Origin of the sequence: Micromonospora sp. WMMD1128 (genome assembly GCF_027497235.1) — a bacterium.
Lineage (GTDB): Bacteria > Actinomycetota > Actinomycetes > Mycobacteriales > Micromonosporaceae > Micromonospora.
On sequence record NZ_CP114902.1, the window covers coordinates 1,637,408 to 1,694,082 of the forward strand.

Genomic DNA, 56,675 nt, shown 5'->3' on the forward strand with positions numbered 1-56,675 from the left:
CGGACGACGACTACCGCCTCTACCTGGCCGTCGACGACGTCGACGCGCACCACGAGCGGGCCCGGGCAGCCGGCGCGGAAATCGTCCGGGCGCCGTACGACACCGATTACGGCTCCCGCGACTACGCGGCCCGCGACCCGGCCGGCATGGTCTGGTCGTTCGGCACGTACCGTCCCTGAGAAATTCCTGCGTGTCGATACTTCCATGTTGCTCTGTGCGAGCAGGCTATTGCCGTGTGTGATGGTCATGCGTACGCTCCCACCCTGGGAGGCGCGCATGCCGTTGTCAGCAAGTCCGGTGGTCCGGCGAGTGCGGCTCGGTGTCGAGCTGCGTCGACTGCGTCGTCGGGAGTCGCTCACGCTCGAACAGGTCTGCACCCGGCTCGGTTGGGCCTCGACGTCGAAGCTGTCCCGCATCGAGCTGGGGCAGAGCCGGCCCGACCTGGCCGACGTGCTCGACCTGCTCGACGTCTACGAGGTGCCACGGCACCAGCGGGAGGATCTGATCGTCATCGCCCGCGACGCCGCCACCGGGCGCGGCTGGTCCAAGACGCTCGGCGAGATGGGTGAGCGGCAGCGGGCGTACGCGGAGTTGGAGGCCGGCGCCGAGCGCATCGTGGAATACCAGCCGGCGCTCGTACCCGGCCTGTTGCAGATCCCCGCGTACGCCCGGCTGCGGGTGTCGGCCGGTGCGTCGCTCGCCGGCGAGGTGGACGTGGAGGCCGATGTCCGGGCCCGGGCGGTGCGCCAGGAGCTGCTGGTCCGGGCGGACCCGCCGCACTACACCGCCCTGCTCGACGAGCGGGCCTGCGAGCCGGACGGGCTGCCGGCCGAGGTGTGGCGGGAGCAGGTGCGGCACCTGCTGGCGCTAGCCGAACGGTCGCACATCACCCTCCGGGTGGTGCCCCGCGGCGCCTCGCCCGGCGACGACCTGCATCCGCTCGCGCCGTTCTCCTACTATGCCTATCCCGACCCGGACGATCCGCGCACGGTCCTGGTCGAGACGCTCACCACCGACCTGCGCCTGGTCGCCGACGCCGACGTGGCCCGCTATGAGCAGGTGATCGAGCGGCTGCTCGCGGCAGCGCTGCCCGAGGAGGCGACGGTCGAGCTGCTCACCCGCCGGCTCGGCGTCGCGCCGGTGCCCCGGCCGCGGGACCCGCACGAGCTGGAGTGAGGTCGCCGCGCGACCACCGGGCCCGGCGCCCCCGATGCCCGTCGGGACCGGTGACCGCGCGTCGCGCGAAGGTTACGCGAGGGGTACGACACTTCAGGCCGGCACGTCGACGAAGTGCTCGACGAGCGGCGGGCCGGCGAAGAACGGCCCGATCAGGCCCCGCCACCGCCCGAAGCGCTCGGTCTGCCGGAAGTTCACGTCGTGCGCCTCGACCGAGTCCCACTCGACGAGCAGCACGAACCGGGTGGGCGACTCGACCCCGCGGGTCATCCGCACCGAGCGGCACCCCGGCGCCTCGGCGAGGACCGGCCGCGCCTGCGCGTACGCGGCGGCGAAGTCGTCCTCGTGTCCGGGCGTCACGTCGATGAGCGCAACCTCAAGAACCATGCCCGCAGCCTTTCACGCCGGGCTCTGACCGGTACGCTCCGGGGGCGCTCCGGCGGGCCGCGCCCCTCCTACCGTGTCACCCGACGGGCGGGGGAGGACCACGATGCTCGACTGGCTCACCGGCACCGCGTTCACCGTGTTCGGCGCCGGCACCACCTGGGCCGAGCTGCTCGGCTTCGGCACCGGCGTGGTCAACGTCTGGTTGGTCGCCCGCCAGCACATCGCCAACTGGCCCATCGGCATCGCCAACGTCCTGCTGCTGATGGTGCTGTTCCAGACCGCCGGCCTGTACGCCGACGCCGGCCTGCAACTGGTCTACGTGGCGCTCGGGGTGTACGGCTGGTGGCACTGGCTCTTCGGCGGCGACCGGCGCGGCCGGCTCACCGTGGCCCGCACCGGGCGGCGGGAGTGGTGGGGGCTCGGCGCGGCCGGGCTGCTGCTCACCGCCGGCCTGTGGGCGCTGCTGGACCGGGCCACCGACTCCACCGTCCCGTTTGCCGACGCGGTCACCACCGCGTTGTCGCTGCTGGCCACCTACGGGCAGACCCGCAAGCTGGTGGAGAGCTGGTGGCTGTGGATCGCCGCCGACCTGATCTACATCCCGCTCTACGCGTACAAGGGACTCTGGCTCACCGGCGGCCTGTATCTGATCTTTCTGGCCCTCTGCGTGGTCGGGTTGCGCGCCTGGCGGGCGGACCTGCGCCGGCGGGCGGCGGCCACGCCGGTGCCGCCCGGGCCGGCCCCGGTCGCCGCGTGACCGGGCGGTTCCGGCACGGGCTGGTGGTCGGCAAGTTCTATCCGCCGCACGCCGGGCACCACGCGCTCGTCGAGGCCGCCGCGGCCCGCTGCGCCGCGGTGACCGTGGTGGTGGCGCCGTCCCGGCGCGAGTCGGTCCCGCTGGACCTGCGGCTGGACTGGTTGCGCGAGGTTCACGCCGGCACCCCGTGGGTGCGGTTCGTCGGCCGCTACGACGACCACCCGGTCGACTACGCCGACCCGGCGGTCTGGGACCTGCACTGCGCGGTGTTCGCCGACGCGTTGGGCGGCGAGCCGGTGGACGCCGTCTTCTCCTCCGAGGCGTACGGCGAGGAGTTGGCCCGCCGGTTCGGCGCGGTCGCGGTCGACGTGGATCCGGAGCGGCGGGCCGCGCCGGTCTCCGGCACCGCCGTGCGCGCGGACCCGGCGGCCCACTGGCGGTGGCTGAGTCCGCCGGTGCGGGCGTGGCTGGTCCGCCGGGTGGTGGTGGTCGGCGCCGAGTCCACCGGCACCACGACCATGGCGCGGGCGCTCGCCCGGCGTTTCGGCGCCGCCTGGGTGCCCGAGTACGGCCGCGAGCTGACCGGGCGCAAGCTCGCCGTGCTGCGCCGGTCCCGGCCGGAGGCCACCGTCTTCGACGTCACCTGGGACCGGGACGACTTCGTCGAGGTGGTACGCGAGCAGCAGGCCGCCGAGGACGCGACGGCGCGGGTCGGCGGCCCGCTGCTGATCTGCGACACCGATGCCCGGGCCACCGCGGTCTGGGAGGAGCGTTACCTGGGCTCGTCCTCGGCGGAGGTGCGGGCGGCGGCCCGCCGGCCGGCGCTCTACCTGCTCACCGACCACGAGGGGGTGCCCTTCGCCGACGACGGCCTGCGTGACGGGGAGCACCTGCGGGCGTGGATGACCGGGCGGTTCCGCGCGGAGCTGGCCGGGTGCGGGGTGCCGGTGGTCGAGCTGCGCGGGGCGCACGAGGAGCGCCTGGCCACCGCCGTCGCCGCGGTCGAGACCGTGCTCGCGGCCGGCTGGTCGTTCGCCGATCCGGTGCTGCCCGCCGACCCGACGGCATATTCAAAGCTAGCCTCCTAGGATGCGCTGCGGGTGGTGATGCGGGGCACCTGACAGCGATTGATGGGCGTCCGGAGATGCGCCAGGCGGGCGGGATGGTGAAGAATGGCGGCCGAGGAGGGGAGTATTCCCCCGCGACGGAGTCGTCAGCACGGAAGAGCGCCAGCTCGACCCGGCTCCGTCGGTCGGCTCCCGCAAGGGCGTCGGCGGAAGAGACCTCCGACAGTCACCACAGTCAGCGTTGACGCACCCCGGCCCGCACCCGGCGTACGGTGTGCCCGACGCTGCGTGTCTGCCGGAGGATGGATTTGAACGTGTCCGCATTGGTGTGGGCGGTAACCCTGACCGCGATGATCGCGGTCCTGATGGCTGACCTGTTCATCATCGGCCGCCGCCCGCACGAGCCGAGCGTCCGCGAGTCGAGCCTGTGGGTCGGCTTCTACGTCGCTCTGGCGCTGCTCTTCGGCGTGCTGCTCTGGGTGACCGCCGGGCCGAGCGTGGCCGGGCAGTTCTACACCGGCTGGCTCACCGAATACAGCCTCTCGGTGGACAACCTCTTCGTCTTCGTGATCATCATGGGCCGGTTCGGGGTGCCCCGGCAGTACCAGCAGAAGGTGCTGCTCATCGGCATCCTGCTGGCGTTGGTCATGCGCGGCGGCTTCATCGCGGCCGGCGCCGCGCTGATCTCCCAGTTCTCCTGGGTGTTCTACATCTTCGGCGCGTTCCTCATCTACACCGCGGTGAACCTGGCCCGGCAGGGTGAGCCGGACGAGGACGAGTTCAGCGAGAACGTGCTGATCCGGTGGAGCCGCAAGGCGCTCCCGCTGTCCCGGGACTTCGACGGGGCGCGGATGACCACCCGGGAGAACGGACGGTGGCTGTTCACCCCGATGCTGATCGTGATGATCGCGATCGGCACCACCGACCTCATCTTCGCGCTCGACTCGATCCCGGCGATCTTCGGCATCACGCAGGAGCCGTACCTGGTCTTCACCGCGAACGTCTTCGCGTTGATGGGGCTGCGGCAGCTCTACTTCCTGCTCGGCGGCCTGCTGGACCGGCTGATCTACCTCAGCTACGGGCTGGCCGTGGTGCTCGGCTTCATCGGGGTGAAGCTGGTCCTGGAGGCGCTCGCCGACAACAACCTGCCGTTCCTCAACGGCGGCGAGCCGGTGGCCTGGGCGCCGCACATCCCGATCTGGCTCTCGCTGACGGTCATCCTCGGCACGCTTGCCGTGGCCACGGTGGCGAGCCTGGCCAAGTCGTCGCGGGACCGACGCCGGGAGTTGGCCGAGGCCCGCCGCTGACCGTTTCGTCGGGTGCCGTTCCCGCCGGCCGGGGGCGACACCCGACGGTCAGACGCGGTGCGCGCCGACCAGGGTGTCCACCCGGGCCGGGGGCAGTTCCTCCTCGACCACCCGGCGGGTGAGGTAGCAGGCGTGCAACATCCGGCGTCGGTCGCCGTGCGGCTCGGCCGAGACGACGCCGACATGGTGGATGCGCCGGCCGGGGTGGGCGAAGAAATAGAGGTCGCCGGGGCGTTCCTCACCCAGCGCCAGCGGGGTGGTCGCCTCGGCCTGGTCGTCGGCGTCGCGGGGGAGCGTGACGCCGTACCGCCGCCAGGCCAGGTGGACCAGCCCGGAGCAGTCGATGCCGTCGGTGGACAGGCCGCCCCAGACGTAGGCCAGGTCGCGCAGCCGCTCGGCGACCGCGAGCATCTCCTTGGCCTCGGGTCGTTCGGCGGGCAGCGGCACCAGGTCGCCCTCGGGGGCCCAGAGCGGTTCGGCCCGGCCGGGCGCCCGGACCGGCCGCCAGCCGTCCGCCGGGCGCCCGGCGGAGGCGAGGCGGGTGCCGAGGACCACGCCGGTGAGCACCGGTGGCCCGCCGGCGGCGTCGTGCAGCGTGGCGTGGTCGACGTCGACCACGAGCGCGGTGGCGGACGGCTCGGCGTCGGCGGGCGCGGTCAGGTGGGCGGCCCGCATCCAGCCCGGGTAGCCGCGGACGTCCAGCTTGGCGGCGGGCTGTCCGAGGGCGAGCACCCGCACCCAGCCGTCCGGCCGGGTCTCGGTGACCCGCACCGGCTCGCCGAGCAGCAGTTGGGTCAGGACGCAGTCGCCGACCCGCTGGTCGCGGTCCATCCCGGCGACCCAGGTGGCGATGTCGGGCAGGTCGGACCGGGCGGGTCCGTCGATCGGGCGGACCGCCTCCGGGGTGGTCCACAGGGTCGCCACCGAGACCCGTACGACGGCCTGGTGGCCCGGTTGAGGCGCCATCCGCACCCCTCCTCCCACGCTCCTGTGGGCGACCCTATGAAAAAATCCAACGACACTCAACCACGCTGCTGAACCTTAGCTTCACTCACGTCGGCGACGCCGAGACCCGGCGCGTCCGGCAGCAGCACGCTCGCGCCCTCGTACCGGATGCCGCCGGTGACCGGCGACCAGGCGAGCCACCAGGCGGCGTCGAGGTCCGACACGGCCGTGGTGCCGCCGGCGGCGACCAGACTGGCCGCCGCGCCCACGCCGATCGGACCCTCCATCATGGATCCGACGATCGTCCCCATACCGTGCGCGGCGGCCAGGTCGAGCAGCGTCCGGGCCGGTTGCAGGCCGCCGCACTTGGCGAGCTTGACGTTGACCATGTCGGCGGCCCGGCGGCGGATCACCTCGACCAGGTCACGCACGTCGAAGACCGACTCGTCGGCGAGGATCGGCACACCCACCCGGTCGCTGACCCAGGCCAGCCCGTCCAGGTCGCGGCGGTGCACCGGCTGCTCGACCAGCTCCACGTCGAGCCCGGCGTCCTCGATGCCCCGGATCACCCGGACCGCCTCACGCGGCGTCCAGCCCTGGTTGGCGTCCAGCCGGATCCGCACGTCCGGGCCGACGGCGGCGCGCACCGCGCGGACCCGGTCCAGGTCGCCGCCCGCGTCGGTGCCGACCTTGAGCTTCAGCACGGTGAAACCCTCGGCGCGCCGCCGGCCGGCCGCCGTGGCCAGGTCGACCGCGTCGCCGGCGGCAAGCGTGACGTCCGTCGGGACGCGCAGCGCCGTGCCGCCGAGCAACCGCACCAGGGGTACGCCGAGCCGCCGCGCGGCCAGGTCGTGCAGCGCCACGTCGACGGCCGCCTTCGCCGACTCGTTGCCCACCACCGCGCCCCGCACCTGCGCGCACCGGGCCCGGAGGTCGTCCGGATCGCGTCCGGTCAGCAGCGGCGCGAGCAGTTCGCGTACGCACGCCTCGGCGCCGCCGATCGACGCGCCGGTGACCTGCCAGACCTGCGGGGCCTCGCCGAACCCGGTCCGCCCGTCGCTGTCGACCACCTCGACGATGAGCGTCTCCACCGTGGTGGTGCTCCGCAGTGCGGTGACGAACGGGGTGTGCAAGGGTGCCGAGAGCCGGTGGGTGCGCACCGCCGTGATCGTCATGTGGGGCACCCTATCGGCAACTGGCGGCGAGCAGGGGAGGGCCGATGACCGGGCGGAACTGGGAGCTGGTGGGCGCGCCGAACGCCCGTGACCTGGGTGGGCTGCCGACGACCGACGGGCGGCGGGTCCGTGCCGGGCGGCTCGTCCGCGCCGCGGCGCTGGGTCGGCTGACCGATGACGACCTGCCGGTGCTGGGCAAGCTCGCCCCGGCGTGCGTGGTGGATCTGCGTGCCGCCGAGGAGCAGGCGGTGGCGCCGCCGGACCGGCTGGTGGGTGAGCCCCGCGTGGTGCACCTGCCGGTCTACGACGCCGCCCACCCGGTGTTCACGTACGTGTCGGCGGTGTTGCAGGGACACGACCTGGACGCGTACGCGGATCTGGCCCGCGACGGCATGCCGGGGGCGATGACCGCGATCTACCGCTGGTTCGTCAGCGGGGAGCCGGCGCGGGCCGGGTTCGGGGCGGCGGTGCGGCTGGCCGCCGACGACGCGAACCTGCCGCTGCTGTTCCACTGCTCCGCCGGCAAGGACCGCACCGGCTGGCTGTCGGTGGTGCTGCTGACCGCGCTGGGCGTGTCGGAGCCGGCGATCCGGGCCGACTACCTGCGGCACAACGAGCTGACCGAGAGCCTGCGCGAAGTGCTGCTGGCGGCGATGACGAAGCGCCGGCCGGACCTCGACCCGGCGGCGGCCCGGCCGCTGCTGGAGGTGCGCCCGGAATACCTGGACGCCGCGTACGACGAGGTGCGCCAGGGGTACGGGTCGTTCGAGGCGTACCTGGGCGACGGCCTGGGGGTGACCGACGAGGTGCGGGCCGCGTTGCGGGAACGGGTGCTGGAGTAGGCATCAGCCCGCCAGGTCGCGCCGGGCGTCCCACACCCGCGCGGAGACGTGCGCGATCAACTGGCAGGCGTCGTCCTCGACCTGCCCGCGGTCCGCGCCGCCGCCGGCCGGGTCGGTGGTGGTGCACACGACGATCGCGTACGGCGGCGCGTCGTCGGGGAACACCACGCCGGCGCCGTGGCGGACGCCGCGTACCCAGCCGTTCTTGTGCGCGATGCGGGTGCCGTCGGGCAGCCCGGCGGCGAGGTCCTCGCGGTGTTCCTGGGCGACGAGCACGTCGAGCATGGCGGTGCAGCCGGCCGGTGACGCGAGCGGGCGGGGCCGGTCGGTGCCGAGCGCCAGCTCGCCGAGGAGGGCGGCCAGGTCGGCGGCGGTGACCAGGTTGTCGATGCCGGCGTCGCGGGCGGCGAAGTCCTCGATGCCACGGCCGGTGACGCTGTGCCGGGCGCCGGCGAGCGTCCACGCCTGGGCGACGGCGGGCAGCCCGACCTGGCCGATGCAGAGGTTGGTGGCCAGGTTGCTGGAGCGCACGATCATCCGTTCGGCGAGCCAGCGCAGCGGCGCGGTGCCGCCGATCCGCTCCCAGACCGCCTCGTCGTTGTCGTAGTCGCGGTTGTTGGCGAAGCGGGGCGCGCCGGGCAGGGCGGAGTCGAACGTGTTGCGTACCGGCACCGGCGCGTCCAGGTCGAGCCGGCCGGACTCGGCGGCCCGGTGCAGCGCGACGAGCACGGCGACCTTCATGGTGCTGGCCGCGTAGTGGGTGACGTCGGCGCGCCGGGTCCAGGCGGGCCGGGCACCGGGACGCCCGACGTACGCGGAGACGGTGCCGGACACCTGGTCGAGATGCGCGTCGAGCTCGTCCCAGATCATGGGCCGACGGTAGCGGATCGTCCGGGCGGGCGTGGGGCTGCGGCATCACGGTGCCCGGGGCTAGCGTGCGGGAATGACGACGGCTCTGTACGACGGCATCGCGGACTGGTACGAGGAGTACGCCACCGACCTGTCCGGGCCGTACATGGACCGGGTCCGGTCGGTGCTCGCGAAGCTGCTGGGCAGCGGCGCCGGGCAGTGCCTGGACCTGTGCTGCGGCACCGGGGCGCACGCGGCCGAGCTGCGCCGGCTGGGCTGGACGCCGGTGGGCGTGGACCTGTCCGGCGGGCAGCTACGCCACGCCCGGGCCCGGCTGCCGGTGGCCCGGGCCGACGCGACGGCGCTGCCGCTCGCCGACGGCGCGGTGCCGGCCGCCGTGTGCGTGCTGGCGCACACCGACATGCCTGACTATCCGGTGGCGCTCGCCGAGGCGGCGCGGGTGCTGGCGCCGGGCGGCCGACTGGTGCACGTCGGGTTGCATCCGTGCTTCTGCGGCGCGTTCGCCGACCGGTCCGACCCGGAGCGCATCGTGATCGACGGCGGGTACGCCGAGCGGGAGCGCACGTTCCGGTCGTGGAACGCCACAGGTGTGCGGGCCCGGGTCGGCGCGTGGCACCTGCCCCTGGCCGACCTGCTCACCGCCGTCACCGCCGCCGGCCTGGTCCTCGACCGCGTGGTGGAGTCCGGCTCCGGTCCCGTCCCCGACATCTTGGCCCTCCAGGCCACCAGACCCCACTGACCCCCACCCACCCGAGCCGTCCCCGGCCCCGCGGCCCTGCGGCGGCGATCATGAAGTTGACGTCGGGTTTGATCTCTTTAGTTGCCGCTAAGTTCATGATCGACGGGGGTGGGGACGGGGGAGCCCGGCCTGCTGAGGGCGGGCCGGGCTCCGGGTGGGGTGGGTGGGGCGGGATGGTCAGCCGGCGTGCTTGCGGCGGGCGGCCATCCGGCCGCGCTGGGTCTGGTCCAGCACCACCTTGCGGATGCGTACCGCGACCGGGGTGACCTCGACGCACTCGTCCTCGCGGCAGAACTCCAACGCCTGCTCCAGCGACAGCTTGCGCGGCGGGATCAGCTTCTCGGTCTCGTCGGAGGTCGAGGCCCGCATGTTGGTGAGCTTCTTCTCCTTGGTGATGTTGACGTCCATGTCGTCGGAGCGGGAGTTCTCCCCGACGATCATGCCCTCGTACACCTCGGTGGTCGGCTCGACGAAGAGCTGGCCGCGCTCCTGGAGGTTGATCATGGCGAACGAGGTGACCGCGCCGGACCGGTCGGCCACCAGCGAGCCGTTGTTGCGGGTGCGCAGCTCGCCGAACCACGGCTCGTAGGACTCGAAGACGTGGTGCAGGATGCCGGTGCCGCGGGTGTCGGTGAGGAACTCGGTGCGGAAGCCGATCAGGCCGCGCGCCGGCACCAGCCACTCCATCCGGATCCAGCCGGTGCCGTGGTTGACCAGTTGCTCCATCCGGCCCTTGCGGGTGGCCAGGAGCTGGGTGATCGCGCCCAGGTATTCCTCCGGGGCGTCGATGGTCAGCCGCTCGACCGGCTCGCAGGTCTTGCCGTCGATCTCCTTGGTGACCACCTGCGGCTTGCCGACGGTCAGCTCGTAGGACTCGCGGCGCATCTGCTCGACCAGGATGGCCAGGGCCAGCTCGCCGCGGCCCTGCACCTCCCAGGCGTCCGGGCGCTCGGTGGGCAGCACCCGCAGCGAGACGTTGCCGATCAGCTCCTTGTCGAGCCGGTCCTTGACCATCCGCGCGGTGACCTTGGCGCCCTTGACCCGGCCGACGAGCGGCGAGGTGTTGGTGCCGATGGTCATCGAGATGGCCGGCTCGTCCACGGTGATCAGCGGCAGCGGGATCGGGTTCTCCGCGTCGGCGAGCGTCTCGCCGATCATGATCTCGGGGATGCCGGCGACGGCGATGATGTCGCCCGGTCCGGCCGAGTCGGCCGGCTTGCGCTCCAGGCCCTCGGTCATCAGCAGCTCGGAGATGCGGACCCGCTGGGTGCTGCCGTCGGTGCGGCACCAGGCCACGGTCTGACCCTTGCTGATCGTGCCCTGCCGGACCCGGCACAGCGCGAGGCGGCCCAGGAACGGCGAGGCGTCGAGGTTGGTGACGTGCGCCTGGAGTGGCGCGCCCTCGTCGTACGCGGGTGCCGGGATGGTGTCCAGCAGGGTGCGGAACAGCGGCTCCAGGTTGCTGCTGTCGTCCGGCACCGCTCCGTCGGCCGGCTGGGTGAGCGAGGCGATGCCGTCGCGGGCGCAGGCGTAGACGATCGGGAAGTCGATCTGCTCCTCGTCGGCGTCCAGGTCGAGGAAGAGCTCGTAGGTGTCGTCCACGACCTCCTTGATCCGGGCGTCCGGACGGTCCACCTTGTTGATCACCAGGATGATCGGCAGCCGGGCGCGCAGCGCCTTGCGGAGCACGAACCGGGTCTGCGGCAGCGGGCCCTCGCTGGCGTCGACGAGCAACACCACGCCGTCGACCATGGTCAGGCCGCGCTCGACCTCACCACCGAAGTCGGCGTGGCCGGGGGTGTCGATGATGTTGATGGTGACCGGGTCGCCGTCCGCCGGCAGGTACCGCACGCCGGTGTTCTTGGCGAGGATGGTGATGCCCTTTTCCCGCTCGAGGTCCATCGAGTCCATGACCCGCTCGGTGTTCTCGCCGCGGGCGCCGTAGGCGCCGGCCTGCCGCAACATGGCGTCGACCAGGGTCGTCTTGCCGTGGTCGACGTGGGCGATGATGGCGACGTTGCGGAGGTCGGTGCGAAGCTGCATACCCTCCATACTCCTGTCTGCGGTTGCCGGGGCACGCCTCGGGGTCACCCCGAGATCGCCCGGATCTGTGTCGAAAGTGCTGTGCCGACCGTTCCAGCGACTGGCATGCTGACTCCCGTGCGGGGTGCCGAATGCCTGACCTGCTGAACTGGCTGCAGGAGCTGCCGCCCCTGCTGATCTACCTGGTCGCCGCGACGATCGTCGCGGGTGAAACCGCGGTGATCTTCGGGCTGCTGGTGCCGGGCGAGGCGACCCTGCTGCTGGTCGGCTTCCTAGCGTACGCGGGGACGCTACGGCTCGCCCCCACGCTTGCGGTCATGGTGGCCGCCGCCGTGATCGGAGACACACTCGCCTACCGGGCCGGCCGGCGGTACGGCCCCCGGTTGCGCGCCTCCGGGCTCGGCGCGCGGATCGGGCCGCACCGGTGGCGGCGTGCCGAGGAGCTGCTGGACCGGCTGGGTGGCCGTGGCGTGCTGGCCGCCCGTTGGGTCGCCTTCGCCCGCACGCTGGCGCCCCGGTTGGCCGGCGCGGCGGGGTTGCCGTACCGGCGGTTCGCGCCGTGGAACCTGGCCGGGGTGGTGGGTTGGGTCGGGGCTTCGGTGCTCGCCGGCTATCTGGCCGGCGAGTCCTACGCGCGGGTGTCCGAGCTGCTGGGCCGCGCCACCGGGGCGGTGCTGGTGCTGCTGGCGTGCCTGCTCGGCGTGGTGCTCGCCGGTCGGTGGCTCGGGCGCAACCCGGATCCCGCCCGGGCGCTTGCCGCGCGTGCCGCCGGGGTGCCGCCGTTGCGCTGGCTGCGAGCCCGGTACGGGGTGCTGTTCTTCCTGGCCGGCATGCGGGTCGGCCCGCTGTGGACGCTGCTGATCAACCTGGCGCTGGGGCTGGCGCTGCTGTTCGGCGCGGGGCTGGCGGTGGCCGCGTTGCTGGAGGCGGTGGTCCGGCACAGCGGGCTCGGGGTGCTCGACGGGCTGATCGCCGACTGGTTCGCCGCCCGGCGTACCCCCGGGGTGGTCGACGCGGCGTTGGCCGCGTTGTCGGTGCTGCGCGGCTGGGTGCTCATCGCCGTGGTCGCCGTGGTGGCGGCGGTGGTGGCCCGGCGGCACCGGCCGTGGCGGGCGGACCTGTTGTCGGTGGTGGGCACGGTCGGTGCCGCAGTGCCGCTGGTGTTGCTGGTCGTGGTCGCCGACCTGACCGGCCCGCACCGGGTCCGTGACCTGTTCCCCACCCAGAACGTGGTGGTGACGGCGAGCTTCGGCACGCTTGCCTGGCTGCTGTCGCGCGGGGCCCGCTGGCCGATCGGCGTGGCCGTCTGGACGGCTGCCTCGGCGGGCGTGGTCGCGGTCACCGGCGCCCGGCTCTATCTGGGCTGGAGCACGGCCAGTGGCACGGTGTCCTCGGTGCTGCTGGGCGTCGCCTGGACCACCGTGTTCGTGGTCGCCTGGGCGACCCGGGAGCGGGTGGTGGCCGGCGAGGACACCGGTCCGCCCGGCCCGGCGGGCGTCGACCCCGGGCCGCCTGCGGTGGGCGACGACGCGGGTCCGCCCGCGGTGGTCGCCGGGGAGCGTCCGCCCCGGCCGCGGGAGGAGCGCCGACCGGCGTCGCCGGGACCCCGTAGCCCCGTCGATCCCTGTTAGGGTGCGCCGACGGAACCACGGGGAGGTCCGATGCGACGAGGAGTCGGCCGGTTGGCCGCGGCTACGGTGGTGGCGTTGCTGGCGACAACAGCGGTGACCGGGTGCGGTGGCGACGAGCCACCGGCGCGCGGGGTGGCGGCGGATCTGCCCACTGCCGCGCCGATCGAGGAGCCCGGGGAGGAACCGGCCGACGCGCCCGCCGACGCGCCGAGCGAGGCGCCGCCGGCGGTCGAGGCGATGGGCGGCCGGCCCAGCCCCAGCGCTCCGGCGTCCGCGAAGCCGACCGCCGGCCGACCCGGTGCGCCCCGGCGCCCGGTCAAGGCGTTGACCGAGACCAAGGCACCGCCCGCGCCGAAGCCGCCGGTCGTCGGTTGCAAACCCCACTACAAGGGGACGGCGGCCACCAGGGCTCAGGTCAAGAAGGCGTTGACCGACGCGGCCGGGAAGACCTACTGGCCGTCGTCCGCGCCGGAGATCAGGGTGCCGCTCAGCCTGGTGAAGGCCACCGCCTGGCAGGAGAGCGGCTGGCAGTCCAACATCTACGCCTGCGACAGCGGGGTCGGGCTGATGCAGGTCCAGCCGCCGACGGCGACGTTCGTCAACGACCGGTTCGAGAAGACCTACGACGTGGACGACTACCGGGACAACGCGGTGCTCGGCGCCAATTACCTGGCCTGGCTGACCAAGAAGATCGGCGACTCGCACTTCGGCTCGGACTATCGGCTCGACGTCTCGCTGTGCACGCCCACGTTGACCTCCTGCCTGCTGAACGCGGTGATCGCCGCGTACAACGTGGGCCCGGGCAAGGTGGCGCCGGACTGCGACGACGGCGGGCACCCGCCCTGTGAGCCGCTGCCGTTGACGATCCCGAACGATGACTACGTCTACAACGTGCGTGAGCTGATGACCACCTGCGAGTGCCTCGCGTTCTGACCGGCCCGGTCCGGCCGGGGGCGGCGGGTCCGCCGCCCCCGGCTGTCGGGTCAGTCCCGGGCGGTGACCGGCTCGGCCGGCGCGCCGGCCGCCCCGGCGGGCGCGTCGGGCGTCCCGGGCTCGCGGGTGATCCGTCCCGGCCACCAGAACCGGTCGCCGAGCAGGAACGCCAGCGCCGGCACCAGCACGGTGCGGACCAGCAGCGTGTCCAGCAGCACGCCGACGCAGACGATGATGCCGATCTGGGTGAGCGTGATCAGCGGCAGCACGCCCAGCACCGCGAAGACGGCGGCCAGCAGCACCCCGGCGCTGGTGATGACGCCGCCGGTGACCCGCAGCGCGGAGAGCATGCCGTCGCGGGTGCCGGCCCGGCGGGCGTCCTCCCGGGCCCGGGTGACCAGGAAGATGTTGTAGTCGACGCCGAGCGCGACCAGGAACACGAACGCGAGCAGCAGCACGCCGCTGTCCAGCGCCGGGAAGTCCAGCACGTGGTCGAAGAGCAGCCAGGCCGCGCCGAGGCTGGCGAAGAACGACGCGATCACGGTCAGCACCAGCAGCAGCGGCGCGAGCAGGCCGCGCAGCAGCAGCACCAGCACGGCGCCGACAAGCAGCAGGATGATCGGCAGGATCAGCCGCAGGTCGTTGGTGTTGGCCTGGTTCGAGTCGTAGGTGGCGGCGACCGCGCCGCCGACCAGGGCGCCGTCGGGGGCGTCCGCGCCGTCGACCGTGGGTGGCGCGGAGTCCGGTACGGCGGCCACCGCGTCGCGCAGCGCCACCACCGCGCGGTCGGAGGCGGCGATGCCGGGTTCGGCGGCGAGCACCACGTCGACCTGGGCGACCCGGTCGCCGGCGGCGCCCGGCCGGGCCGAGGCGACCCCGTCGACCCCGTCGGCGGCGGCGAGCACCGCCGGGGCCGCACCCGGGTTGGTCAGCACGGCGACCGGTTGGGTGCTGCCGGCCGGGAACGCCCGGGCCAGGGTCTCCGCGCCGGCGACCGCCTCGGGCCGCGCCCGGAACTGCTCGGTCTCGGACAGGCCGGTGCGGATGCCCAGGCCGCCCAGGGCGAGGCCGGCGAGGAGCAGGGTGGCCAGCACGGCGACCGGCAGCGGCCGGCGGGCGACCAGCTCGCCGAGGCGGCCCCAGAGCCGGCCCTCCCGGACGGGTCCGCCGACGCGCGGGACGAACGGCCAGAACAGGCCGCGGCCGAAGAGCACCAGCGCGGCGGGGAGCACGAACAGCGCGGAGAGCATCGCGAACACCACGCCGGTGGCGCACGCCACCGCGAGCGCCCGGTTGGTCTCCTGTTCCGACAGCAACAGCGTGAGTACGCCGAGGACGACCGTGCCGCCGCTGGCCAGGATCGGCTCGGCGGTGCGGCGCCGGGCGGCGCGCATGGCGGCGAACCGGTTCTCCTCGCGGCGCAGCTCCTCCCGGTAGCGGGCGATGAGCAGCAGGGCGTAGTCGGTGGCGGCGCCGAAGACCAGCACGCTGGCGATGCCGGTGACCTGGCCGGCCTGGAGGTGGATGCCGAGCGCGGGCACGATGGTGTCCACGGCCCGCAGCGTGATCTGTTCGGTCGCGGCCACCACCAGCAGCGGCACCAGCCACAGGAACGGGCTGCGGTAGGTGACGAGCAGCAGCAGCGCCACCACGGCGGCGGTGACCAGCAGCAGGGTGGTGTCGGCGCCCTCGAACACCTGGCTCAGGTCGGCGGTGAAGGCCGGCCCGCCGGTGACCTCGACGGTCAGGTCGTCGGGCAGTCCGGCGACGGCGTCGCGCACCTTGCCCACCTCGTCGACCACGGCCTCCTGCCCACCGGCGGTGGACAGTGGCACGGCGACGAGCGCCACGGTGCCGTCGGGGGAGAGCTGGGCGGGTGCGACCCGGCCGCCGACCGCGAGGCCGCCGAGCGTACCGGCGGTGTCGTCGAGCGCGGTCCGGTCGGCGCCGGTCAGCGGCGCCCGGTCGGCGCGGCTGACCACCACCAGGGCGGGCTGGACGTCGTGGGAGGGCAGTTGTTCCTGGAGGCGTTCGACCTGGGTCGACTGCCATTCGACGGACAGACCGGTGGACGAGACCGGTTCGGGGTTGTCCGGCTTGGGCAGGCCGAAGACGACCGCGCCGACGACGAGGGCGGCGACCACGGTGAGCCAGGCGGCCAACCGGCCCCGGGCGACGCGGGTGAACAGGGACATCTGCGGGCCTCACATGTCTTCTCGCTGGGCGAGTATCTTGATGAGCGAGATTATCCGGGAAGGGCTTATGCTGCAACCGGACCGGGGAAGAGGTGGCGGCGAGCGGTGGCGGGGCACGGCATGTACCGGCGACGGGACGATCCGCGGGGGCGGATGGTCGCGGAGATCACCAACGACCTGCGTCGCTACTCGGTGGACGCCCAGCACGTCGGGCACGCGTTCGCCGGCCTGCACGGGCTCAACCCCACCGACCTGCAGGCCCTGATCGCGGTGATGGAGGCCGAGCTGGTGGGCGACCCGATCACCCCCGGCCGGCTCGGTGACGTGCTCAACCTCTCGTCCGGCTCGGTGACCGCGCTCGTCGACCGGCTGGAGCGCGCCGGCCACATCCGACGCGACCGGGACACCGCCGACCGCCGCAAGATCCTGCTGCACTACGCCGACCGGGGCGCCGCCCTGGCCCGGAGCTTCTTCGGCCCGCTGGGCCGGCGCACCGACGAGGTGATGGCCGGCTTCACCGACGACGAGCTTGCCGTGGTGCACCGCTTCCTGGGCGAGATGGTGCACAGCATGCGGACGCACCGGGACGAGGTGCGCGCCGCCCGCGCCACGGCCGAACCACCAGGCGACCGCTGACCGTGCGGCTGATCACCCGGCTCGCCGCGACGGCGCTGCGGCTGCCCGCCGCCCGCGCCGGGCGGATCGCCGTCCGGCGGGACATCCCGGTGCGGGTCCGCGACGGCACCATGTTGCGCACCGACCACTACGCGCCGGACCTGCCGGGCGCGGCCTGCGTGCTGATCCGCACCCCGTACGGGCGGGGCGGGCCGATCCGGCTGCTCGGCCGCCTGGTCGCCGAGCGGGGCTTCCACGTGGTGATCCAGTCCTGCCGCGGCACCTTCGGCTCCGGCGGCGAGTTCGCCCCGCTCGTGCACGAGCGCGACGACGGCCTGGACACCCTCGACTGGCTGCGCCGCCAACCGTGGTGGACCGGGGCGTTCGGCATGTTCGGCGCCAGCTACCAGGGCTTCGTGCAGTGGGCGGTGGCCGCCGAGGCGGGCGACGAGCTGCGCGCGATGGTCGCGGTGGTGACCGCCTCGGCCACCCGCGACTCGACGTACGCGGGGGAGTCGTTCGCGCTGGACACGGTGCTCACCTGGGCCGAGCTGCTCCAGGCGCAGACCGTGCCCTGGCTGGCCCGGCAGTGGGAGCTCAAGCGCGGCCAGCCCCGGCTCGTCCGCGCGCTCACCCACCTGCCGCTGGCCGAGGCGGACCGGGTCGCCACCGGGGTCACCGTGCCGTTCTTCCAGGAGTGGTTGCGTCACCACACGCCGGACGCCGACTACTGGCGGGCCCGGGTGTTCGGCGACCGGATCACCGAGGTCCGCGCGCCGGTCGCCATGGTCAGCGGCTGGCAGGACATCTTCCTCCCGGCCCAGCTCGACGACTACGCCCGGCTGCGGGCCGCCGGGGCCCGGCCGAGGTTGACCGTCGGCCCGTGGACCCACGGCAGCCCCGGGCTGCTCGTGGCGTCCCTGCGGGAAGGGCTGGACTGGTTCGACGAGCACCTGGCCGGACGGCCCGCGCCGGCCCGCGCGCCGGTGCGGGTGCACGTCGGCGGCGTCGGGGGCGGCTGGCGGGGCCTGCCGGACTGGCCACCGCCCGCCACGCCGATCCGCTGGCACCTGCGACCCGGTGGTGGCCTGGCGCCCGGGCCGCCCGACGACGGCCCGCCGGACCGGATCCGCTACGACCCGGCCGACCCGACCCCGTCGCTCGGGGGCCCGCTGCTCGTCGCGCAGCGGGCCGGCGCGGTGGACAACCGTCCGGTCGAGTCCCGCCCGGACGTGCTGACCTACACCAGCGACCCGGTACGCGAGCCGGTGGAGGTGGTCGGGCCGGTGCACGCCGAGATCCACCTGCGCAGCGAGCTGTCCTACCTGGACGTGTTCGTGCGGCTGTGCGACGTGGACCGGCGGGGGCGCTCCTGGAACGTCTGCGACGGCCTGGTCCGCGTCGAACCGGGCCGGTTCCCGCGCGACGGGTCCGGCGTGGTGCGGGTGCCGGTCGCGCTCTGGCCGACCGCCCACCGGTTCGCGCCCGGACACCGGCTGCGCGTGCAGGTCTCCGGCGGCGCCCACCCGCGGTACGCGCGCAACCCGGGCACCGGGGAGCCACTCGGCACAGCCGTGACGCTGCGTGCCGGATGGCGGGAGGTGTTGTGCGGTCGCGAGCACCCTTCGGCATTGCTGCTGCCGCTCAGGTCGTCGCCGTCCACACCGGTCTGATAATCGCGAAATATTGCTCCTGAGCTGGGCTTTTCCCGTAATGGGGGATAGGCTCGCAGCAAGTGCCCGTTGTTGTGCAGTCGTCCGGCAGGGGCACGTCCGCAGATCGCACCTCGTCACGTTTCGTGATTGTCGTGCCCTTGCCGATCATCGATCGGAAAGGGGATCTGCCATGACGTCGGCCCCGGCAAACCTGCTGGCCGTCCGCACCCTGTTACTCGCCTATCTCAACGTCGACAAGAACGCCGTCCGGGACGCCGATCTCGAACCCGCGGAGGTCGGCATCGTCGGCGACGCCAGTCACCGGGGCGGCTACCACTGCGGCTCGGACCGGATCGTCGCCAACGACTACTCGGTGGTGGAGTCCACCCGGGACCGTTCCGGCTTGACGCTCTACGCCTCCGCGCTTGACGTCGGCACGTTCTCGGTCCGTTCCGGCGGCGCCACGCACACGCTGCGGACGTTTTCCACCTGGCTGGTGGCGCAGTGCGCGGCGAACGCGGCCGACTCCCGGGACATCCGGGAGGTCATCTACTCCGCGGACGGCCGCACCGTGCGGCGGTGGGACCGGCTGGGCAAGCGCACCAGCGGCGACAGCAGCCACCTGTTCCACACCCACATCAGCTTCTTCCGCGACTCCACCAAAGCGGGCCGGGACCAGACCCCGCTGTTCCGCCGCTATCTCACCGCGATCGGACTGATCGCCCCGACGAAACCGGAGAACGAGATGGAACAGAACGACAAGCTCGTGGGCAACACCGGCTCGACGAGCCGTACCGTCGGCGACGTCCTCGCCGATCTGCAGAACCTGCGGAACTGGCTGATCTCGCCGGCCAACACCACCGGCCTGATCACCCCGCCGGCGGCCAATTCCCCGCTCCAGCAGATGCTGGCCATGCTGCGCGGATGGCCGGCGCTCGTGGCGCAGGTGAACGAGTTGTCCGGCAAGGACTTCACCGACGAGCAGCAGATCGTCACCGGCGTCCTCGCCGGGCTGCCGCCGGAGCGGATCGCCGAGGCCATCCCTCCGCAGATCGCCCGGGACGTCGCCGACGAGCTGTCCCGGCGGCTCACCGCCTGACGCGCGCCCGCCGCGACGACTGCAGCGTCGCGGCGGCGGGCATCCCGCAATAACTATTGCGCAATAGATCTTGCGAATGTCAGACTCGGCCGCATGGATCAGCCCACGGTCAGACAGGTCACCGACTCGCGGGTGCTCGCCGCGCTCGCCCATCCGCTGCGCCGCCGCCTCATGGACGTGTTCAAGGTGTACGGCCCGAGCACGGTCGGCCAACTCGCCGAGCGCACCGACCAGGCGCCGGCGAACGTGAGCCACCACCTCCGGGTGCTGGCCGCCGCCGACCTGCTGGTCGAGGCGCCCGAGCTGGCCCGCGACCGCCGGGAGAGCTGGTGGAAGCTACGGAACAGAGGCGTGCGCTGGTCCGAGTCCGACTTCGACGACGACCCGTCCACCCGGGTGGTGGCCGACGCGGCGGGCTCGCTCAACCTGGAGCGCCACGCCGCGCTGGTGCGGGCCTGGCACACCGCCCCCGACGACGCCCGTGCCGCCTGGGGCGACGGACCGTTCAGCACCGACCACTGGCTGCACCTCACCCCGGAGGAACTGGCCGAACTCAGCCGCGAGGTGATCGCCCTCTTCATGCGGTGGGCCGACCGGCCGGTACCGGACGACGGCCAACGGCGCGAGCCGGTGTTCGTGTTCACCCACGGCGTCCCGGCCCGGCCGTGACCGCCCCGGCCGGCGCGCCCGCGGCGCCCACCGCCCCGCCGCGCGGCGGGCTGCTCCGGCACCACGACTTCCGGCGTCTCTGGACCGGCCACACGATCAGCGCGGTGGGCAGCAACATGACCACCGTCGCGCTGCCGCTCGTCGCCGTGGCGGTGCTCGACGCCACCACGTTCCAGGTGGCGGTGCTGACCGCCGCGGCCTGGCTGCCGTGGCTGGTGGCCGGCCTGCCGGTCGGGGCGTGGGTCGACCGGGTCCGCCGCCGCCCCGTGATGATCGCCGCCGACCTGACCGGGGCCGTGTTGTTCGCAAGCGTCCCGGCCGCCGCGCTGCTCGACCAGCTCACCGTCGGGCACCTGCTGGTGGTGGCGCTCGGGGCCGGCCTGGCCCGGGTCTTCTTCGAGACCGCCGACCAGGTCTACCTGCCCACCCTGCTGCCACCGGAGCAGGTGCCGCCGGCCAACGCCCGGCTGCACGCCACCCAGACCGCGAGCTACCTGCTCGGCCCCGGGCTCGCCGGTCTGATCGCCCAGCTCGCCGGCGCGGTGACCGCGGTGGCGCTGGACGCGGTGAGCTTCCTGGCGTCCGCGCTGTGCCTGCACCGGATCCGCGCCGTCGAACCCCGACCGGCGCGTCCCGCCGTGTCGACCTCGATGCGCCGGGAGGTGGCCGACGGGCTGCGCTTCGTCACCCGGGATCCGTACCTGCGGGTGCTGACCGTCTTCGGCGCGGCCAGCAACATCGGGCTCACAGGCTACCAGGCGGTCCTCGTGGTCTTCCTGGTCCGCTCGGCGCACCTGCCAGCCGGGCTGGTCGGCCTGCTGATCGGCCTGGCCAGCCTCGGTGGCGTCGTCGGCGCGGCGCTTGCCGCCCGGCTCGCCCGCCGGCTCGGCACCGCGCGCGTCCTGCTGCTCGCCGGCGCGCTCACCGGCCCGCCCGCGCTGCTGATCCCGCTCGCCGGCCCCGGCGCGCGGGTGGCCTGGTTGGTGCTCGGCGGGGTGCTGGTCAGCCTGGGCGTCGCGATCGGCAACGTGGTCAAGGGCAGCTTCCGGCAGACCTACACGCCGCACCACCTGCTCGGCCGGGTCACCGTGAGCATGCAGTTGCTCAACTACGGCACCATCCCGCTCGCCGCGCTGCTGGCCGGCGCGCTGGGCGCCGGCTGGGGGCCGGCGGGCGCGATCCGGCTGATGACGGCGTGGCTCGCACTCACCCCGCTGATCCTGCTGCTGGGGCCGCTACGCCGGCGGCGTGACCTGCCGGCGGCACCCGCCTGAGAACGCGCTGCGGCGACGGTCGGAGCCCGACCGCCGCCACCGGCACGTTGTCACATCACATCGGGCGGACGTTGTCCGCCTGCGGGCCCTTCTGGCCCTGCGTCACCTCGAACTCGACCTTCTGGCCCTCGTTCAGCTCGCGGTATCCGCCGCTCTGGATGGCCGAGTAGTGGACGAAGACGTCCGGGCCTCCGCCGTCCTGCTCGATGAAGCCGAAGCCCTTTTCCGAGTTGAACCACTTGACCGTGCCGCTTGCCATGCGTCTCTCCCTGTTCAATGCGGGTGAGCACCGGCCCGCGGCCGGTGATCGCCCCTGTACCTCCTGAACAGTAACCGCCCGCGCCCGGATCCGCTGGCGGAAGTGCCGGCGTGGCTCGTGAATACCTCGGAGCCGGAAATGCCCCCGACACGCGGTGGGCCGGGGCATGCTTGCCCCGATGAGCACAACGACGGCGCTGGCCGACCTCGAACGGGAGATCACCGCGCCCGGCGCCGGCCCGGACCGCCTACGGCTGGTGAGCACGCCGTTCGTGCCCGAGGTGCGGCTGCACCTGGCCGAGGACGCCATCCTGTGGTGGGCGCGGATGGAGGCCGCCGCCGGTCGGTCGCTCCCGCCGCCGTACTGGGCCTCCGTCTGGGCCGGTGGGCAGGCGCTGGCCCGCCACCTGCTCGACCACCCCCGGCTGGCCGCCGGGCGGCGGGTGCTCGACCTGGGCGCCGGCTCGGGGTTGGTCGCCATCGCCGCCGCGCTCGCCGGCGCCGACCAGGTGGTCGCGAACGACATCGACCCGTACGCGCTGGCCGCCGTCACCGTCAACGCCCGGGTGAACCGGGTGACCGTGAGCGCCGACGGCCAGGACCTGCTCGACGGCGTGCCCCCGGTCGACCTGCTGGTGGCCGGCGACGCCCTCTACGACGCGGAGTTGGCCGCGCGGGTGCTGCCCTGCCTGCGGCGCTGCGCGGACCGGGGCGTCGAGGTGCTGGTCGGCGACCCGGACCGCGGGCACCTGCCGCCGGACGGGCTGGAGGTGGTGGCCAACTATCCGGTGCCCACCACCGAGCCCGCGGTGGACACCCCGGTGCGTCGGGTGCAGGTGCTGCGCCCCCGCTGACCCTCGGGGATCCTCCGGATGCGATCTCCGGGGTCGGTGGGGGATCACGCCCGATGCGCCGGGTGGCCGGCCGGCCCTAGCGTGCAGTCATGACCGATCTCCTCGCCCAGTTCGGGCAGTTGCCCACCACACTGCTGATGGGCCTGCTGGGCGTGGTGATGCTCGCCGACGCCGTACCCCTGCTCGGGGTGCTGGTCCCCGGCGACGCGGCGGTGCTCGCCGCGGTCGGCGCGGGCCGTCCCGCCGGTGGCGCGGCGGCCGTCGCGGCGGTGGTGGCCGGCTGCCTGGCCGGCTGGTCGTTGAGCTTCCTCGCCGGGCGACGCTGGGGCGCGCGGCTGCGCAGCGGCCGGCTGGGCGCCTGGATCGGCGAGTCCCGCTGGGCCGCCGCCGAGACGCTGCTGCATCGAGGCGGCGGCCGGATCGTCCTGGTGGCGCCGTTCCTGCCGGTGTTCAACGCGCTGCTGCCGCTCGCCGCTGGCGGGCTGCGGATGCCGTACCGGCGGTTCGTCACCTGCGCGGCGCTGGGCGCCACCGCGTGGGCCGGGCTCTACGTGGCGCTCGGGCTGGCCGCGCGGACGCTCACCGGTCTGCTGCCCGGCGCGCCCGACCCGACGGTGCTCACCATGGCGGTCGGGCTGCTGCTCGCCGGCCCGGTGCTGCTCGGCACCCGGCGCCGGCTGCGCGCGGTGACCGGCTGACCGGGCCGGGTCCGGCCGCCACGGGGGAGGCCGGACCCGGCGCGCTCACCAGCCGCGCGCCCGCCACTGCGGCACCGACGGCCGCTCGGCGCCGAGCGTGCTGTCCTTGCCGTGCCCCGGGTAGAACCAGGTCTCGTCCGGCAGCCGGCCGAAGAGCTTGGCCTCGACGTCGTCGATGAGCTGGCCGAACCGCTCCGGATCCTGGTCGGTGTTGCCCACGCCGCCGGGAAAGAGGGAGTCACCGGTGAAGAGGTGCGGCCCGCCGGCCGGGTCGCGGTAGAGCAGCGCGATCGACCCCGGGGTGTGCCCGCGCACGTGGATCACCTCGAGCGCGCAGTCGCCGACCGGCACGGTGTCGCCCTCGCGCAGCGGCTCGGCGTCGATCGGCAGGCCCTCGGCGTCGTCGGCGTGCACGAGCGCGCGGGCGCCGGTCTTGGCGACCACCTCCTCCAGCGCGACCCAGTGGTCCATGTGCCGGTGGGTGGTCACCACCGTGGCGAGCCCGCCGTCGCCGATCAGCTCCAGCAGGCGGGGCGCCTCGTTGGCGGCGTCGATGAGCGCCTGCTCGCCGGTGGCCCGGCAGCGCAGCAGATAGGCGTTGTTGTCCATCGGGCCCACCGACAGCTTGGTGACGGTGAGCCGGTCGAGCTCGCGCACGGCCGGCGGACCGCCGGGCGTGACGTCTCCGGTGTAGGTCATGACGACGTTCAGATCCATTCCGGTGGGTTCGGCAGGGGGCCGTCGGGATCGACGGTGAGCAGCTCGCCGTCGCCCCGGCCGGTCAGCCAGGCGGCGAGTTCCGGCGCGGGGCCGGTGACCGTGGGCGCCCCCTCGGGGTCGCCCACGACGAGTTCGTGCGCGGCGCCGTCGACGCGCAGCACCATGGCCGGCGCGGCCGGGTCGCCGGCCAGCCCGGTCGTCACCTCGTGCAGCAGCCGCCTGGCGAACGCCTCCGGCCAGTCCGCCGGCCGGTAGCCGGCCGCCAGGTCGACGTGGTGCACCTCGATCTCGCGCAACCGACCCCAGACCAGCAGCGCCGCCGGCCACGGACCGCGCCGGGTCTGCACGGTCGCGCCCCACGCCGCCACCGGCATCTCCGCCACCGCCGCGTCGAAGCGCTGGCCGCTGCGACGCAGGTCGTCCAAGAGGTCCGCCGGGCCCCGCCCGGCGCCCGCCTCGATGTCGGCGTTACGCGCCTCGACCGAGGCGTACATCGGGATCGGCTCGCCGGTGCGCGCGGCGGTGAGCAGGTTGACGAACCCGTCGGCGTTGCGCGCCAGGTGGGTGAGCACGTGCGCGCGGCTCCACCCCGGCAGCAGCGACGGCGCCGCGACCTGCGCGGCGGTCAGGCCGGAGACGGTACGCAGCAGCCGGTCGTTCGCCTCGGCCAGCTCGCCGGTCAACAGCAGCGGATCAGTCGTCATCGGGTCTGACCCTAGCGGGCCGGGATCCGCCCCGCTGCCGGGGAAATCGCTTTCGGCGCGTCGACGCGCCCCTTACCGTCGGGGCCGACGGCTTCGGTCGCGGCGTCGGGAGGGAGGTGGTGAGCATGCCGGACGCAGCGCGCGTGTTCCGCCCTTCACCCCGACGACACCGATGAGGACACCATGACCCTCGATCTGACCGCCCTCGGCTGGGACGCCGACTGGGCGGGCCACCTCGACCGACGCGCCGACCACCGACCCGGGCGGGTGGCCCGGGTGGACCGGGGCGTGTGCACCGTGCTGCGCCCGGAGGGGCCGGTGCGGGCCAGCCTCGGCGGCGGTGTGCTCGCCGCCGCGGCCCGCGACCTGACCGCGTTGCCGTGCGCCGGCGACTGGGTGCTCCTGGCCACCTGGCCGGACGGCCCGGTCACCGTGGAGGCGGTGCTGCCGCGGCGCACCGCGCTGGTGCGGCGCACCGCCGGCAAGGACGCCAGCGGCCAGGTGCTGGCCGCCAACCTCGACGCCGCCGCGGTGGTCGAGCCGGTGCACCCGACGCCGGACGCCGCCCGGATCGAGCGGCTGCTCTCGCTGGTCCACGAGTCCGGCGCCGAGCCGCTCGTGGTGCTCACCAAGGCCGACCTGGCCGCCGACCCGGCCGCCGTGGCCCGGCAACTGGCCGAGCTGGCCCCCGGGGTGCCGGTGCTGCCGGTCAGCGCCGAGCGGGGCACCGGCCTGGCGCCGCTGCGCCGGCACGTCGCGCCGGGGCGCACGCTCGGCCTGCTCGGCCCCTCCGGCGCCGGCAAGTCGAGCCTGGTCAACGCGCTGGCCGGGGCCGACGTGATGCCCACCCAGGCGATCCGCCGGGTCGACGGCAAGGGCCGGCACACCACCACCTGGCGGGCGCTGGTGCCGCTGCCGGGCGGGGGAGCGGTGCTGGACACCCCGGGCGTACGGGCGGTCGGCCTGCTGGACGGCGCCGCCGGCCTGGACCGGGCCTTCGCCGACATCGCCGAGCTGGCCACCGGCTGCCGGTACGCCGACTGCGCGCACGACGCCGAGCCGGCCTGCGCGGTGCGGGACGCGGTGGACCGGGGCGAGCTGCCGGCGCGGCGCTGGGAGAGCTGGCGTCGGCTCCAGCGGGAAATCGCGTACGAGGGCGGGCGGCGCGCGTCCCGGCTGGCCACCGAGCGGCGGGGCGGCTGGCGGGGCGGGCGGCGGCGGGCCGGACGCCCGGCGACCCCGCCCGCTCCCGGCACGCTCTGAGCTGGGGGAATGTGCGCGCGACGGAAGTTGTCACACCCCGGGGCTAGAGTTGCCGGGGCGCTTTTCCTGCGCCCCGGCAATTCATAAAAACGGACTTAGCCTCATATTCTTCTTCCGGGAGCACCCGTACCGTGGCCGACCGTCTGATCATCCGTGGCGCGCGCGAGCACAACCTGCGTGACGTCAGTCTCGACCTGCCCCGGGACGCCCTGATCGTCTTCACCGGGCTCTCCGGTTCGGGCAAGTCGAGCCTGGCGTTCGACACCATCTTCGCCGAGGGGCAGCGCCGCTACGTCGAGTCGCTGTCGTCGTACGCGCGGCAGTTCCTCGGCCAGATGGACAAGCCCGACGTCGACTTCATCGAGGGGCTCAGCCCCGCCGTCTCCATCGACCAGAAGTCCACCTCCCGCAACCCGCGGTCCACCGTCGGGACGATCACCGAGGTCTACGACTACCTCCGCCTGCTCTTTGCCCGCATCGGTGAGCCGCACTGCCCGGTCTGCGGCGAGCGGATCTCAAGGCAGAGCCCGCAGCAGATCGTCGACCGGGTGCTCGCCATGCCCGAGGGCACCCGGTTCATGGTGCTCGCGCCGGTGGTGCGTGGCCGCAAGGGCGAATACGTCGACCTCTTCGCCGAGTTGCAGGCCAAGGGCTACGCCCGGGCCCGGGTCGACGGTGTGGTGCATCCGCTGACCGAGCCGCCGAAGCTCAAGAAGCAGGAGAAGCACACCATCGAGGTGGTCATCGACCGGCTCAGCGTCAAGGCGACCGCCAAGCAGCGGCTGACCGACTCGGTCGAGGCCGCGCTCGGCCTCTCCAGCGGCCTGGTGCTGCTTGACTTCGTCGACCTGTCGGAGGACGACCCGGCCCGCGAGCGCCGCTACTCCGAGCACCTGGCCTGCCCCAACGACCACCCGTTGGCGATCGAGGACCTGGAACCCCGGGTGTTCTCCTTCAACGCGCCCTACGGCGCCTGCCCGGAGTGCACCGGCCTGGGCACCAAGAAGGAGGTCGACCCCGAGCTGGTCATCCCCGACCCGGAGCGCACGCTGCGCGAGGGCGCGATCCAGCCCTGGGCCACCGGGCACAACCTGGAATACTTCCTGCGCCTGCTGGAGGCGCTCGGCGAGGCCGAGCACTTCGACGTCGACACGCCGTGGCGGGCGCTGCCCTCGCGGGCGCAGAAGACGATCCTGCACGGCTCCGACGACCAGGTGCACGTGCGCTACCGCAACAAGTACGGCCGCGAGCGCTCCTACTACACCGGCTTCGAGGGCGTGGTGCAGTGGATCGAGCGCCGACACACCGACACCGAGTCGGAGTGGTCCCGCGACAAGTACGAGGGCTACATGCGCGACGTGCCCTGCGCGGCCTGCGGCGGCGCCCGGCTCAAGCCGGAGGTGCTCGCGGTCACCCTTGCCGGCCGGAGCATCGCCGAGGTCTGCAACCTCTCCGTCGGCGAGGCCGCCGACCTGCTCGCGGGCATCGAGCTGACCGACCGGCAGAAGATGATCGCCGAGCGCGTGCTCAAAGAGATCAACGCCCGGCTGAAGTTCCTGCTCGACGTCGGCTTGGACTACCTCTCCCTGGACCGGCCGGCGGGCACGCTCTCCGGCGGCGAGGCGCAGCGCATCCGGCTCGCCACCCAGATCGGCTCCGGCCTGGTCGGCGTGCTCTACGTGCTCGACGAGCCCTCGATCGGCCTGCACCAGCGCGACAACCACCGGCTGATCGAGACGCTGCTACGGCTGCGCGGCCTGGGCAACACGCTGATCGTGGTCGAGCACGACGAGGACACCATCCGGGTGGCCGACTGGATCGTCGACATCGGTCCCGGCGCGGGCGAGCACGGCGGCAAGATCGTGCACAGCGGCTCGGTGCCGGCGCTGCTCGACAACGACGAGTCGGTCACCGGGGCCTACCTGGCCGGGCGCAAGGCCATCCCGACGCCGGCCACCCGCCGGCCGCAGACGCCGGGCCGGGAGTTGGTGGTGCACGGCGCCCGCGAGCACAACCTGCGCAACCTCACCGTGGGCTTCCCGCTCGGCCAGCTCATCGCGGTCACCGGGGTCAGCGGCTCGGGCAAGTCCACGCTCGTCAACGACATCCTCTACACGGTGCTGGCCAACCAGATCAACGGCGCCCGGCTGGTGCCCGGCCGGCACACCCGGATCACCGGCTTGGAGCACGTGGACAAGGTCGTCGGCGTGGACCAGTCGCCGATCGGGCGCACCCCGCGCTCCAACCCGGCCACCTACACCGGGGTCTGGGACCACGTCCGCAAGCTCTTCGCCGAGACCACCGAGGCCAAGGTCCGGGGGTACGGCCCGGGCCGGTTCTCGTTCAACGTCAAGGGCGGGCGCTGCGAGGCGTGCTCCGGTGACGGCACCATCAAGATCGAGATGAACTTCCTGCCGGACGTCTACGTCCCCTGCGAGGTGTGCAAGGGCGCGCGTTACAACCGCGAGACGCTCGAGGTGCACTACAAGGGTCGCACCGTCGCCGAGGTGCTGGACATGCCGATCGAGGAGGCGGCCGACTTCTTCTCCGCCATCCCGGCCATCCACCGGCACCTGAAGACGCTCGTCGACGTCGGCCTGGGCTACGTGCGGCTCGGCCAGCCCGCGCCGACGCTGTCCGGCGGTGAGGCGCAGCGCGTCAAGCTCGCCTCCGAGTTGCAGAAGCGATCCACCGGCCGCACGGTCTACGTGCTCGACGAACCCACCACCGGCCTGCACTTCGAGGACATCCGCAAGCTGCTGATGGTGCTGGAGGGCCTGGTCGACAAGGGCAACACGGTGATCACCATCGAGCACAACCTCGACGTGATCAAGACGGCTGACTGGCTGATCGACATGGGGCCCGAGGGTGGCCACCGGGGCGGCACGGTGCTCGCCACCGGCACCCCGGAGGAGGTCGCCGAGGTGCCGGAGAGCCACACCGGCGAGTTCCTGCGGCCGATCCTCAAGCTCGCGGGCGAGGCCAAGGGCGCCAAGGCGGCCACCACCCGGGCGGCCAAGGCCAACGGCGCCACGAAGTCGCGGGCCCGCAAGGTGCCGGCGGGGGCGCGCTGACCGCCGCGCGCACGCGGACGGGCCGGGCGGCCGGCCCGCCCGCGCGTGGTGCGGATTTTTACCCGTTCCGTGACGCCCCGGTATGAACCGGACCCCCACCCTGGCGCGTGTAACACAGTGTGGCCACGGATCATGAACGGTGGCGACAGCCGAGAGGAAGGCCGGAGATGAGTGATGATCAGGCGTTGACCGGGCGGGTCACCCGGAGCCGCCGGGCGCTGCTCGCGGGCGCCGGCGCGGTCGGCGCGGCGGTGGTGCTCGCGGGCTGCGGTGACGACGACGCGACCCCGGGTCTCGCCCCGACCAGCGCAGGCCCGCCGAGCGCCACCGCGACCGGCGACGCCGGCGGTGGCAACCGGGACAGCAGCGGTCCGCTGGCCCGCACCGCCGACATCCCGGTCGGCGGTGGCACGGTGTACGCCAGCCAGGGTGTCGTCATCACCCAGCCCGAAGCCGGGCAGTTCAAAGCCTTCGACCCGATCTGCACCCACCAGGGGTGCCCGGTGTCGAACGTCGACGGCGGCACGATCAACTGCACGTGCCACAACAGCAGGTTCTCGATCACCGACGGCGCGGTGAAGGGTGGCCCGGCCACCAGGCCGCTCGCCGCCAAGCAGATCAAGGTCGAGGGCGACCAGATCACCCTCGCCTGACCGGACGCGCCGCCCTCGTCCGCCGGGTGCGGGCGAGGGCGCGGCGGCGGTCGGTGTCGGGGGTGCGGACTACGCTTGCGGGGTGGCTGACCCCTCGACCTACCGTCCCGCGACCGGCACCATCCCGGAGTCGCCAGGGGTCTACCGCTTCCGCGACGGCACCGGCCGGGTGATCTACGTCGGCAAGGCGCGCAACCTGCGCAGCCGGCTCAACTCCTACTTCGCCGACCCGGTCAACCTGCACCAGCGCACCCGGCAGATGGTCTTCACCGCCGAGTCGGTCGACTGGATCACCGTCGCCACCGAGGTGGAGGCGCTCCAGCAGGAATACACCTGGATCAAGCAGTACGATCCGAGGTTCAACGTCCGCTACCGCGACGACAAGTCCTACCCCTACCTCGCGGTCACCCTCGACGAGGAATACCCGCGGTTGCAGGTGATGCGCGGCGCCAAGCGCAAGGGGGTGCGCTACTTCGGCCCCTACTCGCACGCCTGGGCCATCCGCGAGACGCTCGACCTCCTGCTGCGGGTGTTCCCGGCGCGCACCTGCTCCTCCGGGGTGTTCAAGCGGGCCGGTCAGGTCGGTCGGCCCTGCCTGCTCGGCTACATCGGCAAGTGCTCGGCGCCGTGCGTCGGCACCGTCACCGCCGAGCGGCACCGGGAGATCGTCAACGGCTTCTGCGACTTCATGGCCGGCCGCACCGACACCATGGTCCGCCGGCTCGAGAAGGACATGCTCGACGCCAGCGAGCAGTTGGAGTTCGAGCGGGCCGCTCGGCTGCGCGACGACGTGGCCGCGCTGCGCCGGGCGATGGAGAAGCAGACCGTGGTGCTCGGCGACGGCACCGACGCCGACGTGGTCGCGTTCGCCGACGATCCGCTCGAAGCCGCGGTGCAGGTCTTCCACGTCCGTGGCGGCCGGGTCCGGGGCCAGCGCGGCTGGGTGGTGGAGAAGACCGAGGAGCTGACCACCGGCGACCTCGTGCACCATTTCTGCACCCAGGTCTACGGCGGCGAGCAGGGCGAGGCCGACGTCCCGCGCGAGCTTCTCGTGCCCGAGCTGCCCGGCGACGCCGAGGCGCTCGCCGACTGGCTTTCCGACCGGCGGGGCAGCCGGGTGTCGCTGCGGGTGCCGCAGCGTGGCGACAAGCGTTCGCTGCTGGAGACCGTCGAGCGCAACGCGAAGGACGCGCTGGCCCGGCACAAGCTCAAGCGCGCCGGCGACCTGACCACCCGCGGCCAGGCCCTCGACGAGATCGCCGACGCGCTGGCCATGCGCACCTCGCCGCTGCGCATCGAGTGTTACGACGTGTCCCAGATCCAGGGCACCGACGTGGTCGCCAGCATGGTCGTGTTCGAGGACGGGCTGCCCCGCAAGAGCGAATACCGCCGGTTCATCGTGCGGGGCGCCACCGACGACCTCTCCGCCATGTCCGAGGTGCTGCGCCGGCGGTTCGCCCGTTACCTCGACGCCCGCGCCGAGACCGGGGAGCTGGGCGAGGAGACCGCCGCCGACCCCGACCGCCCCGGCATCGACCCGACCACCGGGCGTCCGCGCCGGTTCGCGTACCCGCCGCAGTTGGTGGTGGTCGACGGCGGCCCGCCCCAGGTGGCCGCCGCCGCGAAGGCCCTGGCCGAGCTGGGTGTCGACGACGTGGCGCTGTGCGGGCTGGCCAAGCGGCTGGAGGAGGTCTGGTTGCCCGACGACGACTACCCGGTCATCCTGCCGCGCACCTCCGAGGCGCTCTACCTGCTGCAACGGGTCCGCGACGAGGCGCACCGTTTCGCCATCACGTTTCACCGCCAGCGGCGCTCGAAGCGGATGACCGAGTCGGCGCTCGACAACGTGCCCGGCCTCGGTGAGGTCCGTCGCAAGGCGCTCCTGCGGCACTTCGGCTCGCTGAAGCGGCTGTCCACGGCGACGGTGGAGGAGATCACCGAGGTGCCCGGCGTGGGCCGGCGCACCGCCGAGGCGATCCTCGCCGCCCTCGACGGCGCCGATCCCACCCCGGCCGCTTCCTCCTGAGCTGCCCCGCCCGTTCCTCCTGACCTGCCCGTCCGCTCCCGGGGGCGGGACGGTCGGGGCGCACGATCGTGGTGGCTGTCCGTTCGCCCACGGACCACGTCAGCGCCGTGGCGGTGAGTCATGTCGGGGCCGTGGGGCTCGTGGCGCTGGAGAGTGCCGCCTATCCTTCCGGCGTATGGGAGCGATCAAACCGTGGCACGTGTCCATTCTGGCGATCTGTTGTCTCCTACCGACCGCGGTGGCTGTCGTCGGCGGGATCTGGGCGATTCTCCGCTCCCGGAAGCGCGGCTGACCGAGTGCCCCTTGATCGACTCCACTTCGGCGAGGTGGCGGGGTTGGGCACGCTGGGATGCCGCCACCTCGGCGAGCTGGAGTCGATCAAGCAAGAGTCTCGCCCTCCGGGATCCTTTTCCACTTCTCGGGACGCTAGAGATCGTGGTGCGAAAACGTCTCCGGAGAGGCCATTCCTCACCACATTGACCCGCGGGCGGATTGCGTGGTCGCTGAGCGTGAAGGCCCCGGCGGGGTGGGAGGAGGCTGCCAGGTGTGCCTTTGCTCTGCAGCCTTATCCGCATCAGCCGGTTGAACTGCTCAGACGCATGTGCAGCCGTCGCGGGTGCGAGACCGGTTCGGTGACGGTGCGTGCGCAGTGCGCGGATGGGTGCAGAGCAGCGGCGGTTCGCGACCGCACCTACTGACCACACAAGCGACGAGGGGCGGCCCGAGAACGGGGCCGGCCCTTCGTCACCCCTCGGCGAGGACGGCGAGGATGGCCTCGCCGTACTTGGCGAGCTTGTTCTCGCCCACGCCGCTGAACCGGGACAGCTCGGCCAGCGAAGCCGGCGGTTCGGCCGCGATCTGGCGCAGCGTCGCGTCGTGGAAGATGACGTACGCGGGGACGCCCTGCTCCTTGGCGGTGGCGGCCCGCCAGGCGCGGAGCCGATCGAAGACACCGGCGGCGGCGGGGGAGAGATCGGCGACGACAGTCGCCGCGCCGCGGGGCTTCGCGGCCCGGCCGGACAGTGGACGCTCCGGCTCCTTGCGCAGCGTGACCGTGCGTCGCCGGCCGAGCACGTCGGCGCTGGCCTCGGTGAGCGCCAGCGTGCCGTAGTCGCCCTCGACCGCGAGCAGGCCCTCGGCGAGCAGTTGCCGCACCACGCCGCGCCATTCGGTGTCGCGCAGGTCGGTGCCGATGCCGAACGTGCTCAGCGCGTCGTGGCCGTGCTGGTCGATCTTGTCGGTGTGCTTGCCGAGCAGGATGTCGATGCTGTGCCCGGCGCCGAAGCGTTGGTGGCGTTCCCGGTCGAGCCGGTAGACGGTGGAGAGCAGTTTCTGCGCCGCCACCGTGCCGTCCCAGGACTCCGGCGGGTCGAGGCAGGTGTCGCAGTTGCCGCAGTTGGGTGCGCCGGTCTCGCCGAAGTATTCGAGCAGTTGGGCGCGGCGGCAGCGGACCGTCTCGCAGAGCGCCAGCATCGCGTCGAGGTGGGCGGCGAGGTTGCGCCGGTGCGCCAGGTCGCCTTCGGACGTCTCGATCATCTTGCGTTGCTGCACGACGTCCTGGAGCCCGTACGCCAGCCAGGCCGTGGAGGGCAGGCCGTCGCGCCCGGCGCGGCCGGTCTCCTGGTAGTAGCCCTCCACCGACTTGGGCAGGTCGAGGTGGGCGACGAAGCGTACGTCGGGCTTGTCGATGCCCATGCCGAACGCGATGGTGGCCACCATGACCAGCCCGTCCTCCCGCAGGAAGCGCTGCTGGTTGGTGGCGCGGGTGCGCGCGTCGAGGCCGGCGTGGTAGGGCAGCGCCGGGATGCCGTTGGCGACCAGGAAGTCGGCGGTCTTCTCCACCGAGGCCCGGGACAGGCAGTAGACGATGCCGGCGTCGCCCGGGTGCTCGTCGCGCAGCAGGCTCAGCAACTGCCGGCGCGGCTCCCGCTTGGGCACGATCCGGTATTGGATGTTGGGCCGGTCGAAGCTGGCCACGAAGTGCCGGGCGTCGGTGAGTTGCAGGCGGGTGGCGATCTCGGTGCGGGTGGCCCGGGTCGCGGTGGCGGTCAGCGCGATCCGCGGCACCTGCGGCCAGCGTTCGTGCAGCATGGACAGGTTGAGGTAGTCGGGGCGGAAGTCGTGCCCCCACTGCGAGACGCAGTGCGCCTCGTCGATCGCGAACAGGCCGATCCGGCCGCGTTCCAGCAGGCCGAGGGTGGACCGCACGGCCAGCCCTTCCGGAGCGAGGTAGAGCAGGTCCAGCTCGCCGGCGAGGTAGGCCGCCTCGACCTGGCGGCGCTGCGCCGGGTCCTGCGTCGAGTTGAGGAAGCCGGCCCGGACGCCGACCGCGGTGAGCGCGTCGACCTGGTCCTGCATGAGCGCGATCAGCGGTGAGACGACCACCGCCACGCCGTCGCGGACCAGCGCCGGGATCTGGTAGCAGAGCGACTTGCCGCCACCGGTGGGCATGAGCACGAGCGCGTCGCCGCCGGCCACCACGTGTTCGATGATGTCCTGCTGGACACCGCGGAAGGCGTCGTAGCCGAAGACCCGGCGCAACACGCCAAGCGCGTCGTCGGTCCGCTGCTCGGTGGGGGAGACCATCCGCGCAGTCTACGAGCGTCCCCCGACAGCGTTACGGAAGAAGCCCCGTCGTCCCGTCGCCGTCGCCCCACCGCAGCCCGTCGATGCCGGCCGCGTGGTGGAAACCGGGATGGCCGGTGGCGTCCGCGCAGACCTCGCCGTCGGGGCCGACCCGGCCGCAGAAGACCGGCTCGATGTGGTTCCAGGCGTCGGCCCGGGACAGCAGCGCGGCGCTCGCGGCCAGTTCGGGGCGCAGGATGGTCAGCCCCTCGGTGTAGACGACGGCCTGGTCGCGGGCCTCCTGCGCGTCGGCCGCCAGGTAGGTCAGATGCAGCGTCCAGCGGCGCGGCATCCGGTAGGCGCCGGCGGGCGCCCGGTTGCGACCCGACCGCCGCTCGCGCTCCGCCGGCCCGCGGTTGATCAGAGCGTCGGGGTACGCCGAGAGCGGTTCCGCCGTGGACAGCGCGTGGGCGATGGCGGCGCGGACCCGCTCGGACACGTCGACGGGAGTTGCGCCGGCTGCGGGACCGCACCGGGCGCACCGCCGAGGAGGTGGCCAAGATCCTCGGCTGGCACCGGACCAAGATCATTCGCCTGGAGCAGGGGCACTCGCGGGTGATGCCGAAGGACATGCCGCCGCTGCTCGACCTCTACGAGGCCACCGAGTCCGAGCGGGAGTCACTGACCGCGCTGCTCCGCCAGTCCCGGCTGAAGGGCTGGTGGAGCGCGTACGGCGACGTGCTGCCGGACAACTACGTCGGCTTCGAGGCGGAGGCCACCTCGATCAGCACGTTCGAGAGCCTGTACGTGCCCGGCCTGTTGCAGACCGAGGAGTACGTCCGCGCCATCGTCCGTGCCGGTCGCAGCACCGCCGACCAGGACGAGGCGGACCGGGTGGTGGCGGCGAGGCTGGCGCGCAAGGCGCTGCTCTCCCGTGACCTGCCACCGTCGCTGTGGGTGGTGCTGGACGAGGCGGTGCTCCGGCGCGTGGTCGGCGGCCCGGCGGTGATGCGCGCCCAGCTCGCGCGCCTGGTCGAGGCGTGCGAGATGCCCACGGTGGAGATCCAGGTCCTGCCGTTCAACGCCGGAGCGCACGCCGCGATGGGCGGAGCCTTCACCCTGCTGAGCTACGACGATCCGGTGCTCGACCCGACCGTGGTCTACCTCAGCAACGACACCAGCACGCTGCTGCTTGAGGAGAGCCGACAGGTTGCCCGCTATAGACTCATGTTCGACCACCTCCGGGCCAAGGCGCTGGATCCCGACCGGTCCGCAGACCTCCTCAGCCGGGCTGCCGCCGAGGTTCCGGACTGACTCCGACCTCGTGGAGCGCTGCCGATGCCCCCCTCAGATTCGGCGCCGGTTCGCTGGCGCAAGAGCAGCCGAAGCGGTGCGAACGATTCGAACTGCGTCGAGGTGGCCGGGCTTTCCGACGCGCTGGCAGTGCGCGACTCCAAGGACCCGGACGGGCCTACCCTCCTCTTCACCCGGCACGCATGGTCGTCCTTCGTCGCCGACCTGCGGCGCTGCTGACAGCTCGCGGCTCCCCAACCGGCACTCCTGGTCGTCCTTGTCGGCGACATGCGGTGTGTCTGACAGCTCGCCGCCGGCCACGACCTGCGGCGGGGCCGGACCGTGCAGGTTGGTCCGTCGCCCTGATGCCGGCGGCATCACCCGCATCGGCTTGAATGACCCGATGGCGGTAAGCATCGACATCGACGTACTCCGGGACGCGGCCGGTTCGGCGGCCTGCGCCGGGGCGGACGAGCTGCGGTCAGCGGGCCAGCCGGCGGAAGTCGTGCCGGTCGGCGGGGGAGCGTCAGGCGTCATCCGGGCGGCCGGGGAGCCGCCGATCGAGGTCTGGGTCGGAGTCACACCCGGCGGCTTCACCGCCGAGTGTGACTGCGCGGCCGGGGCCGGGCTGTGCGCGCACGCGGTGGCCCTTACGCTCGCTGCCCTGGACGGTGGGCTCGCCTGGTCGTCGGCGGCCACCCCGCCGTCGGCGGTGGCGGTCGACCCCACGGTCGCTGAGCTGGCCGAACTCGCGCGGCGCATCCCGGCGCGGCGGCTGGCCATGCTGGCCGCCGAGTGGGCGGCCACGGACCGCGTCCTGGAGGGCAGGCTGCGGGCGCAGGCCGGCCAGCTTGAGGCGTTCACCGCGGGTGAGCTGGCCCAGGTTCGTCGCACGATCGACAACCTGGTCCATGACGCGACCAGCGGCTCCGGCTGGGATCTGCACGACGTGGAGAAGGCCGGGCGGGCGCTCGTCGAAGAGGTGGAGGTGCTCGCCCAACGGCCGCCGACCGAGGAGACGCTGGTGCTCGTGGAGCGGGCCGCTCGCGCCTGGGACGGCATCTCCGGCTACCTGTACGACGCATGGGAGACGTACGAGGAGGAGCCGGCCGAGATCGGCGGCGCGCTTCGGGCGGTCCACGTCCGCCTCTGCGAGCAGGTGCAGCCGGATCCCGACGACCTGGCGGCCCGACTTGCCGAGATCCTCGCCGCGTGCGAGGTCGACTCCTGTCTCGACGAGCCATGGGATTACCTCGCCGTGCTCGGTCGCCAACGGGTCAAGGCGCTCCTCCGTCGACCCTGACCGCCGACCAGGTCCACCCGCCCACCCCGACCCCGCCCTCTCCCCGCCCCACCCGCCCCCTGTTTCACGGAAACTGTGGTTATCCCAGCAGCTATAGCCACTCTTTCCGTGAAACAGCGCGGGGCGCGAAGCGCGGGGCGCGAAGCGCGGGGCGCGAAGACCGGGCGCGAGGGGGAGGGACGGGTCGGACGGCGGGCGGGAAAACGGACGAGCCGCTGTTCCGGTGGTCACCCCGTGGAATCCCGGGCGGGGGCGCAGCCGTTAGAGTCGGCGACTGACCATGCGCGGCCGGACCGGCCGCGGCGCCAGGCTGGGGGTAACGGGTGAGCGAGGCGCGAACGGTGGACGAGCTGGTGCCGACCGGCGCGGAGACCGCTGTGGGGCGGCCGGCGCCGACCGAGGCGGAGACGTCACTGGTGGTGGTGACCGGCCTCTCCGGCGGTGGGCGCAGCACGGTGGCCCGGGCGTTGGAGAACGTCGGCTACTACGTGGTCGACAACCTGCCCCAGGCGCTCCTGCTGGACATGGCCGAGCTGGCGTCCAAGGCCGGCGGCGCGGCCCGGCGTACCGCGATGGTGCTGGACGTGCGGTCGCGGGCCTTCTCCACGGACCTGGCCGGCGCGATCCGGGAGCTGCGCGAGCGCGGCTTCTCCCCGCGGGTGGTCTTCGTCGACGCCGACGACGAGGTGTTGATCCGCCGGTTCGAGAGCGTGCGCCGGTCGCACCCGTTGCAGGGCGACGGGCGGCTGGCCGACGGGATCGCGGTCGAGCGGGCGTTGCTGGAGGAGGCCCGCGACCAGGCCGACGTGATCATCGACACCAGCCACCTGAACGTCAACCAGCTGCGCCGCCGGGTCGAGGAGCTGTTCGGCGGGGAGGACGCCCGCCGGCTGCGGATCACCGTGCTGTCGTTCGGCTTCAAGTACGGCCTCCCGCCGGACGCCGACTTCGTGATGGACGCCCGGTTCCTGCCGAATCCCTACTGGGTGCCGGAGCTGCGCGAGCACACCGGCCGGGAGGAGGCGGTGAGCGCGTACGTGCTGGGCCAGGAGGGCGCGGACGGGTTCGTCGCCGGCTACGCCGACCTGGTCAACGCCACCACCGCCGGGTTCGAGCGGGAGGGCAAGCGCTACCTGACGGTGGCGGTCGGCTGCACCGGCGGCAAGCACCGCAGCGTGGCGATCGCCGAGGAGTTGGCCGCCCGGCTGCGCGCCTCCGGCATCGCCGCCCACGCGCAGCACCGGGACCTGGGGCGGGAGTGACCCCGACCAGGGTGGTCGCGTTCGGTGGCGGCCACGGGCTCTCGGCGTCCCTGCGGGCGCTGCGGCACTGCGTACCCGGACTGGATCTGGACATCACCGCGGTGGTCACGGTCGGTGACGACGGCGGCTCCAGCGGCCGGTTGCGGGCCGAGCGCGGCGGGCTGCCCCCGGGTGACCTGCGGCAGGCGCTCGTGGCGCTCTCCGGTGACCATCCGGCGACGCGGCGCAGCGCGGCGTTGTTCCAGCACCGCTTCGCCGCGGTCGCGACGCCCGCGCCGGCGCTCGGCGCGCCGGCGGCGGCCGGGGTGGGTGACCCGCTCGCCGGCCACGCGGTCGGCAACCTGCTGCTGCACGGGCTGATGGAGCTGCTCGGCGATCCGGTGGCCGCGCTCGACCACGCCGGGGCGATGCTCGGCGCGGTCGGTCGGGTGCTGCCGATGTCGCGGCAGCCGGTGGGCATCGAGGCGCGGGTCCGGGGCGCCGACCCGGCCCACCCGGACGAGGTGTCCACGGTGCGCGGCCAGCACCAGGTGGCGGTCACGTCGGGCACGGTCGAGTCGCTGCGGCTGGCCCCGGCCGCGCCGGCCGCGTGCGCCGAGGCGGTGGACGCGGTACGCGCCGCCGACTGGCTGGTCTTCGGGCCGGGCAGTTGGTACACGAGCGTGCTGCCGCACCTGCTGGTGCCCGGCCTGGCCGACGCGATCGTGTCCAGTGCGGCGCGGCGGCTGGTGACGTTGAACCTGGTGGCCGAGAAGGAGACGTCCGGGTTGTCCCTGCCCGACCATCTGGACACCCTGCGGCGCTATCTGCCCGAGCTGAAAGTGGACATGGTGCTCGCCGACTCCACGGCGGTGGGTGATCCCGTGGCGGTCGAACGTGCGGCAGAATCGCTTGGTGCCCGGCTGGTCCTCGCTCCCGTCGCCGTCACCGACGGCACGCCCCGTCATGATCCGGCCGCCCTGGGCGCCGCACTGGTGCCTGTCCTGGGCGCCGATCGTTAGACACGTACGTAATCACCGGCGACACGCCGGTACCGGTCCGTGAGGGGGCGTTGGAATGGCGATGACGGCTGCGGTCAAGGACGAGCTGAGTCGGGTCGACGTGCCCAAGCCCTGCTGTCGCCGGGCGGAGATGGCCGCCCTGCTGCGGTTCGCCGGCGGCCTGCACATCGTGTCGGGGCGGGTGGTGGTCGAGGCGGAGCTGGACACCGGCGCGGTGGCCCGCCGGCTGCGGCGGGAGATCGCCGAGGTCTACGGCTACCCGAGTGAGATCCACGTGCTCGCCTCGGGCGGCCTGCGCAAGGGCAGTCACTTCATCGTGCGGGTGGTCAAGGACGGCGAGGCGCTCGCCCGGCAGACCGGCCTGCTGGACGTGCGGGGCCGCCCGGTGCGGGGCCTGCCGCCGCACGTGGTGGCCGCCAACGTCTGCTGCGCGGTCTCCGCCTGGCGGGGCGCGTTCATGGCGCACGGCTCGCTGACCGAGCCGGGCCGCTCCAGCGCGTTGGAGATCACCTGCCCGGGGCCGGAGTCGGCGCTCGCGCTGGTCGGCGCCGCCCGCCGCATCGGCATCACCGCCAAGAACCGCGAGGTGCGCGGCGTGGACCGGGTCGTGGTCAAGGACGGTGACGCGATCGCCGCGTTGCTCACCCGCATCGGCGCGCACTCGAGCGTGCTGGCCTGGGAGGAGCGGCGGGTACGCCGGGAGGTGCGCGCGACCGCCAACCGGCTGGCCAACTTCGACGACGCCAACCTGCGCCGCTCGGCGCGGGCCGCGGTGGCCGCCGCCGCCCGGGTCACCCGGGCGCTGGAGATCCTCGCCGACGACGCGCCCAACCACCTGACCTCGGCCGGTCGGCTGCGGCTGGAGCACCGCCAGGCGTCCCTGGAGGAGCTGGGTGCGCTCGCCGAGCCGCCGCTGACCAAGGACGCCATCGCCGGCCGGATCCGCCGGCTGCTCGCGCTCGCCGACAAAAGAGCCCGCGACCTGGGCATCCCGGATACCGAAGCGGCAGTCACGCCGGACATGCTCGTGGTCTGATAGGACGGTGGGGCGACGTCGCCCGAGCGGGACCACCACCCGCCCGAGCGGGCCGCCGCGCGCTCGGATAGGGTCGCTGCGTACGGCAAGGGGGCCGGCACAGGCACTCTCGCCGTCATCACCGCCTCGGGCGGTCAGGTCCCCAGAGACCGCGGCGGGGTGGCCGAGATGAACCGTCAACGGCCGGCTCGAACGGTCGGCGCACACACCTTCGCCGGCCGTGGTCTGACGCCGGCGGACCAGAACGCGAGGAGATGGGACCTGTGACCATCCGGGTTGGCATCAACGGCTTCGGCCGGATCGGCCGTAACTTCTTCCGGGCAGTGCTGGCGTCCGGCGCTGACATCGAGGTCGTCGCCGTCAACGACCTGACCGACAACGCGACGCTCGCTCACCTCGTCAAGTACGACAGCATCCTGGGCCGCCTCCCGCACGAGGTGAAGGCCACCGCCGACGAGATCACCGTGGGCGGCAAGACCTTCAAGGCGTTCGCCGAGAAGGACCCGGCGAAGCTGCCCTGGGGCGAGGTCGGCGCCGACGTGGTCATCGAGTCCACCGGGTTCTTCACCGACGGCGGCAAGGCGAAGGCGCACATCGACGGCGGGGCCAAGAAGGTCATCATCTCCGCGCCGGCGAAGAACGAGGACGTCACCGTGGTCATGGGCGTCAACCAGGACCAGTACGACCCGGCCACGCACAACATCATCTCGAACGCCTCCTGCACCACCAACTGCCTCGCCCCGATGGCCAAGGTGCTGCACGACACGTTCGGCATCACCAAGGGTCTGATGACCACCATCCACGCGTACACGCAGGACCAGAACCTGCAGGACGCGCCGCACAAGGACCTGCGCCGGGCCCGCGCCGCCGCGCTCAACATCGTGCCGACCTCGACCGGCGCCGCGAAGGCGATCGGCCTGGTCCTGCCGGACCTCAAGGGCAAGCTCGACGGGTACGCGCTGCGGGTGCCGATCCCGACCGGCTCGGCCACCGACCTGACCGTCGAGGTCGGCCGGGAGACCACCGTGGACGAGGTCAACGCCGCGCTGAAGGCCGCCGCGGACGGCCCGCTCAAGGGCATCCTGGTCTACAACGAGGACCCGATCGTCTCCGCCGACATCGTCACCGACCCGGCGTCGTGCATCTTCGACGCGCCGCTGACCAAGGTGATCGGCAACCAGGTCAAGGTCGTCGGCTGGTACGACAACGAGTGGGGCTACTCCAACCGCCTGGTGGACCTGGTCAAGCTGGTGGGTTCGTCGCTGTGACGATCCGTAACCTCGACGATCTGCTCGCCGAGGGGGTCTCGGGTCGGCGCGTGCTGGTGCGCGCCGACCTGAACGTCCCGCTCGACAAGCAGACCGGTGCCATCACGGACGACGGGCGCATCCGCGCGGTGCTGCCGACGCTCGGCGCGCTGGTGCAGGCGGGCGCGAAGGTGGTCGTCTGCTCACACCTGGGCCGCCCGAAGGGCGCGCCGGACCCGCAGTTCAGCCTCCGCCCGGTCGCCGGGCGGCTCGGCGAGCTGCTCGACGCCCCGGTGGCCTTCGCCGAGGACACCGTCGGCGATTCGGCGCAGTCGACCGTGGCCGGGCTGGCCGACGGTCAGGTCGCGCTGCTGGAGAACCTGCGGTTCAACAAGGGCGAGACGAGCAAGGACGAGGCCGAGCGGGGCACGTTCGCCGATCAGCTCGCCGCGCTCGGCGACGCGTACGTCGACGACGCCTTCGGCGCGGTGCACCGCAAGCATGCGAGCGTGCACGACGTGCCGGCGCGGCTGCCGCACGTCGCCGGTCGGCTGGTGCTGCGTGAGGTCGAGGTGCTCAGCCGGCTCACCGGCGACCCGGAGCGGCCGTACGTGGTGGTGCTGGGCGGCTCGAAGGTCTCCGACAAGCTGGCCGTGATCGAGGCGCTGCTGCCCACTGTCGACCGGCTGCTCATCGGCGGCGGGATGTGCTTCACCTTCCTCAAGGCCCAGGGCCACGAGGTGGGCACCTCGCTGTTGGAGGAGGAGATGGTCGAGACCTGCCGCAACCTGATGGAACGCGCGCCGGGCAAGATCATGCTCCCGGTCGACGTGGTGGCCGCGGACGCCTTCGCCCCGGACGCCGCGCACGACACCGTCCCCGCCGACGGCATCCCCAGCCACCGGCTGGGCCTGGACATCGGCCCGGAGACGGTGGCCGCCTTCGCCGCCGTGCTGTCCCAGGCGAAGACCGTCTTCTGGAACGGCCCGATGGGCGTGTTCGAGATGCCGGCGTTCGCGAACGGCACCCGCGGGGTGGCCGAGGCGATCACCAAGGCCGACGCGTTCAGCGTGGTGGGCGGCGGTGACTCCGCTGCGGCGGTGCGCGCGCTGGGCCTGGACGAGTCCTCGTTCGGGCACATCTCCACCGGCGGCGGCGCCTCCCTGGAATACCTGGAGGGCAAGACCCTCCCCGGCATCGCGGCTCTGGAGAACTGAATGGCGAGCACGACCCGCCGGCCGCTGATGGCCGGCAACTGGAAGATGAATTTGAACCACCTCGAAGCCAACCTGCTGATGCAGAAGCTGGCCGCGAGCCTGACCGAGAAGCAGCTCACCGACGTCGAGTGCGTGGTGCTGCCGCCCTTCACCGACCTGCGTACCGTGCAGACCGCGGTGGACGGCGACAAGCTGCTGATCGGCTACGGCGCGCAGGACCTGTCGCCGTTCCCGTCCGGTGCCTACACCGGCGACATCGCCGGGTCGATGCTGGCGAAGCTCGGCTGCACCTACGTGGCGGTCGGCCACTCCGAGCGGCGGCAGTACCACTACGAGGACGACGCGCTGGTCAACGCGAAGGTGGCGGCGGCGCTGGCGAACGGGCTCACCCCGATCCTCTGCATCGGCGAGGGCCTGGAGATCCGGGAGCAGCTCAAGCACGTTCCGCACTGCTGCGACCAGCTCGACGGCGCGCTGAAGGGGCTCACCGCCGAGCAGGTCACCAAGGTCGTCGTCGCGTACGAGCCGGTCTGGGCGATCGGCACCGGCAAGACGGCCACGCCGGAGGACGCGCAGGAGGTCTGCGGCGAGGTGCGCAAGCGGCTCGTGGAAACCTACGACGAGGCCACCGCCGGGCAGGTCCGGATCCTCTACGGCGGGTCGGTCAAGGCGTCGAACGTCGCCTCGATCATGGCCCAGCCGGACGTGGACGGGGCGCTGGTGGGGGGCGCGAGCCTCGACGCGGAGGAGTTCGCACAGATCTGTCGGTTCCCGGAGCACACGGGCCGCTGATCGCTCGCTATTCTTGACGCTGCCCGTCCACCGGTCGGTGCCACCGTGCCCGACAGGTCCGGGCAGTGATCGTAACGAGAGGACTGACCCCCGCCATGCCGATCTGGTTCGCCTACACGATGATCACCTTGCTGGTCATCACCAGCGTGCTGCTCGTCCTGCTGATCCTCCTGCACCGCGGTAAGGGCGGCGGGTTGTCGAGCATGTTCGGCGGCGGCGTCAGCTCCAGCCTGGCCGGTTCGTCGGTGGCCGAGAAGAACCTCGACCGCTACACCGTTCTGGTGGGCATCGTCTGGTTCGCGTGCATCGTCGGGCTCGGGCTGTGGCTCCGGCTCCAGATGAGCAGCGGCACCTGAGCGAGCGCCGAAGAAGCGTACAATCTGCGCGCGGTCCGTCACGGACCGCGCGCAGTTCTGTTTCTCCGCCCGTCGCCCGTCGCCGACCCCTTCCGGCGGCGGTCCCCCTCCGACGACAGGGAGCGCGCAACCGTGCCCAGCAACAACGTCATCCGCGGCACCCGAATCGGGTCCGCCCCCGAGCGCTTCGACCAGCGCTCCGAGCCGGCCCCGCGCCGACCGGTCGTCTACTGGTGCCGCCACGAGCACCGGGTCGAGTTCCTGATCGCCGCCGAGGCGGAGACCCCGGCGTCGTGGGACTGCCCCCGCTGCGGTGAGCCCGCCGGCCCCGACCCGGGCAACCCGCCGGGCCGCACGCGCGCCGAGCCCTACAAGACCCACCTGGCATACGTGCAGGAGCGGCGTACCCCCGAGGAGGGGGAGGCGCTGCTGGCGGAGGCCCTCGCGGCGCTACGTCGCCGCCGGGGCCGCGCCTGAGGCGTCCCGCGCCCAGCGGTGTTAAGAAGGGGCCCCGCCTATACCGCAGGCGTTAACAGGGGGCCCCTCCTTATCACCTCAAGCTGCGCGAGCGCGGCGGGACATCAGCCGCCGCGGCGCGGTCCAGCAGCCAGAGGGTACGGGAGACGCCGTGCACGCCGGCCGCCGGCAACTGCACCGGCCCCGCACCGGCCAGCGCCATGCCCACCGCCCGGGCCTTGTCCGCCCCGGCGGCGATCAGCCACACCTCCTCCGCCGTGTTGATCGTCGGCAGGGTCAGCGTGGTCCGCACCGGCGGCGGCTTCGGGCTGCCCCGCACCGCGCTGACCGGACGGTTGTCGTGGTGCACCGGGTGCTCCGGGAACACCGACGCCACGTGCCCGTCCTCACCGACGCCGAGCATCAGCACGTCGAAGTGGGGGAGGGCGGCGTGCCCCGGGCGGGCGGCGGCGGCCAACTCCCGCGCGTACCCGGCGGCAGCCGCCTCCGGGTCGTCACCGGCCGGACCGTCCGACGCCGGCATCTGGTGCACCCGGGCCGGGTCCAGCGGCAGCGCGTCCAGTAGCGCCGCCCGCGCCTGGGTCTCGTTGCGATCCGGGTCACCGGCCGGCAGGAACCGCTCGTCGCCCCACCAGACGTCCACCCGGGACCAGTCGACGGCGTCCCGGGCGGGCAGCTCGCCGACCGCCCGGTAGACCGCCGCGGCGATCCGCCCGCCGGTCAGCACCACCGACGCCTGACCGCGCTCGGCCTGCGCGTCGAGCAGCTTCACCACCAGTCGGGCCGCCACCGCCTGCGCCAGCAGGTCAGGGTCGGCGTGTACGGCGACACTCGCTTCACTCATCCGTCGTGCCCTCACGTTCCGACCACCCCGCGGCGGTCCTCGGTGCCTGTCGCCGCCCGCTCCGGACGGTCACTCGTTGGCGGTCGCGCCCGCGTGCGCGGTCACCCCGGCCTCGGCCCGTCGGGCGGTCGCCGGATCCTTCCACACGTGCACCCGCTGGGCCGGACGCTGGTCCAACCCGGTCAGCCCGACCGTCGCGCCGAGGGCCTCGGCGTACACCTGGTCGGCGTCGAGCCGGCGCAGCTCCTCGGCCAGCTCGTCGCCGAGCGGCCGGCGGACCAGCGGCAGCGTCCGGTCCTCCTGCCCGGTACGCCGGAAGTTCGCGATGCTGTCGTCCCGGGTCAGCGTCAGCTCGTCGCCGTTGGCGCAGCGTAGCTGCACCTCGCGCATCCGCGGGAACTCGTCGGTGTGCTCCCAGGCCGGCTCGATGCCGAGCCGCGCGGTCAGCCACCCGCGCATCAGCGCCGCGGTCGGGTCGGTGCGCGGCGCCACCACCGTCGCCTCGGTGACCCGGGCCTGGGTGGTGTCGAACGCCCCGGCGACGAGCGTGCGCCACGGGGTGATCCGGGTCCAGGCCAGGTCGGTGTCACCCGGCGCGTAGTCCTGCGCCCGCTGCCGCAGCGCGGCGATCGGGTCGGCGGCCTGCGCCGAGTCGGTGATCCGGCGGTCGGCCACCACGCCGAGGAAGTCGGTGGCGATCTCGTGCGGCGGCTCGTCGTGCCACCAGGTCACCACCGGCACGTCCGGCACCAGCAGCGGCAGCACCACGGACTCGGCGTGCAGCGCGAGCCGGCCGTACATCCGGGTGACCACCGCCTCGCACGGGCCGAGCCGGCCACCCACGACGATCTCGGCGTCCAGCCGGTTGCGGTCCCGCTCGACGTCCGAGCGGACCACCACCAGGAGCCGGCAGGGGTGCGCGGCGGCGGCGATGGTGGCCGCCGCCTCCGCCTCCCGGACCCGCTTCTCGTCCACCACCACGATCAGGCTGAGCGCCATGCCGCTGGCCACCCCGCCGGCGCTGCGTCGCTCGGCGGCCAGCGCCTTGACCACCTCGTTGCCCGTGGTGTCCCACAACCCGATCACTGGAACCTCCCGGTCCGCTCGCTCTGCTCGGTCACGCTCTCCGCCAGGCCCGGCCCTCGCGGGCCAGCATCTCGTCGGCGGCCCGGGGGCCCCACTCGCCGGCCCGGTACGGCTCCGGCGTCGTGCCCGCCCAGGCGTGCTCCAGCGGGTCGACGACCTGCCAGCTCTGCTCGACCTCGGCGGCGTCCGGGAACAGCGTCCGGTCGCCGACCAGCACGTCCAGGACCAGCCGCTCGTACGCCTCCGGGCTGGACTCGGTGAACGCCTCGCCGTACTGGAAGTCCATCGCGATGTCGCGGACCTCCATCGTGGTGCCCGGCACCTTGGAACCGAACTTCAGCACCACGCCCTCGTCCGGCTGCACCCGGATGACGAGTTGGTTGGCGCCGAGGGATTCCATGTCGGCCGGGTCGAACGGCAGGTGCGGCGCCTTCTTGAACATGATGGCCACCTCGGTGACCCGCCGGGGCAGCCGCTTGCCGGCCCGGATGTAGAACGGCACCCCGGCCCAGCGCCGGTTCTGGATGGCCAGTTTCACCGCCACGTACGTCTCGGTGGTGGAGTCCTCCGGGACGTCGTCCTCCTCCCGGTAGCCCTTGGCGCGCTCGCCGCCCACCCAGCCGGGCAGATACTGCCCGCGCACGGTGTCCGCGGTGATGTCCCGCGGCACGGCGATGGCCTTGAGCACCTTCAGCTTCTCGGTCCGGATCTCGTCGGCGTCGAAGCTTGTCGGCTCTTCCATCGCGACCAGGGCGAGGAGCTGGAGCAGATGGTTCTGGAGCACGTCCCGGGCGGTGCCGACCGAGTCGTAGAACGCGGCCCGGGTGCCGATGCCGACGTCCTCGGCCATGGTGATCTGCACCGAGTCGACGTACTGGGAGTTCCACAGCGGCTCGAACAGGTTGTTGGCGAACCGCAGGGCCAGGATGTTCTGCACCGTCTCCTTGCCCAGGTAGTGGTCGATCCGGAAGACGTCCTGACGGGTGAAGACGTCGTCGACGAGGTCGTTGAGCGCCTTGGCCGAGGGTAGGTCGTTGCCGAACGGCTTCTCCACGACCACCCGCCGCCAGCCGCCGGACTTCTCGTTGTCCGCCATGCCGGTGCGGGCGAGCTGCTTGAGCACCACCGGGAAGGCGGCCGGGGGGATGGAGAAGTAGAACGCGGCGTTGCCGGCGATGCCGTGCGAGTCGCGCAGCTCGTCGAGCGTGGTGGCGAGACGGTCGAAGGCGTCGTCGTCGTCGAACGAGCCGCCGACGAACTTGATGTTGCCGACCAGCCGGGCCCAGACCTCCTCGCGCCACGGGGTGCGGGCGTGCTTCTTGGCCGCGTCGTGGGCCAGCGACTCGAAGTCGCCGTCGCCCCAGTCGCGGCGGGCGAAGCCCAGCACGGCGAAGCCGGGCGGCAGCAGCCCCCGGTTCGCCAGGTCGTAGACCGCCGGCAACAGTTTCTTCCGGGCCAGGTCGCCGGTGACCCCGAAGATCACCAGGGCACACGGCTCAGGGATGCGCGGCAGCCGCCGGTCCTGGGGGTCACGCAGCGGATTCACCGGGCCACCTCCTCCTGCGTCTCGGTCCACCGATTCCAGGTCGTTGATCGTCACGTGCGTGTCCGTCCGGCCGTGTCCAGCAGCAGGGCGACGCCGGTCGCCCGCTCGGTCAGGTGCAGTCGCAGCACCGGTCGCCCCCGGCGGGCCAGGGCCCGCCGGTCGTCGGCGGCCTGGGCCGCCTGTAGCTCCGCGAAGGTGTACGGACGACCGGGCACCGGGAGATCATCGGTGACCGCACCGGTGATCTGGAGGTGCCGGGCGCGCCCGTCGGTGTGGGCCGGGTGACGGGGGCCCCACCCGAAGGTCACCGGCCGCCCGGTCAGCCGCGCCAGCACCGGGCGCAGCCCGGCCACCGCCGCGTCGGCCCGCCGGTCGAGCCACGCGGTCACCGCGAGATGCTCCTCGGGGCCCAGCCCGTCGGTGAGCCAGCGCAGCGCGCCGGCCAGGTCGGCGGGGGCGCCCGCCGGGGCGTACACCTCGATCGCGCCCTCGACCGACGAGGGCGACCGGCCCGGCGGCGCCGACTCGTCGTCGCCCGCGACGCCGGCGGGCACCGCGAACGGGTCGACCCGCAGCGCCGCCGCGGCGGTCGCGGCGGCGTACTGCCAGGTGAGGAACTGCGCGCCGAGCGGGCCGTTGACCGCCACGTCGGCGGCCGGGCCGGGTGCCGTGCCCGGGCCGAGCGCGCCGCCGAGGCTCACCGTCAGGACGTCCGGGCCGGTGGCGCCGGGCGCGTCCGGGGACTCCGTCGCGACCGGCAGGATCCGCCCGCCGGTCGCCGTGGCGAGCAGCGCGGCGGCCCAGTGGCGCAGGCCGTCGAGGCCGGTGCCGTCGGGCACCAGCGCCACGGTGGCCCGGCCGCCGCCGGGTGCCGCGCCCAGGGCCGCGCCGAGCGCCAGACCGGGGTTGTCCCGGCCCCGGTCCAGCGCGCCGGCGAGCGCCGCCGCCTCGTCCAACAGCTCGGTGACCGGGGCGCCGGCGAGCGCCGCCGGGACCAGCCCGAACGCGGTGAGCGCGGCCCAGTGCCCGTCCACCTCCGGATCGGCCGGAAGCACCACCGCGCCCCATTCGTCGGCGAGCGCCTCCAGCGCCGAGCCGGGCCGGGTGACCACCACGACGTGCCGGGCGGCCTCCGGCCCCGCGTCGCGCCACACCTGCCGGTAGGCCCGCAGGTGGGCGTCGGTGGTGCGGTCCAGGTCACGGCCGGCGAGCACCAGCACGGTGCGCGCCGGACGGTCGGCCAGCGCCGCCCGGACCGGACCGGGATCGGCCGTGTCGAGCACGGTCAACGGCCGGCCCAGGCATTCGGCGATCACCTCGGCGGCGAGCGTGGCGTCCCGGTCGCCGGCCAGCACCACGTGGTCCAGGTCGCCCAGCTCGGCGGTCAGTTCGGCGAGCTGGGGGAGCAGCTCCCGGCTGCGGCAGTGGGTGTCCAGCCAGCCCAGCCGGGTGCGCGCCGCCGGCTCGGCCCCGGGCCCCCACAGGGTCGGGTCCTGGGCGGCCAGGCGCGCGGGGACGTCGTGGGCGACGAGCGCGGACCGGTCCACCGCGTCCGCGCCGCGCACGGCCAGGCCGGCGGCGACGTCCGCCGGACCGGCCACCAGGTCGTTCCTCATCGGTTCCACGGTACGGCGGAACACGTCCCGGGGCAGCGCCCCGGGACGTGTCGGACGCCGTCGGTCACGCGTTCCCGCCGGCCTGCTGGGCGTTCTGCGCGTTCCCCCCGGCGGCCTGGTGCGGGCGGTCGACGCCCTTGGCCGCCTCGGCGAGGGACTTCTTGACCCCCTCCAGCAGCTCCAGCCAGCTCGCCGCGAACTTCTCCACGCCCTCCCGCTCCAGGGTGGCGATCACGTCGGCCAGGTCCACGCCGACGGACTCCAGGTCCGCGAAGACCTTCCGCGCGTCGTCGTACCCGCCGGTGATCGTGTCGGCCTGGGTCTCGCCATGGTCGGCGTAGGCGTGGACGACCGGCTCCGGCATGGTGTTGACCGTGCCCGGGGCGATCAGCTCCTCGACGTAGATCACGTCCCGGTAGTCCGGGTTCTTCGTCGACGTGGAGGCCCACAGCGGGCGCTGCGGGTGGGCGCCGGCGTCGGCGAGCTTCTGCCAGCGGGCCGAGGAGAACACCTCGCCGTAGCGCTCGTAGGCCAGCCGGGCGTTCGCCACCGCGGCCTTGCCGCGCAGCGACTTGGCCTGGTCGGAGCCGATCTTCTCCAGCCGCTTGTCCACCTCGGTGTCGACCCGGGAGACGAAGAACGAGGCGACCGAGCCGATCTTGGACAGGTCGTGCCCGTTGGCCTGCGCCTGCTCCAGGCCGGCGAGGAACGCCTCCATCACCTGGGAGTAGCGGTCCAACCCGAAGATCAGCGTCACGTTCACGCTGATCCCCTCGGCCAGGGTCTTCGTGATCGCCGGCAGGCCCTCCTCGGTCGCCGGGATCTTGATGAAGAGGTTCGGCCGGTCCACGAGCCACCACAGCGCCTTGGCCTCGGCGGCGGTCTTCTCCGCGTCGTGCGCCGACCGCGGGTCCACCTCGATCGAGACCCGGCCGTCCACCCCGGCGCTGGCGTCGTACGAGGGACGCATCACGTCGCACGCCCACCGCACGTCGTACGTGGTGAGCATGCGCACCGCCTCCTCGACGTCCACGTCGCGGGTGGCGAGGTCACGGAGCTGCCAGTCGTACTCGTCGGCGTCGCTCAGCGCCTTGGCGAAGATCGTCGGGTTGGTGGTCACCCCGGCCACGTGGCTCTCCCGGCGCAGCTTGTCCAGCCCGCCGGAGGTCAGTCGCACCCGGGAAAGATCGTCGAGCCAGATCGCCACCCCGGCGCTCTGGAGCTCGCTCAGCCTGTCCGTCATGCCGTCACGCTCCCCTCAGTTGCCGGTCGTGAAACCGGTGATGTCGCCCACCCGGGTCAGCGCCGCGTGCGCGGCGGCCACGATCCGGTCGGGGGTGAACCCGAACTGCTCGAAGAGCACGGTGTAGGGCGCGCTCGCGCCGTAGTGCTCGATGCTCACGCACTCGCCGCTGTCGCCGACGATCGCCCGCCACGACATCGCGATGCCCGCCTCCACGCTCACCCGTGCCTTTACCCCGCGCGGCAGGACCGACTCCCGGTACGCCTCGTCCTGCGCGAAGAACCATTCCTGGCACGGCATGGACACCACCCGGGTGGGGGTGCCGTCGGCCTCCAGCCGCTCCCGGGCGGTGAGGCAGAGCTGCACCTCCGAACCGGTGCCGACCAGGATCACCTGCGGCTTGCCGTTCGACGCCTCGGCCAGCACGTACCCGCCCCTGGCGGTGCCCTCGGCGGACCCGAACTCGGTGCGGTCGACAGTCGGCAGCGCCTGCCGGCTCAGCGCCAGCGCGGTCGGCCGGTCGGTGTGCTCCAGCGCCTGCCGCCACGCCCACGCCGTCTCGTTGGCGTCGGCCGGGCGGACCACGTCCAGGCCGGGGATGGCCCGCAGCGCGCTCAGGTGCTCGATCGGCTGGTGGGTCGGGCCGTCCTCGCCGAGGCCGATCGAGTCGTGCGTCCAGACATAGGTCACCGGCAGCTTCATCAGCGCGGCGAGCCGCACCGACGGGCGCATGTAGTCGCTGAACACGAGGAACGTGCCGCCGTAGGGGCGGGTGCCGCCGTGCAGCGCGATGCCGTTGAGGATCGCCCCCATGCCGTGCTCGCGGATGCCGAAGTGCAGCGTGCGGCCGTACTCGTCGCCCGGGAAGTCCTTGGTGGCGTGCCCGGCCGGGACGAACGACGGCTCGCCCTTCATGGTGGTGTTGTTGCTCTCGGCCAGGTCGGCCGAGCCGCCCCACAGCTCCGGCAGCACCGGGGCGAGCGCCTCCAGGACCTTGCCGGAGGCGGCCCGGGTGGCGACACCCTTGGCGTCCGCCGGGAAGTCGGGCAGCGCGTCGGTCCAGCCGGTCGGCAGGGTACGGGTGGCCATCCGGTCCCACAGCGCCTTGCGCTCCGGGTTGGCCTGCGCCCAGGCGTCGAACCGGGTGGTCCACTCGGCCTGCGCCTGCGCGCCGCGCTCGACCACCTGGCGGGCGTGCTTGAGCACCTCCTCGTCGACCTCGAAGGTGCGCTGCGGGTCGAAGCCGAGGACCTCCTTGGTGGCCTTGACCTCGTCCGCGCCGAGCGCGGAGCCGTGGATCTTGCCGGTGTTCTGCTTGTTCGGCGCGGGCCAGCCGATGATGGTGCGCAGCGCGATGAACGACGGCTTGCCGGTCTCCGCCTTGGCGGCCAGCAGCGCCTGGTAGAGCGCCTCCACGTCCTCGTGGTAGTCGCCCTGGTCGGCGTCGCCGCTGCGCCAGTCGACGGTCTGCACGTGCCAGCCGTACGCCTCGTAGCGGGCCGCCACGTCCTCGCTCTTGGCGATCCGGGTGTCGTCCTCGATCGAGATCTCGTTGTCGTCGTAGATCACGCAGAGGTTGCCGAGCTGCTGGTGGCCGGCGAGCGCGCTGACCTCGTGGGTGATGCCCTCCTCGATGTCACCGTCGGAGGCGATGCACCAGATGTCGTGCCGGAACGGCGAGTCGTCGCGGTCCGGCTCGGGGTCGAACAGGCCCCGCTCGCGGCGCGCCGCCATGGCGAAGCCCACCGCGTTGCCCAGGCCCTGACCGAGCGGGCCGGTGGTGGTCTCCACCCCCGGGGTGTGGCCGTGCTCCGGGTGGCCCGGGGTGAGCGAGCCCCACTGGCGCAGCGCCTTGAGGTCGTCCAGGGCCAGCGGGTAGCCGGAGAGGAAGAGCTGGATGTAGAGCGTCAGGCTGGAGTGCCCGGCGGACAGCACGAACCGGTCTCGACCGGGCCAGTTCGGGTCGGTCGGATTGTGCCGCATGACCCGGTTGAAGAGCAGGTACGCCGCCGGGGCGAGGCTCATCGCCGTACCCGGGTGGCCGTTGCCGGATTTCTCCACGGCGTCCATGGCCAGCACCCGGACCGTGTCGACGGCCCTGCGGTCGAGGTCGGACCAGTTGAGAGCGGGAAGCTCGGGACGTTTCGCAGCCACGTTGTGTGCTCCTCGGCAGATGGGCGGAACCCTCACTGATGACCCTATCGAGCGACGCTAAACGTCCGCCCGGGGATCTCGGCATGCTGACTTCTACGTGTCCCGCCCGGCCGGGCGTTCAACCACCGGTGTGACGGCCCGCACCGTTGCCGGGTCCGCGGGGCAGCCAAAACGACGACGCGTAGGGTGTGGGGCGGTGTGTGGACCCGGCCCGGGTCCGGCCGCCGAACTCCCCTGCCGACGCCGGAAGGTGGCAATCCGTGAGCATGATCACCGAGCGCCCGGTCAGCAACCCTGCCGGGACGCCGCCGGTGGGCACGGTGACGGCGGCGCCGGCGACCGGCCGGCGGGACGTGCGAGCCGTGGTGGCCGCGTACGTGGCGCTCACCAAGCCGCGGATCGTGGAGCTGCTGCTGGTCACCACCGTGCCGGCGATGATGCTCGCGGACGGCGGCATGCCGTCGCTGTGGCTGGTGGCCGTGGTGCTTGTCGGCGGCTCGCTCGCGGCCGGCGCGGCAAGCGTGCTCAACTGCTACATCGACCGCGACATCGACCAGTTGATGCGGCGCACCAAGCGCCGGCCGCTGCCCGCGCACACCGTGTCGCCCCGCAGCGCGCTCGTCTTCGGGCTGGTCCTGGCGGTGGTGTCGGTGGCGCTGATGGCGGCCACCACCAACTGGCTGGCGGCCGGGCTGACGCTCGCCGCGATCGCCTACTACGACCTGGTCTACACGCTCTGGTTGAAGCGGACCACGGCCGCCAACACGTTCTGGGGCGGTGTCTGCGGGGCCGCGCCGGTGCTGATCGGCTGGGCCGCGGTGACCGGCTCGCTGTCGCCGGCGGCGTGGGGCCTGTTCGCGGTGGTGTTCTTCTGGCAGATGCCGCACTTCTACGCGCTGGCCATCAAATACAAGGACGACTACGCGCGGGCCGGCATCCCGATGCTGCCGGTGGTCGCCTCGGTCCGGCGGGTCAACGCGGAGATCATCGCGTTCTCCTGGCTGACGCTGCTCTCCTCGCTGGCGGTCTGGCCGCTCGGGATGAGCCCGCTCTACGGGGTGACGGCGCTCGTCGTCGGCGGTGTCTTCGTGGTCGAGGCGCACAAGTTGTGCCGGCGCGCGGCCCGTGGCGAGGCGGTCAAACCGATGCGGCTGTTCCACTGGTCCACCACCTACCTCACCATCCTGTTCGCCGCCGTCGCCCTCGACGCGCTGGTCTGATCCGCCCCACGCGCGGTTCATCAGAAGTTCTTTCGGAAACCATCCGGGGGATCAAAGGGACAGAGTGTGACGATATTGGCCGCCCGTTTCGCCCAGACTTAACGGATAAATCCAGGCTAATTGCCTGTGGTTCGGCTTAAACCGACGGGTAATTGGTATCACATTCAGTTCACTGTTCTCGCACATCCGGGTGGAAGTCTGCTTAGGCTTCGCGTCATGGCAGATGGTTCCGATACGACGCTGACGGCTGATCAGACCCCTGAGCAGGCCTCCAACGGCCTGGTCGCGGGCATCAAGTCGTTCGCCGAAGGGCACGGTGGCGCAAAGGCGGTCATCGAGTACGTCGGCAAGCGCGGTGCACGAATCGTCCTCGTGGGTTCCGACGGGGCATGGGCCGACCAGTTCGCCGGCGACACCGACGTCGCGCGGCAGGCCTGCGCCACGGCCGGGGTCGACGTCGAAAACGCTTGGGAGCGTGAACTGATGGACCAGATGCGTCCGAGCAACGACCTGTGGCGGTCGATGGCCCGGCGCACGATGGCCCGCTGACACACATAACCGCATGACCAACCACCACCAGTCGACCCGGGGGAAACCCCGGGTCGCTCTCGTCACCTGCGCCGCCCTGCCCGACCTCGACCCGGACGACCGGCTCGTGCTCGGCCCGCTCGCCGCCCGCGGCGTCACCGCGGACATCGCGGTCTGGGACGACCCGACCGTGGACTGGGCCGCCTACGATCTCGTCGTCCTCCGCTCGCCCTGGGACTATGCGCTGCGCCGGGACGAGTTTGTCGCCTGGGCGCGCACCGTCCCGGCCCTGACCAATCCGGCCGACGTGGTCGCCTGGAACACCGACAAGCGCTACCTGGCGGAGTTGTCCGCCGCCGGCGTGCCGACCGTGCCGACCGTGTGGATCCGGCCGGGGGAGAGTTGGACGCCGCCCGCCGGCGGCGAGCACGTGCTCAAGCCGGCGGTCAGCGCCGGCAGCCAGGACACCGGGCGCTACGACCTGGCCGACCCGGAGCACCGTGAGCTGGCGTCGGCGCACGTGCGGCGGCTCGGTGACGCCGGGCGGGTGACGATGGTCCAGCCCTACCTGGACGCGGTGGACACCGCCGGCGAGACCGCGCTGCTCTACCTGGCCGGCCCGTCCGGCCTGGCGTTCAGCCACGCGATCCGCAAGGGGCCGATGCTGACCGGCCCGGACCTCGGCGGGGCCGCGCTCTACAAGGAGGAGCGCATCGACGCCCGCGCCGCCACCGACGAGCAGCGGGCCGTCGCCGAGAAGGTGCTGGCCGCCGTGCCGGGCGGCGCCGACCGGCTGCTCTACGCCCGGGTCGACCTGATCCCGGGCCCGGACGGTTCGCCCGTCCTGGTCGAGCTGGAGCTGACCGAGCCGAGCCTGTTCGTCGGCTACGCCGACGGCGCCCCGGACCGCCTCGCCGACGCCGTGACGACCCACCTGGCACACCGCCGCTGACCGGCCCCGCTCGGGCCTCGCTCTGCCTGTCCCGCTCGGGCCTCGCTCTGCCTGTCCGCCTCGGCCCGCTCCGGCTCTGACCGGCTCGGTCTGCCGCGCTGGCGTAACCCGCCGCCCCGACCGGCTTCACCCGCCAGAGCGCCACCCCTCGCGCGATGAGGTCCCGATGGCTGTCCCTACGCGGTCTTCGACCCGTGCGCCCGCCCACCCGCTTGCCGCCTGCGGACCGAACGCACCCCTGGCGTTCCACCCCCGACGTCCAGAGCCGACGGGTGGAACGCTGCGGGTGTCTGAACGGGCCTGAGACACCCACTGAGTCGGGAAGCGGTGAACGGGAGCCTCAGTCCCGGCCGGTGTGGTTGCGTTCCCAGCGACCGCCGATCGGCGGGGTGTCCAGCCGCAGCGCGGCCCGGGACCCGGCGAGATCGTTGTCCTCGACCGCGCACGACACGCAACTCCCCGCCTCGGTGATCCAGATGCCGTACTCCTGGGTGTCGGCGTCACGCTGCCAGATCCGGTTGGCCCGGACGGTGGCGGAGTCGAAGGGTGCCGCGATGGTGATGCCGGCACAGGCCGCCGGCCCGTCCGGCAACTCGTACGCCGAACCGGGCCCGGGGGTGGCCTCGTTCCAGGCGGTGGCGCCGTCGGGGCGCACCTCGGCCAGGGAGAGCCGGTCGCCGGTGTTGTCGGCGACCACCGCCTCCCGGGTGCCGACCCGGACGACATTGCCCCGGTGCCCGCCGGCCGGCCAGTCCGCCGCGCCGTCGGTGACCTCGCGCGGGCCGTAGCGCACCGCGTCGCCGGAACCCCGGTGCGCGGGCGCGGACCGGCGTCCGTTGTCGCGGATCCGGTTGCCCACGATCGAGGCGTCAAGCATCGGCCGGTCGATCCGGATGCCGTCCAGCGCGTTCTCCCGGATGTCGTTGTCCTGGATCACCACGTCCGCGGCGGCGCCGCGGTAGCCGTGGCCGAGGTCGTGCTCGTGGTAGCCGTAACCGCCGTTGCGGCTGATCCGGTTGCCCTGCACCGCGTAGGGGCCGGGGGTGTCGCCCATGCTGATCCCGTCGCCGACGTTGCAGTCGATCACGTTGCCGGTGAGCAGCCCGCCGCGTCCGGCGATGCCGGCGGTGCCGTTGGCCGACACGTCGAAGCCGGCCTCCAGGTTGTTGGTCATGGTGCAGCCGGAGACGATCAGCCCGTCCGCGCCCCAGTCCGAGATGCCGAACCGGTTGGCCTGGCTGTGGCAGCCGATGATGCGGATACCGCGCGGCGGCGTCCAGTAGTCCTTCTGCAGTTCCAGGAAGATCC

Annotated in this window: 52 protein-coding genes (2 of these 52 running past the window's edge); 34 read left to right on the forward strand and 18 right to left on the reverse strand. The window is 73.1% G+C overall.

Translation table 11 applies throughout. The annotated features are described in order from the left end of the window. Both O7602_RS07885 and O7602_RS07890 read left to right on the forward strand, forming a co-directional pair. Positions 1-179, forward strand: the end of a protein-coding gene (locus O7602_RS07885) for a VOC family protein (protein ID WP_281587553.1). 190 nt of this gene lie to the left of the window's left edge; the window shows 179 of its 369 coding nt (coding positions 191-369); the start codon falls outside the window, past its left edge; it ends in the stop codon at positions 177-179. A 97-nt stretch (positions 180-276) separates the two neighbouring features. Further along, complete coding sequence (locus O7602_RS07890; RefSeq protein ID WP_281587554.1) at positions 277-1,176, forward strand: DUF5753 domain-containing protein; 900 nt, start codon at positions 277-279, stop codon at positions 1,174-1,176. Positions 1,177-1,269: 93 nt separating this feature from the next. Here O7602_RS07890 and O7602_RS07895 read toward each other — a convergent pair whose 3' ends face one another. Beyond that, the gene (locus tag O7602_RS07895) at positions 1,270-1,563 is read right to left on the reverse strand and encodes an antibiotic biosynthesis monooxygenase (RefSeq protein ID WP_281587555.1); all 294 of its coding nucleotides are present in this window, start codon (positions 1,561-1,563) and stop codon (positions 1,270-1,272) included. 103 nt (positions 1,564-1,666) lie between these two features. Here O7602_RS07895 and pnuC point away from each other — a divergent pair, with 103 nt between their 5' ends. The 3 genes from pnuC (at position 1,667) to O7602_RS07910 (ending at position 4,694) form a co-directional block, all read left to right on the forward strand. Further along, entirely contained in the window at positions 1,667-2,320 is a 654-nt protein-coding gene (gene pnuC / locus O7602_RS07900; RefSeq protein ID WP_281587556.1) for a nicotinamide riboside transporter PnuC, read from the forward strand. Beyond that, positions 2,317-3,408, forward strand: coding sequence for an AAA family ATPase (locus O7602_RS07905; protein ID WP_281587557.1), 1,092 nt, complete (start codon positions 2,317-2,319; stop codon positions 3,406-3,408). Before pnuC ends, O7602_RS07905 begins: the two co-directional genes overlap by 4 nt. 287 nt (positions 3,409-3,695) lie before the next feature. Continuing rightward, positions 3,696-4,694, forward strand: coding sequence for a TerC family protein (locus tag O7602_RS07910; protein WP_281587558.1), 999 nt, complete (start codon positions 3,696-3,698; stop codon positions 4,692-4,694). Positions 4,695-4,742: 48 nt separating this feature from the next. Here the strand turns inward: O7602_RS07910 and O7602_RS07915 are convergent, their stop codons facing one another. Beyond that, positions 4,743-5,660: an NlpC/P60 family protein gene (locus O7602_RS07915; RefSeq protein ID WP_281587559.1), complete on the reverse strand. Its 918-nt coding sequence runs from the start codon at positions 5,658-5,660 to the stop codon at positions 4,743-4,745. A 56-nt stretch (positions 5,661-5,716) separates the two neighbouring features. After that, positions 5,717-6,814 (reverse strand): dipeptide epimerase, encoded by a 1,098-nt coding sequence (locus tag O7602_RS07920; RefSeq protein ID WP_281587560.1) that lies wholly within the window; start codon positions 6,812-6,814, stop codon positions 5,717-5,719. A 44-nt stretch (positions 6,815-6,858) separates the two neighbouring features. On the opposite strand from O7602_RS07920, the gene O7602_RS07925 reads away from it, so the two are divergent. Further along, entirely contained in the window at positions 6,859-7,656 is a 798-nt protein-coding gene (locus tag O7602_RS07925; RefSeq protein ID WP_281587561.1) for a tyrosine-protein phosphatase, read from the forward strand. Positions 7,657-7,659: 3 nt separating this feature from the next. Here O7602_RS07925 and O7602_RS07930 read toward each other — a convergent pair whose 3' ends face one another. Continuing rightward, on the reverse strand, positions 7,660-8,526 hold the full coding sequence (locus O7602_RS07930) for a serine hydrolase (RefSeq protein ID WP_281587562.1): 867 nt from the start codon (positions 8,524-8,526) through the stop codon (positions 7,660-7,662). Between the two features lie 73 nt (positions 8,527-8,599). On the opposite strand from O7602_RS07930, the gene O7602_RS07935 reads away from it, so the two are divergent. Beyond that, the gene (locus tag O7602_RS07935; RefSeq protein ID WP_281587563.1) at positions 8,600-9,265 is read left to right on the forward strand and encodes a class I SAM-dependent methyltransferase; all 666 of its coding nucleotides are present in this window, start codon (positions 8,600-8,602) and stop codon (positions 9,263-9,265) included. A 177-nt stretch (positions 9,266-9,442) separates the two neighbouring features. Here the strand turns inward: O7602_RS07935 and typA are convergent, their stop codons facing one another. After that, the gene (typA, locus tag O7602_RS07940; protein ID WP_281587564.1) at positions 9,443-11,308 is read right to left on the reverse strand and encodes a translational GTPase TypA; all 1,866 of its coding nucleotides are present in this window, start codon (positions 11,306-11,308) and stop codon (positions 9,443-9,445) included. Positions 11,309-11,439: 131 nt separating this feature from the next. Here typA and O7602_RS07945 point away from each other — a divergent pair, with 131 nt between their 5' ends. Next, positions 11,440-12,939, forward strand: a complete 1,500-nt coding sequence (locus O7602_RS07945) for a DedA family protein (protein ID WP_281587565.1) — start codon at positions 11,440-11,442, stop codon at positions 12,937-12,939. 30 nt (positions 12,940-12,969) lie between these two features. After that, complete coding sequence (locus O7602_RS07950) at positions 12,970-13,872, forward strand: transglycosylase SLT domain-containing protein (protein WP_281587566.1); 903 nt, start codon at positions 12,970-12,972, stop codon at positions 13,870-13,872. Positions 13,873-13,922: 50 nt separating this feature from the next. Here O7602_RS07950 and O7602_RS07955 read toward each other — a convergent pair whose 3' ends face one another. Beyond that, entirely contained in the window at positions 13,923-16,067 is a 2,145-nt protein-coding gene (locus tag O7602_RS07955) for an efflux RND transporter permease subunit (protein WP_281587567.1), read from the reverse strand. Positions 16,068-16,187: 120 nt separating this feature from the next. Between O7602_RS07955 and O7602_RS07960 the strand changes: the two genes are divergently transcribed. From O7602_RS07960 to O7602_RS07980, 5 genes are all read left to right on the forward strand, one after another. Continuing rightward, positions 16,188-16,703, forward strand: a complete 516-nt coding sequence (locus O7602_RS07960; protein WP_281590199.1) for a MarR family transcriptional regulator — start codon at positions 16,188-16,190, stop codon at positions 16,701-16,703. Continuing rightward, on the forward strand, positions 16,700-18,355 hold the full coding sequence (locus O7602_RS07965) for a CocE/NonD family hydrolase (RefSeq protein ID WP_281590200.1): 1,656 nt from the start codon (positions 16,700-16,702) through the stop codon (positions 18,353-18,355). Before O7602_RS07960 ends, O7602_RS07965 begins: the two co-directional genes overlap by 4 nt. A gap of 172 nt (positions 18,356-18,527) precedes the next feature. Further along, positions 18,528-19,436, forward strand: a complete 909-nt coding sequence (locus O7602_RS07970; protein ID WP_281587568.1) for a hypothetical protein — start codon at positions 18,528-18,530, stop codon at positions 19,434-19,436. 93 nt (positions 19,437-19,529) lie between these two features. Beyond that, entirely contained in the window at positions 19,530-20,105 is a 576-nt protein-coding gene (locus O7602_RS07975) for a metalloregulator ArsR/SmtB family transcription factor (protein ID WP_281587569.1), read from the forward strand. Further along, positions 20,102-21,379, forward strand: coding sequence for an MFS transporter (locus tag O7602_RS07980; RefSeq protein ID WP_281587570.1), 1,278 nt, complete (start codon positions 20,102-20,104; stop codon positions 21,377-21,379). Before O7602_RS07975 ends, O7602_RS07980 begins: the two co-directional genes overlap by 4 nt. A gap of 55 nt (positions 21,380-21,434) precedes the next feature. Here O7602_RS07980 and O7602_RS07985 read toward each other — a convergent pair whose 3' ends face one another. Beyond that, entirely contained in the window at positions 21,435-21,638 is a 204-nt protein-coding gene (locus tag O7602_RS07985; protein WP_281587571.1) for a cold-shock protein, read from the reverse strand. A 178-nt stretch (positions 21,639-21,816) separates the two neighbouring features. On the opposite strand from O7602_RS07985, the gene O7602_RS07990 reads away from it, so the two are divergent. Together O7602_RS07990 and O7602_RS07995 are read left to right on the forward strand one after the other, a co-directional pair. Continuing rightward, complete coding sequence (locus O7602_RS07990) at positions 21,817-22,491, forward strand: 50S ribosomal protein L11 methyltransferase (protein ID WP_281587572.1); 675 nt, start codon at positions 21,817-21,819, stop codon at positions 22,489-22,491. A gap of 89 nt (positions 22,492-22,580) precedes the next feature. Continuing rightward, entirely contained in the window at positions 22,581-23,189 is a 609-nt protein-coding gene (locus O7602_RS07995) for a VTT domain-containing protein (protein WP_281587573.1), read from the forward strand. Between the two features lie 45 nt (positions 23,190-23,234). Here O7602_RS07995 and O7602_RS08000 read toward each other — a convergent pair whose 3' ends face one another. Beyond that, the gene (locus tag O7602_RS08000; RefSeq protein ID WP_281587574.1) at positions 23,235-23,888 is read right to left on the reverse strand and encodes an MBL fold metallo-hydrolase; all 654 of its coding nucleotides are present in this window, start codon (positions 23,886-23,888) and stop codon (positions 23,235-23,237) included. Between the two features lie 8 nt (positions 23,889-23,896). Beyond that, on the reverse strand, positions 23,897-24,613 hold the full coding sequence (locus tag O7602_RS08005; protein ID WP_281587575.1) for a maleylpyruvate isomerase family mycothiol-dependent enzyme: 717 nt from the start codon (positions 24,611-24,613) through the stop codon (positions 23,897-23,899). Between the two features lie 183 nt (positions 24,614-24,796). Here O7602_RS08005 and rsgA point away from each other — a divergent pair, with 183 nt between their 5' ends. The 4 genes from rsgA to uvrC all read left to right on the forward strand — a co-directional run bounded on the left by rsgA (position 24,797) and on the right by uvrC (position 31,629). Further along, positions 24,797-25,876, forward strand: a complete 1,080-nt coding sequence (gene rsgA / locus O7602_RS08010) for a ribosome small subunit-dependent GTPase A (protein WP_281587576.1) — start codon at positions 24,797-24,799, stop codon at positions 25,874-25,876. Positions 25,877-26,007: 131 nt separating this feature from the next. Further along, positions 26,008-28,950, forward strand: coding sequence for an excinuclease ABC subunit UvrA (uvrA, locus tag O7602_RS08015; protein WP_281587577.1), 2,943 nt, complete (start codon positions 26,008-26,010; stop codon positions 28,948-28,950). Between the two features lie 167 nt (positions 28,951-29,117). Further along, the gene (locus tag O7602_RS08020; protein ID WP_281587578.1) at positions 29,118-29,603 is read left to right on the forward strand and encodes a Rieske (2Fe-2S) protein; all 486 of its coding nucleotides are present in this window, start codon (positions 29,118-29,120) and stop codon (positions 29,601-29,603) included. An 82-nt stretch (positions 29,604-29,685) separates the two neighbouring features. Then, the gene (gene uvrC / locus O7602_RS08025) at positions 29,686-31,629 is read left to right on the forward strand and encodes an excinuclease ABC subunit UvrC (RefSeq protein WP_281587579.1); all 1,944 of its coding nucleotides are present in this window, start codon (positions 29,686-29,688) and stop codon (positions 31,627-31,629) included. A 744-nt stretch (positions 31,630-32,373) separates the two neighbouring features. On the opposite strand, the gene recQ is transcribed toward uvrC, so the two are convergent. Together recQ and O7602_RS08035 are read right to left on the reverse strand one after the other, a co-directional pair. Further along, positions 32,374-34,215: a DNA helicase RecQ gene (recQ, locus tag O7602_RS08030; RefSeq protein WP_281587580.1), complete on the reverse strand. Its 1,842-nt coding sequence runs from the start codon at positions 34,213-34,215 to the stop codon at positions 32,374-32,376. Between the two features lie 31 nt (positions 34,216-34,246). Further along, positions 34,247-34,693 (reverse strand): hypothetical protein, encoded by a 447-nt coding sequence (locus tag O7602_RS08035; RefSeq protein WP_281587581.1) that lies wholly within the window; start codon positions 34,691-34,693, stop codon positions 34,247-34,249. 11 nt (positions 34,694-34,704) lie between these two features. Here O7602_RS08035 and O7602_RS08040 point away from each other — a divergent pair, with 11 nt between their 5' ends. The 11 genes from O7602_RS08040 to O7602_RS08090 all read left to right on the forward strand — a co-directional run bounded on the left by O7602_RS08040 (position 34,705) and on the right by O7602_RS08090 (position 44,178). Then, a complete protein-coding gene (locus O7602_RS08040; RefSeq protein WP_281587582.1) occupies positions 34,705-35,508 on the forward strand; it encodes a helix-turn-helix transcriptional regulator in 804 nt (267 codons plus the stop codon). Positions 35,509-35,532: 24 nt separating this feature from the next. After that, a complete protein-coding gene (locus O7602_RS08045) occupies positions 35,533-35,727 on the forward strand; it encodes a DUF397 domain-containing protein (RefSeq protein WP_281587583.1) in 195 nt (64 codons plus the stop codon). Positions 35,728-35,890: 163 nt separating this feature from the next. After that, positions 35,891-36,790 (forward strand): hypothetical protein, encoded by a 900-nt coding sequence (locus O7602_RS08050; protein WP_281587584.1) that lies wholly within the window; start codon positions 35,891-35,893, stop codon positions 36,788-36,790. A 353-nt stretch (positions 36,791-37,143) separates the two neighbouring features. Continuing rightward, positions 37,144-38,052, forward strand: a complete 909-nt coding sequence (rapZ, locus tag O7602_RS08055; RefSeq protein WP_281590202.1) for an RNase adapter RapZ — start codon at positions 37,144-37,146, stop codon at positions 38,050-38,052. Next, positions 38,049-39,053: a uridine diphosphate-N-acetylglucosamine-binding protein YvcK gene (yvcK, locus tag O7602_RS08060; RefSeq protein WP_281587585.1), complete on the forward strand. Its 1,005-nt coding sequence runs from the start codon at positions 38,049-38,051 to the stop codon at positions 39,051-39,053. Before rapZ ends, yvcK begins: the two co-directional genes overlap by 4 nt. A 55-nt stretch (positions 39,054-39,108) precedes the next feature. Next, a complete protein-coding gene (whiA, locus tag O7602_RS08065) occupies positions 39,109-40,089 on the forward strand; it encodes a DNA-binding protein WhiA (RefSeq protein WP_018788213.1) in 981 nt (326 codons plus the stop codon). A 263-nt stretch (positions 40,090-40,352) separates the two neighbouring features. Further along, positions 40,353-41,357, forward strand: a complete 1,005-nt coding sequence (gap, locus tag O7602_RS08070) for a type I glyceraldehyde-3-phosphate dehydrogenase (RefSeq protein ID WP_281587586.1) — start codon at positions 40,353-40,355, stop codon at positions 41,355-41,357. Next, a complete protein-coding gene (locus O7602_RS08075; protein ID WP_281587587.1) occupies positions 41,354-42,553 on the forward strand; it encodes a phosphoglycerate kinase in 1,200 nt (399 codons plus the stop codon). Before gap ends, O7602_RS08075 begins: the two co-directional genes overlap by 4 nt. Then, positions 42,554-43,345 carry a triose-phosphate isomerase gene (gene tpiA, locus O7602_RS08080; RefSeq protein ID WP_281587588.1) on the forward strand — a complete coding sequence of 264 codons (792 nt, stop codon included), beginning with the start codon at positions 42,554-42,556 and terminating at the stop codon, positions 43,343-43,345. A gap of 95 nt (positions 43,346-43,440) precedes the next feature. Beyond that, positions 43,441-43,701 (forward strand): preprotein translocase subunit SecG, encoded by a 261-nt coding sequence (gene secG, locus O7602_RS08085; RefSeq protein ID WP_181569394.1) that lies wholly within the window; start codon positions 43,441-43,443, stop codon positions 43,699-43,701. 132 nt (positions 43,702-43,833) lie between these two features. Next, complete coding sequence (locus tag O7602_RS08090) at positions 43,834-44,178, forward strand: RNA polymerase-binding protein RbpA (RefSeq protein ID WP_281587589.1); 345 nt, start codon at positions 43,834-43,836, stop codon at positions 44,176-44,178. Positions 44,179-44,251: 73 nt separating this feature from the next. Here O7602_RS08090 and pgl read toward each other — a convergent pair whose 3' ends face one another. The 6 genes from pgl to tkt form a co-directional block, all read right to left on the reverse strand. Continuing rightward, positions 44,252-45,022 (reverse strand): 6-phosphogluconolactonase, encoded by a 771-nt coding sequence (gene pgl / locus O7602_RS08095; protein WP_281587590.1) that lies wholly within the window; start codon positions 45,020-45,022, stop codon positions 44,252-44,254. 69 nt (positions 45,023-45,091) lie between these two features. Further along, a complete protein-coding gene (locus O7602_RS08100) occupies positions 45,092-46,108 on the reverse strand; it encodes a glucose-6-phosphate dehydrogenase assembly protein OpcA (RefSeq protein ID WP_281587591.1) in 1,017 nt (338 codons plus the stop codon). A gap of 31 nt (positions 46,109-46,139) precedes the next feature. Further along, a complete protein-coding gene (gene zwf / locus O7602_RS08105; protein ID WP_281587592.1) occupies positions 46,140-47,654 on the reverse strand; it encodes a glucose-6-phosphate dehydrogenase in 1,515 nt (504 codons plus the stop codon). Positions 47,655-47,704: 50 nt separating this feature from the next. Further along, the gene (locus O7602_RS08110) at positions 47,705-49,270 is read right to left on the reverse strand and encodes a glucose-6-phosphate isomerase (protein WP_281587593.1); all 1,566 of its coding nucleotides are present in this window, start codon (positions 49,268-49,270) and stop codon (positions 47,705-47,707) included. Positions 49,271-49,334: 64 nt separating this feature from the next. Continuing rightward, entirely contained in the window at positions 49,335-50,513 is a 1,179-nt protein-coding gene (gene tal, locus O7602_RS08115; RefSeq protein WP_281587594.1) for a transaldolase, read from the reverse strand. Positions 50,514-50,528: 15 nt separating this feature from the next. Further along, the gene (gene tkt / locus O7602_RS08120; RefSeq protein WP_281587595.1) at positions 50,529-52,667 is read right to left on the reverse strand and encodes a transketolase; all 2,139 of its coding nucleotides are present in this window, start codon (positions 52,665-52,667) and stop codon (positions 50,529-50,531) included. Positions 52,668-52,927: 260 nt separating this feature from the next. Between tkt and O7602_RS08125 the strand changes: the two genes are divergently transcribed. The 3 genes from O7602_RS08125 (at position 52,928) to O7602_RS08135 (ending at position 55,367) form a co-directional block, all read left to right on the forward strand. Further along, positions 52,928-53,887 carry a heme o synthase gene (locus O7602_RS08125; protein ID WP_281587596.1) on the forward strand — a complete coding sequence of 320 codons (960 nt, stop codon included), beginning with the start codon at positions 52,928-52,930 and terminating at the stop codon, positions 53,885-53,887. A 216-nt stretch (positions 53,888-54,103) separates the two neighbouring features. Then, complete coding sequence (locus tag O7602_RS08130; protein ID WP_281587597.1) at positions 54,104-54,436, forward strand: hypothetical protein; 333 nt, start codon at positions 54,104-54,106, stop codon at positions 54,434-54,436. Between the two features lie 13 nt (positions 54,437-54,449). Continuing rightward, positions 54,450-55,367 (forward strand): hypothetical protein, encoded by a 918-nt coding sequence (locus tag O7602_RS08135; protein WP_281587598.1) that lies wholly within the window; start codon positions 54,450-54,452, stop codon positions 55,365-55,367. 340 nt (positions 55,368-55,707) lie between these two features. Here O7602_RS08135 and O7602_RS08140 read toward each other — a convergent pair whose 3' ends face one another. Beyond that, on the reverse strand, positions 55,708-56,675 hold the 3' portion of the coding sequence (locus O7602_RS08140; protein WP_281587599.1) for a right-handed parallel beta-helix repeat-containing protein. 700 nt of this gene lie beyond the right edge of the window; only the last 968 of its 1,668 coding nucleotides appear in the window; the start codon falls outside the window, past its right edge — the gene reads right to left on this strand; it ends in the stop codon at positions 55,708-55,710.

What these genes read in the sequence shown, in the direction of transcription:
- O7602_RS07890 (WP_281587554.1), top strand. Translation starts at nt 277, where the DNA reads ATGCCGTTGTCAGCAAGTCCGGTGGTCCGGCGAGTGCGGCTCGGTGTC.
- O7602_RS07895 (WP_281587555.1), bottom strand. Translation starts at nt 1,563, where the DNA reads ATGGTTCTTGAGGTTGCGCTCATCGACGTGACGCCCGGACACGAGGAC.
- pnuC (WP_281587556.1), top strand. Translation starts at nt 1,667, where the DNA reads ATGCTCGACTGGCTCACCGGCACCGCGTTCACCGTGTTCGGCGCCGGC.
- O7602_RS07915 (WP_281587559.1), bottom strand. Translation starts at nt 5,660, where the DNA reads ATGGCGCCTCAACCGGGCCACCAGGCCGTCGTACGGGTCTCGGTGGCG.
- O7602_RS07920 (WP_281587560.1), bottom strand. Translation starts at nt 6,814, where the DNA reads ATGACGATCACGGCGGTGCGCACCCACCGGCTCTCGGCACCCTTGCAC.
- O7602_RS07925 (WP_281587561.1), top strand. Translation starts at nt 6,859, where the DNA reads ATGACCGGGCGGAACTGGGAGCTGGTGGGCGCGCCGAACGCCCGTGAC.
- O7602_RS07930 (WP_281587562.1), bottom strand. Translation starts at nt 8,526, where the DNA reads ATGATCTGGGACGAGCTCGACGCGCATCTCGACCAGGTGTCCGGCACC.
- O7602_RS07935 (WP_281587563.1), top strand. Translation starts at nt 8,600, where the DNA reads ATGACGACGGCTCTGTACGACGGCATCGCGGACTGGTACGAGGAGTAC.
- typA (WP_281587564.1), bottom strand. Translation starts at nt 11,308, where the DNA reads ATGCAGCTTCGCACCGACCTCCGCAACGTCGCCATCATCGCCCACGTC.
- O7602_RS07945 (WP_281587565.1), top strand. Translation starts at nt 11,440, where the DNA reads ATGCCTGACCTGCTGAACTGGCTGCAGGAGCTGCCGCCCCTGCTGATC.
- O7602_RS07950 (WP_281587566.1), top strand. Translation starts at nt 12,970, where the DNA reads ATGCGACGAGGAGTCGGCCGGTTGGCCGCGGCTACGGTGGTGGCGTTG.
- O7602_RS07955 (WP_281587567.1), bottom strand. Translation starts at nt 16,067, where the DNA reads ATGTCCCTGTTCACCCGCGTCGCCCGGGGCCGGTTGGCCGCCTGGCTC.
- O7602_RS07960 (WP_281590199.1), top strand. Translation starts at nt 16,188, where the DNA reads ATGTACCGGCGACGGGACGATCCGCGGGGGCGGATGGTCGCGGAGATC.
- O7602_RS07970 (WP_281587568.1), top strand. Translation starts at nt 18,528, where the DNA reads ATGACGTCGGCCCCGGCAAACCTGCTGGCCGTCCGCACCCTGTTACTC.
- O7602_RS07975 (WP_281587569.1), top strand. Translation starts at nt 19,530, where the DNA reads ATGGATCAGCCCACGGTCAGACAGGTCACCGACTCGCGGGTGCTCGCC.
- O7602_RS07985 (WP_281587571.1), bottom strand. Translation starts at nt 21,638, where the DNA reads ATGGCAAGCGGCACGGTCAAGTGGTTCAACTCGGAAAAGGGCTTCGGC.
- O7602_RS07990 (WP_281587572.1), top strand. Translation starts at nt 21,817, where the DNA reads ATGAGCACAACGACGGCGCTGGCCGACCTCGAACGGGAGATCACCGCG.
- O7602_RS07995 (WP_281587573.1), top strand. Translation starts at nt 22,581, where the DNA reads ATGACCGATCTCCTCGCCCAGTTCGGGCAGTTGCCCACCACACTGCTG.
- O7602_RS08000 (WP_281587574.1), bottom strand. Translation starts at nt 23,888, where the DNA reads ATGACCTACACCGGAGACGTCACGCCCGGCGGTCCGCCGGCCGTGCGC.
- O7602_RS08005 (WP_281587575.1), bottom strand. Translation starts at nt 24,613, where the DNA reads ATGACGACTGATCCGCTGCTGTTGACCGGCGAGCTGGCCGAGGCGAAC.
- rsgA (WP_281587576.1), top strand. Translation starts at nt 24,797, where the DNA reads ATGACCCTCGATCTGACCGCCCTCGGCTGGGACGCCGACTGGGCGGGC.
- O7602_RS08020 (WP_281587578.1), top strand. Translation starts at nt 29,118, where the DNA reads ATGAGTGATGATCAGGCGTTGACCGGGCGGGTCACCCGGAGCCGCCGG.
- recQ (WP_281587580.1), bottom strand. Translation starts at nt 34,215, where the DNA reads ATGGTCTCCCCCACCGAGCAGCGGACCGACGACGCGCTTGGCGTGTTG.
- O7602_RS08045 (WP_281587583.1), top strand. Translation starts at nt 35,533, where the DNA reads ATGCCCCCCTCAGATTCGGCGCCGGTTCGCTGGCGCAAGAGCAGCCGA.
- O7602_RS08050 (WP_281587584.1), top strand. Translation starts at nt 35,891, where the DNA reads ATGGCGGTAAGCATCGACATCGACGTACTCCGGGACGCGGCCGGTTCG.
- whiA (WP_018788213.1), top strand. Translation starts at nt 39,109, where the DNA reads ATGGCGATGACGGCTGCGGTCAAGGACGAGCTGAGTCGGGTCGACGTG.
- tpiA (WP_281587588.1), top strand. Translation starts at nt 42,554, where the DNA reads ATGGCGAGCACGACCCGCCGGCCGCTGATGGCCGGCAACTGGAAGATG.
- secG (WP_181569394.1), top strand. Translation starts at nt 43,441, where the DNA reads ATGCCGATCTGGTTCGCCTACACGATGATCACCTTGCTGGTCATCACC.
- pgl (WP_281587590.1), bottom strand. Translation starts at nt 45,022, where the DNA reads ATGAGTGAAGCGAGTGTCGCCGTACACGCCGACCCTGACCTGCTGGCG.
- O7602_RS08110 (WP_281587593.1), bottom strand. Translation starts at nt 49,270, where the DNA reads ATGAGGAACGACCTGGTGGCCGGTCCGGCGGACGTCGCCGCCGGCCTG.
- tal (WP_281587594.1), bottom strand. Translation starts at nt 50,513, where the DNA reads ATGACGGACAGGCTGAGCGAGCTCCAGAGCGCCGGGGTGGCGATCTGG.
- O7602_RS08130 (WP_281587597.1), top strand. Translation starts at nt 54,104, where the DNA reads ATGGCAGATGGTTCCGATACGACGCTGACGGCTGATCAGACCCCTGAG.
- O7602_RS08135 (WP_281587598.1), top strand. Translation starts at nt 54,450, where the DNA reads ATGACCAACCACCACCAGTCGACCCGGGGGAAACCCCGGGTCGCTCTC.